We start from the raw sequence: 55,681 nt of genomic DNA, 5'->3' as shown, positions 1-55,681 counted from the left end.
GCTGCGCAAGCTTGGCGTGCCGCATATTGCCTTGCGCAAAATGGTCTCGGGCGCCATCGTCGCGGCGTTTGTTGCCGTGCCGCTGGCGGTGCTGTTTGCCGTGATGTTGGCGCCGTTCGGCTCAACCATTACCAAGACTGCACCCTGGATTTTTCTGGCCGCAGCCGTGCTGATTGCTTATTTCTCCAAAGGCCGCTGGGGGGCAATTGCTTTGCTCGTGCCTTTTGTGGTGGTGATTCTGGCGCTGCAGGCACTGACTGCCAAGTACGACACCAAGCTCAGCATCAGCTACTTCCTGGGCATCGCCATTGGACCTCTGGTTGCCGATCTTTTTACCGTCATGGCGCCCGCAGGCCGCAAGAGCATGTTGCGCGACAAGGTTCGCCAGTTCAACCTGGCTCCTGATGTCAAAGGTTGGTCGGGCTATTTCCCCAACCCGCTCAAGGTGCTGGATAGAACCCAGACCCGTTGGACGTTAACGACTGCCGCCATTTCCAGCGCAACCTTTGTATTCAGCCCTGTGGCCATGACCGTGGTGCTGGGCGAGTTGGTGGGCTCTCGCATCAAACACGCTTATCACCGCCTGACCACGGTGCTCAGCGCTCGTAACGGCGTGACGGAAGCCACCTATATTGCCGAAGCGCTGATCCCGCTAATCGCCTTTGGCTTGCCCTTGAGTCCTGTGGCTGCCGGCCCTGCCGCACCGTTGTTCAATGCACCTCCACGCTTTACGGTGGATGCTGCTACGGGCCAGACCCACAATCTGCACAACCTGCTGAGCCACTGGGAGTTTCTGGGCTACGGCATGTTGTCGGTGTTGCTTGCCGCAGTGGTGTCCTATCCGTTTGCAATGAACTACGCGCGCCGTGCTGCAATGTTTGTATCGCGCAAAGTCAGCCACGAAGCCATCATTGCCACCTTTGTCGGCCTGATCATCGTGATCAGCGTCTGGGAAGGCGGTCTGCTGGGTCTGCTGGTGATCTTGACCATGGGCCTCATGGGTGGCCTGCTCTCCCGTACCTTCGGCTTCAACACCGGCGTGCAGTTCATGGGCTATTACACAGCCGTGCTCAGCGTTCCTGCGCTGCTCAAGCTGTTCTGAAAGCGAGAGCAGCAATGTCGAATGCACCAGAGCGCCGGGTCAAGATCGTGGAAGTCGGGCCACGCGACGGCCTGCAAAACGAAAAGCTGCCTGTGCCATTGCATGCCAAGGTCGAGCTGATCAACCAGCTCAGCCGCGCAGGCCTGCGCTTTATAGAAGCGGCTTCGTTTGTGTCGCCCAAATGGGTTCCGCAAATGGCCGGCAGCGCCGAAGTGATGACCTTGATCGAACGTAGCCCTGGAGTTTGCTACAGCGCATTGACGCCCAATCTGCAAGGACTGGAAGCTGCTCTGACTGCTCGCTGTGACGAGGTGGCGGTCTTTGGTGCGGCTTCGGAAACCTTCTCGCAACGCAATATCAATTGCAGCATTGCGCAGAGTCTGGATCGCTTCAGACCTGTGGTGAAGAGGGCGCTGGAGACCGGTGTCCCTGTGCGTGGCTATGTGTCCTGCGTGTTGGGTTGCCCCTATGAAGGTGATATTGCTGCAGAGGCGGTTTTGCAGGTTGCGCAAGAGCTTTTGGCCATGGGGTGCCATGAGATTTCTCTGGGCGATACGATTGGCCGCGGCTCGCCCAAGTCCACACGCAAGCTGTTGGAAGTCTGCCTCAGGGACCTTCCCAGCGCGCGCCTGGCGGGCCATTTTCACGATACCTATGGTATGGCGGAAGCCAATGTCTGCACTTCGCTGGAGATGGGACTGCGCATTTTCGACAGCTCTGTGGCGGGCCTGGGCGGCTGCCCCTATGCCCAAGGAGCTTCAGGCAATCTGGCCACCGAAAAGCTGGTCCATGCCTTGCATGCAATGGGCTATGAAACCGGCGTAGATATGTCCAGGGTTCAAGCTGCAGGTCGCTATATCCGACAAGTGTTGAGCGATTTGCATGGCCAGCAAGCGGTACAGCACTGAAACCTGCGCTCTACATAAACACCAGCGCAAAAAGGCCTTGAGATCTCAAATCTCTCGGCCTTTTTCTTTGAAGGCGTCAACGCCCGCTGTCAGAGCAAGTCTCGACCTCTGCACGCAAGTCTGCCATGCGCTGCAGCAGTCGTTGGTGTCTCTGAGATGAATTGCCTCGACCCGCCAGAAGCACTCACCAGAGAGAAGGCCTTCAAGGACTGCTCCTGGCCAAACTGCGACTGTCTCTGTTCGAACCAGCGCGAACATTGGTAGGTACTTTGCAGCCTTCAAGTTAAAGTGCAACTCAGTTCTGGATGAACGTCGCGGTACACCAATCGCCAACCAAGATTACAGGCCACTTCTGCAGGCGGCTAAGCTCAAACATCAGGCCACTCAAGATATGAAGCTAGGTTTTCACGCGAGCATCTGCGACGAGTCCACCCGAAGTCTCGCTGATGCACTTCGCCCGCTCTTTGACAAGCTATCTGAGCAACTCTCGGGCGAGTACGGCGGCCCAATGGAGCATCTTTGGATTGACGTAGAGTTGCTCGTAGGCTGGGCTAAGCCAGATGGCCACCCCCTACATACTTTTCGACTACAGAAGCGTGTCTCTGGCAGAGGCCATTTTGGTCTTCCAGCCATACCAGACAGGTTCAATGTTGGGCACTATAGCGTTCGACCAGATTTTTCGTTTTTGGCCACTCATTCAACTGAAGAGTCTGTATCGCACATAGTTCAACTCATTTATGAGTCTCTGGCGGCGCTCGAATCCAAGCGGCGCAGAGTTGGCGACTTCGACATTAGGCTACTTCGCGAACGCTTCGTGGATTCATGCAAAGAACTTGGCGTTTCGATTCAATCCAGCTAACCAGCCATCAAAGGTGCCGTCGCATTTCCGCGCAGTACCTGTGGCCTAACTGGCTGGTCAAGCCGAAACGCACAAGCTTCAGTTGCGTGTGCCCTCCGGCTTCGCACTACGGTGCGGCTTACCGCGAGCGTTGTTCTTCCGCATTGACGTTTTGATAGTGACTGCTTCTGGCTGTCTTTCGCCTCAATTATTGGGATGACTGGCTCATACTCGTCAACAGAGTCGATTGCGGTGCGCCTCCAGCGCCAGACAACTCACCTCTCCTCTTGCCGAGGGACAGTAAAACTAAGCGTCGCGGTATAGCGTACATCGGTATATTTCTTACCGCCCACAGTAACCACCGCATCATTGACACGAGCCGATACCTCAAGCACATACAGGCCAGGGAAAGACGGCGTGAAGCTCACCGTACCGTCCTTTGACGGGGTCAGTGAACGGCGCCACCCTTCCTCCGTTTCGATATTCACTTGGCTGGCTGCAACAGCTCGTCCCTTGAATATCAATCGAAAGGTGTTTCCGTCAGGGTGGGTAGGAACCAGCTCCAGGTCGTTCCTGGCCTGAATGTCCTGGCGACCGTAGCGAGCTTGATAGTAGGTAAGAACTCCATCATCGAACCCGGTTGCTGAGAAGCGCAGATCGCTGAAGGGCTTGGGAACAGCGATATGGTTGATCGCAGTCTGAATTGGCAATGATTTGCCATCAGCTTGCATTGCCTTGGGCTCCAGCAACGCAGGCAACTTGTCTAAAGGTTTGTGTAACTCTCCTACGTAGGCTCGGACCTCCGCCCCGTCGGGCTGCACCCAGAGATACTCCGCTTGTGCCTGTGCCTGTGCTGAACACCATAGGCCACTGATTAGCAGGCACAAAGCCATTCGATGAAATACAGGAAGCAATTGCACTCAGCGATCCTCATCTTGAAGGTTGTATCCAATCCGCTCGGCGTCTTGGCGCCTTTTGTATTTCTTCCTGTTCGACACAGAGCCTGCAGTCCAGGCCCTGCGTCGAACAGCACATAACAAAGGCTGGGCAGGCTTGTTGCCTGTCAGCGCGGAGTCTCTATCCGCCTTGCCCAGAATCAGTGGAAGTCCATCATTGGGAGCTCCAAGGCAGCGAAGTACCGACGTTCAACTTTGAATATCGGTATTCAGAAGTCATAACGCATTCCGACATTTACGCTGCGCGGAGCACCCCAGGTGTAGAACAAGCCTGCCGCGGTAAAGTTGGTGAGCCCGGCCATGTACTTCTTGTCCAGTGCATTGTTCACGTTCAGGCTGAACGACAGGTGCTTATCGACCTGATAGCGCGCCATCAGGTCCAGCACCGCATAACCCCTCTGCGACAAAGTGGCAGCGCTATTGCTCATCGAGGTCTTGCCCTGCCAGCGTGTGGCCGCTCCCACAGTCAGTCCCCGCAAAGAGCCTTGGTCAAAGCGATAGGTCGTGCCGAGCTTGAACTGGTACTTGGGATATTGACTGGCACTGGTGAGCGAGCTGCTTTGCTGCACCAGACTGCCCTGCGCTTGCCAGCCGCGCGCGAGCTCGCCCGCCAGCTCCAGCTCCCAGCCACGCCGCGTTGCAGACGAGACCGCACGGTAGGCCGTATTACCCGCAGGAGTGAGATCACCGCTTTCCTCTGCGGTGTTTTCCGTCTTCATCCAGAAGTGAGCGATGCTGGCGTTCAAGCGCTTGTCGAAAAATTCGGCCTTGGCGCCGACCTCATAAGTGTTGCCCTCCTCCGGTGCCAGCGTTGCACCCCGCGCATCCTGAGCCGTCTGCGGCTGGAAAATGCTGGCATAGCTTGCGTACAGCGACACGTTCGGCTGCACCTCGTAGACCAACCCAGCGTACGGGGTGATCACACCGTTCTCCTTCATGTCATAGTTCCACCAGTAGGGTGTGATGTCACGCTCTTCAAACCGTGTGACGCGTAACCCCGTGATCAACTGCAGAGGATCAGCCACCCGGAAGCGTCCGGCAGCATAGGCATAACGCTGCTTCTGACTGAATTTGTTGTTGCCGTAGTTCAAGACACTGAAATCAGGCTGAGGCAGCACCGCCCCACCCTGTGCCATGTTGATGCCGAGATTGCCTAGCGGCACCAGGTTCAACGCATTCAGCGGCAATTGCACATTGCTGTGAAAACGCGATACGCCTGCGCCGGCCAGAAGTTCATGCGAGCGGCCCAACAGCTCGAATGTCCCCTTCACATCGAGATTGATGCTCCAGTTATCGGTCTCCATGTTGCGCCATCGGCCGAAGCTTGCGCGGTCCTGATCGTAGAAGTAGCCAGCCTTCATATCGTCCATGGATACGTTCTGATGTGAAAACTTGAGCGTGGCTGTCCAGTCATCCGCCAGACGTTGCTCCAGACTGCCGAAGAGATTGAGACCTTTTTGGGAATATCCGCCCCAGGGGGCACCGGTGTTGAAAGAGCGCGGCATCCACGCCACCTCACCACCTGTTCGCGTGTAGCGCTGGATCGGCTGCGTAGTGCCGATGCCTTGTGCATCGCGTTCGCGATAAGTCATACCGAGGTTGAGGACTGTGCCGGGAGTGATGTCCGCTTCGAGTGCCCCGAACAGCATCTTGCTGCTGCTCTTTTCATGATCGCGGAATCCCCCTGCGTCCATGGCAGAAGCGACCAGACGCCCCCGTACCGTGCCCGCCTCGTTCAGTGGACCGCTCACATCGGCCTGTGTTCGATAAGTGTCCCAGCTCCCCGCATTGGCACGCACGCTGGCCTGAAATTCGCGAGTCGGGCGCTTACGGATCATGTTCACCGTGGCGCCATAGTCGCCTTTGCCGACAACCAGACCGGATGAACCCTTGAGGACCTCGATCCGGTCGATCTCCGCCATATCGTCGAGCGAAAACATGGTGCTGGTAAGGTAGTACCAGCCGCTGCTCAGCTGTGCCATGCCATCGGTCTGCAGGTTTACCTTTGCCCCACGCGCTTGAAAGTCGGTGGCATTGTTCTGCCTGTAGACGGCGATGCCAGGTGTCTGTTCCATCACATCGGTCAGCGTCTCCAGCTTGAAGTCATCCATGCGCTGACGCGTCATGACGGTCACGGATTGAGGTGTCTCGCGTAGCGAGAGATTCAGGCCCGTTGCCGTCCGGCTGGAACCCGTCTGGGTGTAGCTGCCGGTGCCCTCGGTAACGCCGTCCCTCTCGAGCTGTGCAGTCACCGTGACTGTGGCCAGCGATGCGGAATCATCATTTGACGCGATGGCCTTGATGATCAGGCCACCCCCTTGAGTTACGGCGACCAAACCGCTTCCAGCTAGCACCTGCTCCACTGCCTGCTTCAGCGTGAGTGCTCCATGGACGGGGCGCGCTGTCTTGCCTGCAACCAACGCGGGAGCAAACCCGATCGATGTGCCAGAGGCTGCTGCCAGCTCGTTGAGTGCGCTCCCCAATGGCTGGGAAGTGATCGAGAAACTGATGCTTTTTCCACTATCAGCAGCGGATTGCGCCTGCGCAATCATCGGGGAGAGGACTGCCAGGGCTGCGGCCAAAGCAAGAGGAGCGGGCTGGAAATGAGGCTGCGTGAAGCGCATGGAGAGGGATTCCGAACGTCGAGTAATGAATGAAAAATGAAACTCACTACTCTTTAAGACGCATCAGATCACCAGAAATACACCCCTAGTCCGAAAAAATTCGAAATGGCCGTATCGAGCCTGAAAGTGCTCAATGCGCACTGACGATTTCAGTCTTCCCCGATGACATGCTGACCAGCTTCACAGGCAGGATCTGGGTCAGCATGCGCGCAAACTCCCCTGGTCTATCAATCTGGTAGCTGCCGCCGATGGTCATTGCAGCGACCGCAGGGTCGCGGATCTCCAGGCCCGTTGGAGCATAGCGCTCCAGTTCTAGCAATGCATCAGCCAGTGAGGTGTTATCAAAACGCACCAAGCCCTTGCGCCAAAGGGCGACACTGCCGGGAGAAACACTGGCTACCTGGCCTAACACCCCATTGGATGACACCCTCAGGCCTTGTCCTGCCAGCAATTCGACAGGCAGATCAGCCTTCGCGCTGGCGGTGCTGTAGGAACTGGCGACCCGTACATGGCCCTTCTCCACCGAAACATTGACAGCCCCGGCATCGGCCCCCTGGTTACGATAGCGAACGGAAAATCGTGTCCCGAGTACCGTGACACGCGCAGGCCCAGCGAGGACATGAAATGGCTTCTTGGGATCGGCGGCAACCGAGAACATGATTTGTCCATCCGCAATCCGCACTTCTCGGCGGTCGCGGTACATGGTGACCTGAGCCTGGGTGTCAGTGTCCATGGCGAGCTCGGTGCCATCTGGCAAGGTAACAAGCCTTTGCTGCCCCTTCTGCGCAACATAGCTGCTCTCGAATGTCGGCTGCAGCATCCATTGATGCCATCCAATCCCTGCCACAAAGACCGCAGCACAACAGGCAGCGACCAAGGCAGAGCGCGGCTGCATCCAGTTCAACAGAGCGCCTGCGCGCACCCATACTTCCATCGCCTTCGGCTTCGCGGGCTCCCCGCCAGACTGCGCAGAAGATCCGCCACTTGCAATGACTTCGCTCTTGAACGAGGAGCGTGCTTTTGCAACCCTGTCGGCAGGAGCAGAACGCAGTACCGCCATGTCTTGGGTCAGATGACGAAACGCCGTGTCATGCGCAGCATCCTCAGCCAACCACTGACGCAGGGCTTCATGCTCGCTCTCGCTCAAACCTTGCTCCCAGCGAGAGTGCCATTCGACGGCAGCCACATCTACCGGATTCTGTCGACTGAAAAAATCCGCAAGCTCGCGCGCTTCCGCAGCCTCGTCAAAGGAGGCTGGCACATTGCGCTGGGATGCAAAAGAGTGACTCATCTTAGGGATACGGATGCGCGGGGCGGGGCAAAAATTCACCCTCGGCGAAACAGCTACGCAAAACGCACGCGAATTTGCGATCACTCGACATTATCAAGTTCCATTCTGCGCGCAGCACAAGCAAGTTTTCCGCGGCTGATGTACTGATTCACCATGCTCAGCGACACCCCCATCCGCTCTGCAATTTCCTTGTTGGGCAACTCATCGAAGATGTACATGCAGAAGGCATCACGACACCGAGGCGGCAGCCCCTCGATAGTGTCAAGATACGCTTGAATGCTCTGAGACGATGCATAGGCATGCTCGGGCTGCAGATGCAGAGGACTCGCAGGCTGATCCAGCTCCTCCAATGAATCGATACTTTGATGCTGGCGCACCTCAGCCCGTCTATCCATATCGATTTTGGCGCGCAAGGCCACCTGCCTCAGCAATGCACCTGGCTCAAGAATGACCTGCCCCTTCTGCTGCATGGAAAGCACACGGGCATAGCTTTCCTGCGCCAAGTCAGCCGCAGTATCGCGGTCTCTCACTTTGCGCATGCAGAAATTCAACAGGTCTCTGTAGTAGCGGGTCAGCACGATCCAAAAAGCCAGTAGCAATGAGTGAGGTCGAACGTGCGCGGCGATAAGACAGCTCTGGAGCCCAGGCGCAAAGAGTTGCGATCAACTACACGGCAAAATTATAAATTGTTAATGCGACTTATTCTCAATAAATGCATCCGATGTGATGCGAACTGCGGGTACTGGTCGGTCGTGACCTCTATTCGGCTCAATGTCGACCGGCATACCTGATGAGCACCGACAGCAAGCCGCCGTTCGGAAATCTGCGGTGGCCGGCTGCTAGTGGCCGATAGCTGCCAACCGACAGAAACCCGGAGCCAGGCTGGTGCCGCTTCAACTACTCTCCAAGGTGCCGGTGTCAGCAGTCGCTCCATCTCTTTCATTTACTCAACCTGCCACTGGTCGATACACAACTTTCAGCCTCTGCGCACCACACGCTTCTATTGCGTGGACGATCAAAGAAAAGACCGTTGCATGTCTCAATCCAAACAGAGCACATCCAGGCTGGAGGCGTGTACAGAGCGCAGCGACTTGATGGCTGCGCCTCCAAAGAAGAGCAAAGCACCAAGTTGGACTGATCTGAAAAAGCCAGCTCCTGAAGGCAGACGTTCACTAACCGGTAATGAATGAACTACGTGGCCATCAGCTCGGATTACCGCTCTGCCATCATGAAGTTTGACGGCTTGCTCCCGAGCCTCTTGCGAAACATCGTGGAGAAGGCACCCGGACTGTCATAGCCCAGTTGAAGCGCCACCGTTGTCACCGAATCACCGCACCCCAGTTTGGACATTGCAAAAAGAAGACATGCCTGGCTTCTCCACTCTGAAAACGATATTCCGGTTTGCGAGCGAAAGAACCGGCTGAAGGTGCGTTCACTCTGGTGTAGCTGCTGCGCCCAGGCCAGTGGCGACAAGCGCACGTCGGGCTGGTGAAGGAAAGCAATGCATAGAGTCGCCAGTCGTTCATCCCGCGGTAGCGGCGCAAAGAACGGCAGTGTTTCTGCGCGGCCGACCTCCAGCAGCAGAAGCGACATCAGCACGCCATCGCGACCGCGCTCGTCATATAGCGCCGGCAAGTCGATGGCTTCGATAAGCAGCTGCCGTAACAGCGGGGACACGGCCAGCACCTCGCAATGCGATTGGCTCCGTGGCACCTCGTCAGGCTCAATGTACAGGCTTCGAGTATTGACTCCCACCATCCTCACCCTGTGCGGCTTGCCTGCTGGAATCCACACACCACAGTGGGGAGGTATCACCCAGGCGCCATCGTCAGTACCGACCTCCATCAATCCGGTCGCGCCATAGAGGAACTGTGCCCGGCGATGGCTATGAGTATCCAGAACGGTGCCAGGCGCGTAGTCGGTGCCAATGGCCACAACGGCACGAGGCGTGGCATCGAGGGAGTTCAGTGATTGATTGCGCACAGCGAGACTGCAAGGAGCGAATGGCCGAAATGCAGATATTGTTGACCAAACATCGAAAGCGCGCCACTCCAGAGCAATCTACTGTGACGACTCCTGCATCATTGGAGTTTTTCGTGTCCTTGTATTTGTTGTTGGCAGTCTGCGGATGTGTGACAGGCGTCACTACCGTTCTCTTTGGTTTCGGTGGCGGATTCGTGGTGGTTCCGCTGCTGTACCGCTTGCTGTCTGCACCGAACGCCCCAGGCAGCGCAGTGGGGCAGTCAGCCATGCAGATTGCCGTTGCAACATCCACCTGCGTAATGGTCTTCGGTGCGCTCCTCGCAACGTGGCGTCACCAACGGGCAGGAACAGTGGATTGGACGAATGTCAGACCTTTGCTGGGTCCCATTGGCGCGGGGGCCGTACTTGGCGCACTTGCGGCAACCGTTGTTCAAAGCGAATGGCTGCGTTGGGCCTTTGCGGCATATCTGGTGCTGACCATCCTGGACTGCTGGTTGAGGCCTGGGTTTCTTGCTCAGCCCGTGGCAAAGCAGCACCGCCATGGGCCGCTGGCGAATGCATTGTCCGGACTGGTGATCGGGTGGGTTGCTGCATTGCTAGGGGTCGGCGGCAGCGTGATGACCGTTCCCCTGATGCGCCGCCGTGGAATCGAAATGACACGAGCAACCGCCATGGCGAATCCGCTATCACTGCCGGTCGCGCTGGCAGGGACAGGGACTTACATCGTCCTGTCCACTCAATCTCCTTTACCTCTTGGGGAGTGGCACCTCGGCTATATCGACATACGAGCTGCTGCTGTGCTCGTGGCCGGCTCCTGGATTGGTATCCGTGCAGCATCGCTTTGGATCGGGCGCATTCCAGACCGAGTTCACGCGAAGGTCTATTTGGGACTGTTGATCGCCGTTCTTTTGGCCATGGTGACAACATGACCGAGATCTACTCTGCCTTCATCCCGAACGTCGGCTTGTGAGCGAAAGCTCTATTTCGCCAGAGCCCCTGAAGCAGTCTTCAGCCGACTTGCTGCGCGCATCGAACGTCTGCTGACGCAGGCGTCTATAGAACCTGCACTAGCGGCCATTGGCATTCGTTCGGGTGAGAAGCCTGAACGATCTACCAAGAGCCGCATGGGTGATATGGCCTGATGAGGCTTCTGATACAGGTATGGCTCAGGCAGTAAATCGCTTCAGAATCAACGACGCATTTACACCACCGAAACCAAATCCATTGAGCATGGCGTGCTCTATTGCATGAGCACGCGCACTCCCGGCGATCAGGTCCAGGCCGTCCGCCAGAGGATCTGGATGCTCCAGATTGAGCACGGGTGGCGCGATCTGGTCGCGCAAGGCCAATACGGTGAAGATCGCAGCAGCTCCGCCTGCAGCTCCCAGCATGTGACCCACGGCTGATTTGGTGGCCGTGATGGAGGGGCCGGTATCTGCTCCAAACACTTGACGAATGGCTGCCAGCTCTCCCCGGTCACCCACGGGAGTGGAGGTTGCGTGAGCATTCAGGTGTTGAATATCACGAGCGTGCAACTGTGCCTGTCGCAACGCGGCGCACATCGATCGCGCTGCGCCTGATCCATCTTCTGGACCTGAGGTGACATGGTATGCATCGGCAGAGGTGCCATAGCCCACGACCTCGGCCAGCGGCCTGGCGCCGCGCGCCAATGCATGATCCAGTGCCTCCAGCACCAGCAGGCCAGCACCTTCGGCCATGACAAAACCGTCCCGTGCCTGATCGAAAGGTCGGGAAGCTTTCGCGGGATCGCCGCCGCAGAAAGTGGTCACTGCTTTTGCCGCAGCAAAGCTGCCGAGCGCAACTCGGTCAATCGTGGCTTCGCTGCCACCGCAAAGCGCCATGTCTGCTTCGTCATTGCGAATCAGACGTGCCGCATCGCCAATGGCCTGGATGCTGGCTGCACAAGCCGTCACCGGAGCACCCAACGGCCCCTTGAGCTGGTGCCTGATTGACACCTGTCCCGAAGCCAGATTGGCCAGGAACGCCGGTACGGTGAAAGGCGACAAGCGCTGCGGCCCTTTGCCATCCGTGGTTCGCACCGCTTCAGCAATGGTGCTGAAGCCGCCCACGCCGGAGCCGATGATAGTCGCCGCGCGCTCCTGTTGCTCGACGCCTGGATGAGCCCATTGCGCGTGCGCCAAAGCCTGGTCTGCTGCCCCCAATGCAAATGCGATGAAACGATCCATGCGGCGTAGCTCCTTGGCCGAGATCACGGCTTCAGGGCTCCACCCGGCTTGCGGATCCTCCTCCAGGCCTGGCACCCGTCCGGCGATGGAGACGCCTGTGCCCTCACCCACACCGGCGCTCAAGGCACGTACCCCGGACTGGCCGGCCAGCAGGCGCTGCCAGGCCAGCTCCACATTGCACCCTAGAGGAGAGACCAAGCCCAAACCGGTGATGACTACCCGACGACCCATGCTGCACCTTCCGCTATTGAACCCAGGAGCTGAGCCCAACTTTATTGATGATGATCGCAATCATAAATGCGTTTTGATGATGAGTATCATCTAACGTATGAAAGTGAGCAAAGCACAGGCCGCCGAGAACCGCGAAGGAATCGTGGATGCCGCTGCGCGCCTTTATCGAGAAAAGGGCCTGGATGGCGTGGGCGTGGCAGAGATCACACGCGATGCGGGCTTGACACATGGCGGGCTGTACCGGCACTTCGAGTCCAAGGATGCTCTCGCACGCGAGGCCTGCCTGCGTGCATTTGAGTGGACCATCACGCCGCTAGACGGATTGGAGTCCTCGGAGGCGGATGGCGCGCCTGCCACCAGACTCCGCGCGCTGGTGCATGGCTATCTTTCTGCGGCGCATCGCGATCACCCCGGAGAGGGCTGCCCCGCTGCGGCATTGGCAGCAGATGCAGCAAGAGCGGGGCCTGAGATGTCGGAGGTTTTTGCCCAGGGAGTGGAACGCAATATCCAGCGCTTTATGAGCGTGCTCCAAGGTGATGACGCGGCCAAACGTACTCAGACTATCGTGACCCTCAGCAGCATGGTTGGCGCCCTGGTTCTCGCTCGTGCCACGGCAGCGGGCAACCCGGCGCTTTCTGAAGAAATATTGGCAAGCTTGCGGGAGCAGTTAGCCCCGTAGTCGCCCGAATCAGGCATGCGCTCGCACATTTGATGCGCATCTCAATTTTGGGCGTGGTGGCTGTCACGGTCTGGCCCGGGTCGCACTGGATATCCAGACCGTGGGAGCACCAGCGCAAGTCGCTGTGCGCCGCATCAACACGGCCTTCCTGCGAGCGGGCCGACTGGCGCCGGTGCGGCGCCCTGGCTATAGCAGAGAGCGGCTTGTGCCGCCGCTGTCGTTCAGAAAGCGCCGTATTCGCTCAACTTCTTGCTGAACCTGAAGGTCCACAGTCGCTGCGCGCGATCGTTGACGTCATTGGTGGTAAAGCGCAGGCTCGCCGCGCCCTTGGCGCACTTGCCATCGTTCACGATCTTGCCGTCGGCATCCACCATGCATTTGGTGACGTCCGAGCCTTCGATCTCCTTGCCGCTGGTGTCCAGCACGGCCAGCGAGACACCGAAGTCGGTGTCGTTGGTCAGCGCCAAGGTGTAGTCATCGACCAGTGCCAAACCCTCGGCCTTCTCGGCCACCCAGCCGGTGGCGTTCAAGTTGAAGAGCCGGGTCTTCTTGAGCGGAACTACCTTGGAATAGTCCGAGCCATTGACCGGCTTGCCGGTCAGGCTGCTCTTTTCCAGGTCGGAGCCCTGCGCTGTGATGTCGGTAGCGTTGGCCGGAAACTCGATCAGCACCAGATCGTTAAAGACTTTTTTGTCTTTGCCCGTGCCTTGCTCGATGGCGATGAACTTCCCGTTGCCCAGCGAGACCACATCACCTAGCTTGGCGTTGCCGGTCCTGCCCTGGCCGTACCAGCTGCCGTCCACGGGCAATGCAAACAAACGGGTTTTCTCGGTAGTCGGGTCAAACTCCACCCAGCGCACAAAGCGGGCGTAGTCGCGCACGTTTTCCGACTTGCCGGTCGCATCGGGAACGACAGCAGTGGTGTAGTCGGCCTTGCCGTCGTTCAGCGGACTTTGCAGGAAACCGTGCAGCTTGCCGCTGGCCACATCGATGCTCAGCCCTTCCATGCCACGGTTGGCGCGGCGTTTGGCGAGGATGGCAGGCAGATCGGCCGCGCCAGTACCGGGCTTGTATTTCTTCAGGATGATGCCGGTAGCCGGGTCGATCTTCACGATGAAGGGGCCGTATTCGTCGGAAACCCACAGCACATTGCGTGCTGCATCCACCACCACGGATTCGGTGTCCAGGCCGAATTCACTATAGCCCTTGGCCTTGCCGGGATAGGTGAAGGAGTCGTCCAGAACTTGCTCGCCCGTGTTGCCTGTGATGCCCCGTGGCTGCACACGACCATTGGCGTTCTGCGCGGCACTGAACTTGACCGGCAGGGTCGAGACGAGCCTGGCTCCATCCTTGCCGAGGGTGATCACGCCGATGGACGGCGTGAAGTCGGGCGAAGGAAACACCGTGGAACTGGCGAAGCCTGTGGGGTTGGAGCCGTCGGTGATCTGCGTGACCGGACCGGTGGTGGCGTTCGGGCCGCGATCGGTGATGGCGTAGAACTCCAGCGTGCCGTCGGCGCGCCTGCCTTTCAAGGCCAGGCCCGAACCATAGGCCGGCAGAAAACCCTTGGGGAAATCGGCCTTGGTGGCGGAGTGGCGACCTTCGTAAGGGAAATAGAACTTGTCGTCGAACTGTACGTCCTGACGCGTGACGACGGCGCTGATGCTGCCGACGCCGGTGGTCTGCACGACCGTCTCGGGGCTGGCGACCTGGAACGGGCGGGTGTCGGCGCAGGCGCTCAGCAAGGCAACCGCGGCGGCGGTCGCAGCCATCAGGCAGGATGAAGAAGTGAGGTGGCGCATGGCAAGTATGGCTTGAGAGGAAGATGGAAGTCCCCGAAAGCAAGCCCGACGAGGCAAAGCCCTGCTCGACCTTGGAGACTTCTTTGCGCAAAGAGGCGTTGTGCCGCTCAGAACGAGTGGCTGATGCCGATATCCACACCAGTCGACCCGGTGTTGGCGACACCTGCAGGACCTCCGATTAGGCCAATGCTGGCGCCATTCTTGTTGTTGACACGCGCAATCCCGGCGTACATGGAGGTGCGCTTGGAGAAGTCGTAGACATATCCGACCGAATACTTGTCGGTCTTGCCACCGCTGCGCGTGAGGGCTGTGGCGTTACCGCTGAACTTGGCGCTGGCGTACTTGACGCGGAAGCTACCGGGCCCCACGGGGATGGTAGCGCCCAGGTAGAAGCCGTCCACCTTCCCGGAGGTTGCGCCGCTGGCGGGTTTCCACTTCAAGCTGTTGTATCCGCCATTGAGCACGAAGCTGCCGAAGTTGTATGAAGCGCCCAGCGCCAAGTCTTCAAGATCGCTGGTGGCGGCGATGGCGCTGGGCGAAGTCACAGCGGCAGTGCCGTCGATCTTGCCGTAGCCGATACCCACGTTCAGCGGGCCAGAGCGATAGCCCAGGTTACCGCCTACGTATCTGCGGGCCTTGCTTGCGCCAGAGTTGGAGGCGTTTTCATCACCAAAGGAAACCGAGAACTGGCCATAGACACCGCCCAGGTTGCGCGGCAGAAAGTAGCCCACGGAGTTGCTGATGCGCGTGCGATCCACCGTGCCGCTTTGGCTGGCGGCGTTATACGCAGTCTGGCGGATCGTCTGGAACAGATTGGCCTGCACGCCGGTGGTGGTATCAGGGCCCCCGAACGCGGTGAAGATGTTGTAGCTGGGGGTGTAGTCGCGACCCAGGCGGATTTCACCCCAGGAATTGTTGATCAGTCCGATAGTGGAACGGCGCTCGAAACCCAAAGAGCCGCTGCTGCCGCCACTACCGGTGTCAGGGCTGAGGCCACCTTCGAGCCAGAACTGAGCCTGGTTGCCGCCGCCGAGGTCTTCGGTGCCGCGAAAGCCGATCAGGCTGGTCTTGCCTTGGCTGGAGTTCAGAGCATTGAGCCTGTTGCCGCCGGACTTGGCACTGGTGATGCCGACGTCCACTACGCCAAAAATGGTGATGGAAGACTGTGCCAGGGCCAGGCTGGATGAAGAGGCTAGGAATGAGCCAACCACGACTGCCAGGGTGCGCGAACACGTTTTATGATTTTTCATTGGCGAGATACGAACGGAACTTATCAGAGGGAATGGCGGTGGCTCTCTTGCAACCGCCACCGAAACTCTAAGCAACACATAAGTACTTTTCGTGACGTTTGTACTGTGTGACATGAAAGTAACAGCAGCGGTGCATGCGCAGAGTTAGCTACCAGCAGCCCCTGGCCGGACTGCGGCAGTCGCAGATCAACCCGTTGCGGTCGTTCAAGTGCCAATGTCCATGCCTGCTATGCAGCGCTTACCGGCTGGTGCACACATGCGCGCTAGCCGGATGCATGGAAAAAGGCGCCTGAATAAAAACCGACGAGGCACATCCAGCGCCTGGAAAAGCTCAGCCGGCCGCGCGACTCTCGTCACTGGCGACCTGGCTTTCCATCCGCGTGAAATTCAATGCGGTACAGGCTGCCGATGCCTCCCTCCTGCCCCGGCGTGCCGTCGGGGCAGCCAGGCATTGGCAGGCCCTGCCCCCATCCGGCTGCCAAGACCTGCACGTCATGCATAGGATCGGACGCCCTGGCACGCTCATTGCGGATGCGGCAGGTTTCAGGATCAGTGGCGAACAACCCGCGTGCGAAGACCCGACCTTGTTCCGCCAGCCTTGCGGTTTTCGAGGCTCGGATTTTCGCAAACGCCTGGAAGACATCGTCCAAGCCGCCGCTTGCGCCATCCAGGCACCGGGCCAAATGCCACGCATCTTCCAGTGCCTGGCAGGCACCCTGCCCCGACGTCGGCAACGGCGCATGCGCGGCATCGCCAACCAGCAGCACATTCGCCCTGCTCCATGTATGCAGCGGCTCCAGGTCATGCACCGCAATCAGCCGGATAGCATTCTCGGGCGTGGCACGGATGATTGCCAAGACCGGCTCAGGCCATCGCGCGAACAGCTTCTCGACCTCCTTGCGCAGATCTGCGGTGGGCGTAACCTCATTGAGGGGCCGTGCCTGCGCCGCAGCCCAATACACCAGTTCGGGGCGAATCGGCACGCAACCAAAGCGCTCCCCCGCCCCCCAAAAGTCCTGAATCGAAATATCGTCCACCAGCGCATGCGGCCCCTGCGCCACGCCGATCCAGTTGACAAAGCCCTGATAGACAGGTGTGTTGTCACCCGCGACAAACTTGCGCGCCACCGACTCCATGCGGCCGTCGGCGCCAATAAGCAGATCCGGGCGGATGCTCGCGCCATTTTCGAAACGGGCCACGGCTCTGCCATGGGTATCCAGCTCAATGGCCACCGCCTGGTATCCGAACTCCACCGGAATCCCCTGCCGTGCCGCATGGTCGAGCAACACCTTCTGCAAGTGCCTGCGCAGCACCGTGTAGGTTGGGTATCCCATCGTCCGGTCCAGCAAGGCGATATCGAGGCCTCCCAATGCATTGCCCATGGCATCCTGGCGGCGCATTGTCAGCGGCCGACCGCCAATGGCCGCTATGTCTTGCAGCAGCCCCAGCTCTTCCAGCACAAAGCTCGCATTGGGCCAGAGCGTCACGCCTGCCCCCATGGTTGCCGGCTCCGTTCGACGCTCATAGACCCGAGGGTTGTAACCCTGCTTGCGCAAAGCCAGCGCCACGCTCAAGCCTGCAATGCCACCGCCAAGTATTCCAATTTCCACGCTGAATCTCTCCTGTCCATACGATGCCCGATGTATGGCGCACTGCGTTGCATCGAGCAAAAGGGCATCTTATATTTCGCCACTACAGAGAACTAGCATGCAAAATTGGGACGTTTTCATACCTCAAACGGGATAATCAATGCGCGATGCACTCGACCTGAATACCGTACGCGTCTATACGGCGGTTGTTGATGAGCAAAGCTTTGCCGGCGCATCGCGGCTTTTGGCCATGCCCTCGTCCAACGTCAGCCGCCACGTTGCATCACTGGAGCGCCGACTCGGTACACGCCTGCTGGAGCGAAGCACCCGCCACCTGCGCATGACGGAAGCCGGCCGATTGCTCTACGAACGCGCCAAGCCCCTGCTCGACACACTGCTCTCTACACAGGAGGAGCTTGGCGCGGTGCAGCGCGAACTGCGTGGACCTCTGAAGATCTGCATGCCCGGGGAGGCACCAAGGCTGCTGGCTCCCATCCTCGCCGAATTCTGTAGCCTCCATCCAGGCATCGAGCTCGAATGCGATACCCGGATGACCGGGCTGGAGGTACTTCGAGAGGACGTCGACCTTTCCATCGTCTTCCATCGGGGCCATCAAGAGGACAGTGCTTTCATCACCCGCGAACTCGCCACACTGCCCAGCATCGTGGTTGCCGCCCCCTCCTTGCTGGCCAGGACCGGTATGCCACGCCATGTGCGCGAACTGAAATCCCTGCCCTGCATCACCACCCTCAGTGCGCTGAAGGGTCAACCTTGGCAGTTTCAGGACGCCGCGGGAGAAATCGTCAAGGTGCCGGTCCGCAGCCGCTACCGCGTCAACAGTGGAGAACTGGCCGTGGCAGGCGCACGGCAAGGCATCGGCTTCGCGATTGTGGCGGCCTATCCCTGCCAGGAAGACCTTGCAACGGGTCGGTTGCAGGAAGTGTCACTGGACCTTCGTCCTGCCCCTCTGCAATTGCTGGGGGCATACAGCCATCGCCATTCCGTGACTGCTCGTGCCCGGGCACTGCTGGAATTGATACAAGTGCGGTTGTCTGGCTCGATTAGCCCTCCCATGGGCCCCAGACCTTGGGGGACAGTCTAGGATCGAAGTGGTGCACCGGGCTCAAAGTGGAGTCCTTCGGAGCGCAAGCAGTCGCTTGGAATGACTCTCTCAATGCCCGCTTCTGGCCTGTCGCTGCCAACGAAAAGGGGCTGCTCACGACCCACAGCAGACCTTTAGATTCAGGAGCAGCGGTCATTCAGTTCAATAGGTACCGCGTAATCTCGCTTGCTGTGCTACGAGCTGTGCGCATGACTCCAATGAGCGTGGCAGACGCTGGCCCGGTCCATTCACCGTAGCCCACAAGCCATAAACCTGGGACGCCATGCACCTGGGTGCCGTCTACCGTGACTCTGGATTCGTTGACAACGCCAAGAGTCTCCAGAGACTGTAACGCTGGCCTAAAGCCGGTACACCAGATGACCGCGTCAAAGGATTTGGTACTCCCGTCGCGCCATCCGGCCCCGTCCGCCGTGAGGCTCTCAAACGGGCCGACAGACTGCAGCACGCCGCGCTGGCGTGCGTCAAGGACAGGGGGAACCATCACGATATCGCCAAAGCCACCCGGCAGGTTCTCCGGATCTTTGCCTTCCTGCAATGCCTGCCAACGTGCAGTAGCCCTCTCGAAGAGTACTCGCCCATCGACTTCGTCCGGTAAAAAGGCTGGAGGCTCCAGCGTGACCCAGGTCGTGGACTGCGCAACAAGCGAGACCTCCGCCAGGATCTGTGCGCCGGAGTTTCCTCCGCCGACCACCATCACCCTCTTGCCTGTGAACGGCTCAGGAGATGCGTACTGAGCTGAGTGCAACTGTTGCCCCTTGAAGGACATCAAACCCTCAACGTTGGGGACAAATGGATTTCGCCATGTTCCCGTGGCAAATACAACGGCACGCGAATGCCAGCTTCTCACTCCGGCATTGACCTGGAAGCCTTGCTCAGTAGGTTCAATGCCTGTGACGCATACCGGCCTCTCGATCTTGAGTTCGTAGCGTGCTTCGTACTTGCGAAGATAGTCGACCACATTGTCACGACTTGGATATTGCTCACCCGAAGCAGGCATTGGCCATCCCGCGATGGAACTCCAGGAAGCGGGAGAAAAAAGCCTCAGCGAGTCCCATCCATGCTGCCAGGCCCCGCCTCCGGCTTCCTCGGCATCCAGCAGCAGCACCGACAGATTGGAGCGACGCAGAAAGTACGCCACCGATAGGCCTGCTTGACCTGCCCCAACGATGATCACATCGTGAAACGACATTGTTGACCTCTCTTTGTCTTCATTGCTGTGCATTCACACGCATCGACCACAGAGCCGCAAATGCGCTAATCGCCAGCAGGGAAGACAGCCACAGAGCCTGGCTGCCCCAATTTGCGACAGCCAGCCCGTAAAGAAATGGTGAGCCTGCCTGCACGATACGTGCTGGAACCATGAGCCAACCTTGGCGCTGGCCATACCCTTGAGATCCGAACACCTTGAGCGGCAGTGTGCCTATGGCAATCGTCAAGATGCCATTGCCAAGGCCGTGCAGGATGGCAAAAACGCTGGCTGCCGACGCACCGGCCAGGGCCAGACAGACGGCAGCCAATGGATGGGCAAGAATGGCCAGGCGCGCCGACAGCAACGGGTGTGCTTTCTTGAGAAAGCTGTATTCCAGCACCCGACCTGCAACCTGGGCAGGCCCGACCAATGCAGCAGCAGCAATCGAAGCAGCCAAAGTTGCACCGCTGGCCTGAAGTATCTGAGGCAGGTGGGAAGCCATGGCTGTGCTGATGAACCAGGACGCCGCGAAAACGTAGGCCATCAGATAGGCAGTGCGCTTAAGACTGATGCCTGCGTTGTTTCCGCCCTGAGACTCAGCTCCAGGCGGCTTTTGTTCTTTAACCACTTCCCTCGGGTTGGGCTTGGCACGCGATAACAAGGCATTGAGCGGAAGGCCGAGCAGCAGGTGCAAAGCGGCCCAGAAAATGCATACGACGCGCCAGTCGTAAAGACCTTCCAGATAGCTGGAAAGCGGCCAGCCCACGGTGCTGGCAAAGCCAGCAAAAAGCGTGATTCCGGTAATGGCTGGGCGCGCATCCTGGCCATACAGGTGCACAACACTGGCAAACGCGGCTTCGTAGAGGCCGCTGCCCATCGCCACGCCCATGAACGCCCACGCCACGAAGATATGCAGTGTCTGCGTGGCCTGGCTCAACATCAGCAAGCCACAGGCAAAAACCAGATTGCTGGCGAGAAGCACCGACCTTCCGCCAAAGCGATCAATCAGTCGGCCCGCGATGGGGCCTACCGCTGCAGCCACCAGCAAGGCTGCAGAGAAAGCGCCGAACACCAGAGAGTACAAGGTGCTTGTCGACTGACTGATTGGCCTGGCCAGCACCGCGAGCAAGTAGTACGACGAGGCCCAGGACAGGGTCTGGGCAATCCCGAGCATGACTGTGACTTGCGTGCGGTTCAGTGCCATCTGCATCGTTTAAATGCTGCGTTGGTTGACCCGTTTGGACAGTTCTTCGGCACTTTCACGGCGCTCGCTGTAGCGATCCACCAGGTAGTCCGAACAGTCTCGCGTCAGCAGCGTGAACTTGACCAACTCTTCCATCACGTCCACCACCCGTTCGTAATACGAAGAGGGCTTCATTCGGCCAGCCTCGTCGAACTCGGCAAATGCCTTGGCAACGGACGACTGATTCGGGACGGTGATCATGCGCATCCAGCGACCCAGCACCCGCATCTGGTTGACCGCATTGAAGGACTGCGAACCACCCGAGACTTGCATCACCGCCAATGTCTTGCCTTGCGTCGGTCGCACGGCACCAGCGGACAAAGGAATCCAGTCTATCTGCGCTTTGAGGATGCTGCTCATGGCACCATGACGCTCTGGAGAGGTCCAGACCATGCCCTCGGCCCACACAGCCAGCTCACGCAGTTCCTTGACCTTCGGGTGATCGTCGGGGGCACCATCGGGCTGCGGCAGGCCACGCGGATCGAAGATCCTGGTCTCGGCCCCCATCTTGCGCAGCAGGCGCGCCGCCTCTTCGGTCAGCAGTCGGCTGTAGGAGCGGTCACGAACCGAGCCATACAGCAGCAGAATGCGCGGCGCATGCGTCGCGCGCTGCGCGGGCAACAGGCCTTCCAGGCTGGGCTTTTCAAAGACTTGTTCGTCGAGGTTCGGTAGATCAGAGCTTGCCAATTCGATTTCCTTTCGAGTCAATGACGGCTTCCCCGTCTTCTTTGGAGAATGCGGCCTGTTGAGGCTTTGGCAGGATGTCCAGCACGGCCTCCGAGGGACGGCATAAGCGGGTTCCCAGAGGGGTGACCACTATCGGGCGATTGATCAGGATGGGGTGTTGGAGCATGAAGTCAATCAATTGCTCATCCGTCCATTTGGGCGCGCCCAAGCCAAGCTCGTCATACGGCGTACCTTTTTGGCGCAACACATCGCGCACTGGCATGCCCATGGCCTGGATCAGGCCCGCCAGCGTGGCGCGATCAGGCGGCGTCTTGAGATATTCGATGACCATGGGTTCCACCCCACTATTGCGGATCAGGGCCAGGACGTTGCGGGAGGTGCCGCAAGAAGGGTTGTGGTAAATCGTGATGTCGCTCATAACGCAAGATTTCCGTTGCAAAGATTCATGGCACCACGCTGAGCCGCAAGGCCAGGGCGGCAAGGGTAATGAGCAGCACGGGCAGAGTCAGTACCGCGCCGACTTTGAGGTAGTAGCCCCAGCCAATCGTTGTGCCTTTCTTGCCCAGCACATGCAGCCACAGCAAGGTGGCCAAGCTGCCAATCGGCGTGATCTTGGGACCCAGATCGCAGCCAATCACATTGGCGTACACCATGGCCTCCTTGACAGCACCGCTGGCTGTGGACGCATCGATGGACAAGGCTCCGATCAAGACCGTGGGCATGTTGTTCATGATGGAAGACAGCACCGCAGACAGCACGCCTGTGCCCAGTGAAGCGGCCCACACGCCACCGGCTGCAAGCTGGTTCAGCAGCATGGCGATGTAATCCGTAAGCCCCGCGTTGCGCAGCCCATAGACCACCAGGTACATCCCCAGCGAGAACACCACGATCTGCCACGGAGCGCCATGAAGCACTTTCCTGGTGCTGATGACATGGCCACGCGCAGCCACCGCCAGCAAGATCGCAGCTCCCACGGCTGCCACAGCACTGACAGGGACGCCCAGGGGCTCCAGCGCGAAGAAGCCGACCAGAAGCAAGACCAGCACGACCCAGCCAGCCTGGAAGGTGGCCACATCCTTGATCGCAGCCGACGGCTGTTTGAGCTGGGCCACATCGTAGGTGGCAGGAATATCGCGTCGGAAAAACAGCAGCAGCACACCGAGGCTGGCCAGGACCGAGGCGATGTTGACCGGCACCATCACCGATGCGTAGTCGTTGAAGCCGATCTTGAAAAAGTCGGCGGAGACGATATTCACCAGATTGGAGACAATCAGCGGCAGACTCGCGGTGTCGGCAATAAACCCGGCGGCCATGACAAATGCCAGCGTTGCTGCCGGAGAAAAGCCCAACGCCACCAGCATGGCCATCACGATGGGCGTGAGAATCAGGGCGGCTCCGTCATTGGCGAACAGGGCCGAAACGGCGGCCCCCAGCAGCACGATGAAAGCAAACAGCTTGACTCCACTGCCACCACCCCAGCGGGCAAAGTGCAATGCAGCCCATTCGAAGAAACCGGCCTCATCCAGCAAAAGGCTGATGATAATGACGGCGACAAAGGTCGCCGTGGCATTCCAGACGATATGCCAGACCACCGGAATATCAGCCAAGTGCACGACTCCCATCAGCAGCGCGACACCGGCCCCAATCGAGGCGCTCCAACCAATACCAAGGCCGCGTGGCTGCCAGATAACCAGCGCCAGGGTGAAGATGAAAATCAGGATGGCCGCCAACATGACGTATAGGTCCTAGAAAAGCTATGAGTCGGCATCAGTGCCGCCCACAGCGTGCGGACGTCAGTGAAGCCTGGTGCTGCAATCCAGACTTTGGATCTGGATCGCAATGGCAGTAACGGGATTCAGTGCGAAGAGAGTTCACGCGCCGTAGACTGCAGCACAGCCTGCTCCAGCTTTTGCGCCGGCAGGTTCACCAATAGCTCCAGGCGACAACGAATCATGTGCATCGTCTGCCGGAAGGCTTCCAGCTTTGCCTCGTCAGAGGCATCGCCTTCCGAGGGGTCCGGGTAGCCCCAATGCGCTGTGGCGGGGTGACCAGGCCAAAACGGACAGACTTCGCCAGCGGCGTTGTCGCACACGGTGATGATCAGATCCATATGCGGCGCGCCAGAAACGGCAAACTCGTCCCAGCTCTTGCTGCGCAAACCATCTACCGAGACACCGGCCTTTTGCAGCACTTGCAGCCCCAGCGGATTGGGTTGTTGATTCTCTCGGGGGCTGCTGCCCGCCGAATAGGCCTTAAAACGGCCTTGACCCATATCGTTGAGCAAGGCCTCGGCCAAGATGCTGCGTGCCGAGTTGTGAGTGCACAGGAACAGGACGTTCAGGGGAGCTTTGTTGTCAGACATGGTTTTGGCAGCAGGACTTGGGTGTGGGAAAAGCTTGCAGCGACGTCTAGCACTGGCATGGCATAGCGGCGTCATCGGTACAAACCGCGCCCTGGCAGCAGTTCTCGGTGAGATATGCCACCAGATCGTTCATCACGGGGAAGGCCGCGCGATAGAGCACGTTTCGGCCCTGCCGTTCCTGGCTGACCAGGTCGGCATGAAAAAGCTCTTTCAAATGAAAGGACAGTGCATTCGGCGCGATGCCTAGCTGCTCAGCTAATGCACTAGGTGTCAGGCCTTCAGGCCCGGCCACAACAAGGGCCCGAAATACGCGCAATCGGGCCTCATGGGCCAGAGCGGAGAGCGAGCGGATGACGTTTGCTTCTTGCATTAGTTAATATTACATCAATTGTTGAATTAATGTTCAAAAAAATGGGCACCGTTTTAGGACCGCAGAATGCCAACGACCGCTCATGGAGTTCAGCACCGAGTGACTGCCTCTGGTCGATAGTGTGAGTGCTCGGATATGCCACGAAGCGGACACCCCGATATGCGATCCCAGCCGGAGAAGCCGGCTGTCAGCGAAGTCCGCAAACCAGTGCTACCGGCCTGAGCTGGTGGCCAGCACATTGCCGCGCAGGCAGCGCTAGAAGACGTCTATGGCGTTGCCAATGGTCAAGGTTGCGTCAGCCTTGAGGCATCTGGCTCATGTCCATAAACATGATTTCCCAGATGTGGCCGTCTACGTCCTCGAAGCTGCGGCCATACATGAAGCCGTGGTCTTGCAAGGGGTTCACGTCCGCCTTGCCGCCGTGAGCGGAAGCGGCCTCAACCATGCGGTCGACCGCCGTGCGGTCGTCGGCGCTCAGGCACAACATGACTTCGCTGGCAGCATGGGCATCGACGATGGGCTTTTGGGTGAACGTAGCCCACTTCGGGTGGGTGAGCAGCATCACGTAGATGCTGTCGGAGACGACCATGCAGGCGGCGGTGTTATCGCTGAACTGCGGGTTGTTGACGGCGCCGATTGCTTCATAGAAGGACTGGGCCTTCGGCAAGTCAGCGACGGGCAGGTTGACGAAGATTTTCTTGGACATTTGAGACTTTCAAGGTCTGTGTTGAGAGGGAATCTTCAGGCGTTGGCGAGCGACGCCAACAGTTCGTCCAGAAGCTGCATGCTGCATGTGAGGCCGTCTTCCTGCCCAGAGTGGCGCTGGCGTGGCCACCACAGCTTCCCAGCCTCGAAGCGGGAGAACAAGCTATTGATACATCATATCCAGCAGCACCAGTGTCAGCCAACTGCGTTAGCCGTCGTTCAGGTCGCAGGCTGACGGTGGCCGCAACCGAGAGTCGCTAATGTTCCAAGGCAGCTATCGACCGGTTGCAGCCGCTCAAACCTCGTTGATCTACTGCTGTGCAGCGATTGCCGCTGTTCGTAGCCGCATCGCTACCTATCGGTCACCGCTCCATAACGGCCATCCGAACATTGACGCCGACAGCTACGCAGCGTTGTGCGGGCGCTGCCATACGGGCGGATTGCCATAGTGCTTTCTGCTGCTCCAGTCTGAAAAATGCACCATGACTTCCCGGGACCGTACATCCAAGTGCTCCTACTGAAACGGAAATAGGAGGCTTTGAACCATCTACAGACTCTGGTCGATCTACCCTGAAGAATTTAAGACCGAGACGATCAAGAGAGGTAGAGCCTCCGCCCGGTCAGCGTCCCAGCTCTTTGGCACTGACGCCGGCAATGCCCCAGTTCTCCTTGGGCACATCGTGTATCCAGACCCGCACATTGGCGGTGGGAGCGTCAACGGCCTCGACCAGGGCCTGGGTAACCTTTTCGATCACCGCCTTTTTCTGTTCCTCGCTGCGGCCTTCAATCATGTAGATTTGTGCGAATGGCATAGAACTTCCTTTTTCTATCAGTCGTTATCGATTGCGCGGCGCTGACTTGCCCCCTCTCCCCGAAGGGGCGAGGCGGCAAGTCAAGAGGCGCAGCGCCAAAAAACCGGCAGAGCCCAACTCAGAGACGCAAAGCAAGAGCCGCCTCGCGGCGAAGGCGTCGTCCCCTGGGGGGAAGGCGCCTCAGGCGACTCAGGGGGGTTAAGCTTTTATCCCCAACTTGCGAATCAAGTCTCCCCAGCGCTTGTTCTCAGCGCGAATGAAATCGGCGAACTGCTGCGGCGTGTTGACGCGCAGATTGCCCGAGATGTTGTCAAAGGCCTGCTGTACCTCGCCCGTCTTGGCTCCGACCTCCCACGCCTGCTGCAGCTTGGTGATCACGGCCTGGGGCGTGGCGGCCGGTGCGACCAGGCCGAACCAGGTCTCGACCTCGAAGCCGGGGTAGCCCGACTCGGCCACCGTGGGCACATCGGGCAAGGCCTTGGAACGCTGGGGCGAGGTCACGGCAATGGCCCGCAGCTTGCCAGCCTTGATGTGCTGCAAGGTCGTGGCCAGCGAGCTTTCCATGCTCATCATTACTGTGCCCGACAGCAGATCGGGCACGATCTGGCTCGAGCCCTTGTAGGGCACATTGGTCAGCTGGATTCCGGCCACAGACTGCAGCAATTCGGCCGCCAGATGGTTGCTGGTGCCAATGCCCGAGGTCGCGTAATTCACCTTGCCGGGATTGGCCTTGGCATAGGCCACCATGCCCTTGAGGTCGGAGAACGGCGCGCCCGGGTTGATCACCAGCGCGCAAGGCGTGGTGCCGACCAGGGAGATGGGGCGCAAGTCCTTCTCCACATCAAAAGGCACGCTGTTGTACAGGTGGGGCGCAATGGCCAGGCTGCTGATGGCTGTGAGCCCTATGGTGTAGCCGTCAGTTGCGGCCTTGGCCACGGCGTCCGTGCCGATATTGCCGCCGGCCCCAGCCTTGTTTTCCACCACAAAGGGCTGGCCCAGCTTGTCGGACATGGCCTTGGCAGCCGCGCGGCCCATGACGTCCGTGGGGCCGCCCGCAGGAAACGGCACGATCATGCGCACCGGGCGCGTGGGATAGCCGGCCTGCGCCAGGGCGCGCCCGGGCAGGCCCATGGCCATGGCAGCCATGGCGACCGCTGTCATCAACTCTCTTCTGTGCATTGCTTGTCTCCGTTGTCGTTCTGAAAAAACTTGATGGTGCGCATCATTTGGAGGCGCCAAGACAACTCTTAGTGCTGTTGCAACCCCTTGCCTGAAGCGCTGCCTTCCCGTTGTGGGGCGGGTTCAAGCGCCCTCCTGCTTCACAAGCCCGGCGCGGCTCAGGCCTGGGAGGCCGAGCAAGGGCCGCCCCGTAGCGAGGGCATCTTCCCCCCCCCAAGAGAGAGAGGGAAGATGCGAAGCGACTTAGGGGGCGAACTGAATCGAGGTGCTGCCCATCCCCTGCACGCGCAAACACACATGGTCGCCAGCGGCCACGGCCACGGCCTCGGTAGCGCCGCCCGACAAAATCAGGCTGCCCGCCGGAATTTCCTGGCCACGCCGGCCCAGGTGGTTGGCCAGCATGGCAATGGCCGCAGCCGGGTGGCCCAGCACCGCCGCACCGGCCCCCATGGCCACGGGCTGGCCGTTTTTCTCCAGCACCAGGCCAACGGTGCGCAGGTCCACGGCGTCGGGGCGCAGGGGCTGGCCACCGACCACAAAGCGCGCGGCCGAGGTGTTGTCGGCCACCACGCTCTTGAGGTCGAACTTGAAGTCGCGGTAGCGGCTGTCAATGACCTCGATGCCGGGCATCACAAAGTCGGTGGCTGCCAACACGGCGCCGATGTGGCAGCCAGGCCCTTTGAGTGCATGCTTGAGCACAAAGGCGATCTCGGGCTCCACCTTGGGGTGGATCAGCTCCGAGATCTTGACCGTGCCGCCATCAGGCACACTGAAGTAGTCCACCAGAAAGCCGAACACTGGGTCGGTGACGCCCATTTGCTTCATCTTGGCGTGCGAGGTCAGCCCGGCCTTGAGGCCCACCACGCGCGCGCCGCGCGCCAGCTTGCGCGCCAGGATGGCGGCCTGAATGGCGTAGGCATCGTCCCAGTCCATATCGGGATGGGCGTCGGTGATCTTCAAGGTATCGTGGGCCTGCAGTTCGCAGGTCTCCAAATGCTCGGCCAGTTGTTCAATGGTTGCGGGGTAAAGTGCCATGTGGTGCTCCGAATATTGAAAATGAGTGGGCGGGCAAGGCCTCAGGCCGCCGATGCATTGAGCAGGGCTCGGCGCTTCATGCTGCGACCTTGATCCCGCGCGCACGCGCCATGGTCAGCGCCGTGTCTTCGATCATGTCTTCCTGGCCGCCGACCATGCCGCGCCGGCCCAGCTCGACCAGCAGATCACGCGCCGGAATGCCGTACTTCTTCTCGGCCCGCTTGGCGAACAGCAAAAAGCTGCCGTACACGCCCGCATAGCCCAGGGTCAGCGCATCGCGGTCCACGCGAATGGGGAAATCCATCAGCGGCACGACCAGGTCTTCGGCCACATCCTGAATCTTCCAGACATCGACGCCGGTCTCAATTCCCATGCGCTCGCACACGGCCACCAGCACTTCCATGGGGGTGTTGCCCGCACCGGCGCCCAGGCCTGCGGCCGCCGCATCGATGCGGTTGGCGCCAGCTTCCACGGCGGCGATGGAATTCGCCACGCCCATGGCCAGGTTGTGGTGGCCGTGAAAGCCCAGCTCAGTCTCGGGCTTGAGCGCAGCGCGCACGACGGCAATGCGTTCCTTGACCTGGTCGGGCAGCAGATAACCTGCCGAGTCGGTCACATAGACGCAGTTGGCGCCATAGCCTTCCATCAGCTTGGCCTGCTTGACCAGACCTTCGGCGCTGTTCATATGCGCCATCATCAAAAAGCCCACGGTGTCCATGCCCAGCTTGCGTGCGGCCGTGATGTGCTGCTCGCTCACATCGGCCTCGGTGCAATGCGTGGCCACGCGGATGGTGGACACGCCCAACTCATGCGCCATCTGCAGGTGGTCCACGGTGCCTATGCCGGGCAGCAGCAGGGCCGAGACCTTGGCCTGCTTCATCAGCGGGATCACGGTGGACAGGTATTCCTCGTCGCTGTGCGCGGGAAAGCCGTAGTTCACCGAGGCTCCGCCCAGGCCGTCGCCGTGCGTGACCTCGATCAGCGGCACGCCGGCCGCATCCAGGCCCTGAGCCACGCTCTTCATCTGTTCCAGCGTCATCAGATGGCGCTTGGGGTGCATGCCGTCACGCAGCGTCATGTCGTGGACGGTGATCTTCTTGCCTTTGAGTTCCATGTTGCCTCTCCTTCAGGCGGCTACGGGGGCCATGGGTGCGAGCGTGAGCTTGCCGGCCAGCATTTGTTCGGCGAACATCTCGGCCGTGCGCGCGGCGGCGGCGGTCATGATGTCCAGATTGCCCGCGTACTTGGGCAGGTAGTCGCCAAGGCCTTCGACCTCGAGGAAGACGGAGACGCGCTTGCCGTCAAACACCGGGCCGTTGACCAGGCGGTAACCGGGCACGTATTTCTGCACCTCGGCCAGCATCTGGTGGATGGAGGCGGTGATGGCGGCCTGGTCGGGCTCGTCCTCGGTCAGGCAGTGCACGGTGTCGCGCATCATCAAAGGGGGTTCGGCCGGGTTGATGACGATGATGGCCTTGCCTTTCTTGGCACCGCCTACCTTCTCCACCGCACCTGCCGTGGTGCGCGTGAATTCGTCAATGTTCTTGCGCGTGCCCGGTCCCACGGACTTGGAGGACACGGTGGCCACGATCTCGCCATAGGCCACGGCCTGAACACGGCTCACCGCCGCCACCATGGGGATGGTGGCCTGCCCCCCGCAGGTGACCATGTTCACATTCATGGCGCCGCTGCCCAGGTGCTGCATCAGGTTGACCGGGGGCACGCAGAAAGGGCCTATGGCCGCCGGCGTGAGGTCAATCATCAGCGCGCCCTGCTCGTTGACCTTGCGCGAGTTCTCTGCATGCACATAGGCGCTGGTGGCGTCGAACACGATTTGCACGCCATCGGCGTGCATATGCGGCAGCAGTCCATCCACGCCCTCAGCCGTGGTCTTGATGCCCATTTCACGCGCCCGCTTCAAACCATCCGAATCGGGGTCTATGCCCACCATCCACACCGGCTCCAGCACGGGGCTGCGCTGCAGCTTGGCCAATAGGTCGGTGCCGATATTGCCCGGCCCGATCAGCGCGCATTTGATTTTTTTCATCTCTTTTGTCTCCAGTTTTGAAATAACACCCCCTGAGTCGCTGCGCGCCTTCCCCCTCTCTCGCTTCGCGGAAGGGGGACGACAGCCTCGCTGCGGGGCGGCGGGGCCGCCTAGGCCCTTGCTCTCTGTCCCTGACCTTGGAACGCTCCCGGTCATGCGACCTGGGGGCTGGTTTGACGCTTAAACAAACCTCACAGAACAACTACCTATTCCACCTATGGTCACGCGCAGGTTGTCCCCGGCCTTGACCGGCACCATGGCGGCCAGCGAGCCGGAAAGCACTACCTCCCCGGCCTCCAGCGCAATGCCGTGAGCGCCCAGGGTGTTGGCCAGCCAGGCCACGGCATTGGCCGGATGGCCCAGGGCGGCAGCGCCCGCGCCCGTGGCCACGATCTCGCCGTTTTTCTCCAGCACCATGCCGCAGGTGGCCAGGTCCACATCGCGCGGGTCGACCAGGCGATCGCCCAGCACAAAGACGCCGCAGCTGGCGTTGTCGGCCACCGTGTCCTGGATCTTGATCTTCCAGTCGCGGATGCGGGAGTCGACGATCTCGAAACAGGCCATCACCCCCTCGGTGGCGGCCAGCACATCGGCTGCCGTCACGCCCGGACCCTGGAGCGTTTTTTTGAGCAAAAAGGCGATCTCGCCCTCGGCCTTGGGCTGTATCAGGCTGCTCGCCGATACGGCCTCACCCTCGTTGAAGACCATGCCATCGGTGAGCCAGCCAAAGTCGGGCTGGAACACGCCCAGCATGTCCATCACGGCCTTGGAGGTCACGCCTATCTTCTTGCCAACCACGCGCTCACCCCCAGCAATGCGCCGCGCGAGCATGTGCTGCTGCACCGCGTAGGCATCCGCGATGCCGATATCGGGGTAGCGGGTCCTCAATGGTTCGAGCACCCGACGCTGCGACAGTGCCTCGTACAGCTCGTCGCCCAGCTTTTCTTGCAGTTCGGTGTTCATAGGTTCAATCGGCTAAGGGATGGGGTTCATCAGCGTCGGCTTCGGCCAGGAAATCGGCTACCAGGCGTGCAAAACGGGCGCTGTGCTCAATCTGCGTCCAGTGCCCGCAATGGCCATAGACGTGCAGTTGCGATCGCGCAATCCAGTCAGACAAGGTGATCGAGTTGGCCAGCGGGATCACGCGGTCCTCGCGGCCATGCACGATCAGCGTTTCATGCGGAATGCGGCGGATGTCTTCTTCGCGGCTCGCCAGCGCATCGACCCAGCGCTGGCGCGGTGCGGGAAACATGGCCGAGAACGATTCGTGAAAGCCGGGCCGGATGCTGGCCTCGTAGCGCAGGCGCGCCAGCTCGTCGCTCACGATGCTCCGGTCGTAGGCAAAGATATCCAGCAACTGGCGCATGGCGTCTATGGACGGCTCGTAGCCCCAGACTGCGTCCAGCCCCGGCGTGAGCTCGAACGGAACGCCCACACTGCCCATGAGCACAAGGCGGCGCACGCGCTCGGGATGGCGGATCGCCAGTGCCAGCGCAAGGCCTCCGCCGAACGAATTGCCCACAAGATCAGCCTGGGCGATTCCCAGCGCATTGAGCAGGCCCACGGCCTGTTCGACCCAGGCGTCCATGCCATAGGCAAAGCCATCGGGTCGTTCGCTGTAGCCGAAGCCCGCCATGTCAGGCGCGATCACGCGCGCACGCTCGGCCAGCGCAGGCATCACCAGCCGCCAATTGGCCCAGGCCGAAACACCCGGACCCGAGCCGTGGATCAGCAGCACGGGATGACCGCTGCCCAGGTCGTGGTAATTGGTACGAATGCCAGCGGCGGCGATGGACTGCGCCAGCTCCGGATTTCGCTCAGAGTTTGATGCAGACATTCTTCAGCTCCGTGTAGAACTCCAGCGAATGCACACCGCCTTCGCGGCCGATGCCCGATTGCTTGGCACCGCCAAAAGGCGTGCGCAGATCGCGCAGAAACCAGCTGTTGACCCAGGAAATGCCCACATGCATGCGCTGGGCCACGCGGTGTGCGCGGGCCAGGTCTTGCGTCCAGACGGCGCTGGCCAGGCCGTAGACGTTGTCATTGGCCTTGGTCAGCACCTCTTCTTCGGTATCGAAGGGGGCGATATGGCAGCAGGGACCAAAGATCTCTTCCTTGATGACGCGTGCCGTCTCGGGCAGGCCGGTCCAGATCGTGGGCTGCACCCAGGCGCCGTCCGCATACTGGGCGCCTAGGTCGGGCACGCCGCCGCCGGTGACCACGGTGGCGCCTTCCTGCACCGCCAGTTGGTAATACGACAGCACCTTGGCCTGATGCTCCTTGCTGATCAGCGGGCCCAGCTTGGTGTCGTCGTCTTCGGGCATGCCGATCTTCCAACCCTCGATCTGCTGCTTCAGCGCGGCCACAAAGCGTTCGTAAATCGGGCGCTCCACATAGACGCGCTCCGTGCCCAGGCAGACCTGGCCGCTGTTGACAAAGGCCGAGCGCAACGTGCCTTCGATAGCCGCGTCGAAATCGCAGTCGGCAAAGACGATAGCGGCGTTCTTGCCCCCCATCTCCAGGCTCACGGGGCGTGCTCCCTTGGCCGCAGCCTTCATGATGGCCTCGCCAGTGCGCGTCTCGCCGGTGAAGGTGATGGCATCCACGCCGGGATGGCTGGTGACGAACTCGCCGGCCGAATCGGGGCCGAAACCATGGACCACGTTGTAGACACCGGGCGGAATGCCAGCCTCGTTCATGACCTCGCCCAGCAGGGCTGCAGTCTGGGGCGATTCTTCGGAAGGCTTGACCACCACGGTGTTGCCGCAGGCCAGGGCTGGGCCGACCTTCCAGGTCATCAGCAGCAGGGGCAGATTCCAGGGGCAGATCACGCCCACCACGCCCACCGGGCCACGGTGGCCGTAGTTGATCGCACCGCGCCCGTCCGGCGTGGCCATTTCGAAGAACTCCGTGGGCACGTTCTTGACCACGTCGGCAAAGATCTTGAAGTTGGCCGCACCACGCGGAATGTCGATATGGCTGGCCACACTGCGCGGCTTGCCCGTGTCCGCACATTCGGCGGCCAGAAACTCCTCGAAGCGGCGGTTGATGCCATCGGCCACGGCATAGAGTTTTTCCACGCGCTCGGCCACGCTCATACGGCCCCAGGGTCCATTCAACGCAGTGCGCGCTGCAGCCACGGCGGCATCGACTTCGCTGCGGCCGGCCTCATGCACCTTGGCAATCACCTGGCCCGTGAGCGGTGAGTGCTTGTCGAAGCTGCGCCCCGTGGAAACGTAGGCACCGTTGATGAAGTTCTGGATGTCTTTCATGGTTTTCTTCCTGTCACGCATGCTTTTGCAGCAACGATAAATTCGGTGTTCAATACTGTCCAATACTGAATTTTCCAAAATCAATACCTATAAGGTATTAAGGAGCTACCCCGTGGACTTGAGGCAGATGAGGTACTTTCTGGCGCTGGCAGAGGAGCTGAATTTCGGCCGGGCCGCGGCCCGGCTTCACATGGCCCAGCCACCGCTGACGCGGCAGATACGTGCCATCGAAGAGGAGCTGGGCACCGAGTTGTTTGTGCGCACGCCCAAGGGCGTGGAGCTGACGGCGGCAGGCCAGACCCTGCTGGACGAGGTGCCCAACATCCTGTCGCTGGCCGAGCGCGCCCGCGAGCGCACGCAAAGAGCCGGTCAGGGACTGACTGGCCAGCTGGACGTGGGCATTTTTGGCTCCGGCGTGCTGGACGTGATTCCGCGCCTGCTGGCGGCGTTTCACCAGGCCAGGCCCGAGGTGCGCATAGCGCTGCACAACCAGACCAAGGACGAGCAACTGCAGGCGCTGCGCGAACGCAGAATCACCATTGGCTTCAACCGGCTGGTGCCTGCAGAACCTGGCATAGGCGTGCAGACCGTGCTCAAGGAAGCCCTGGTCGTGGGCCTGCCGGCCACGCACAGGCTGTGCGAGCACGACGAGGTCGCACTGTCCGAGCTCGACAACGAGCCCATGATCCTCTACCCCAATCTCTCTTTGCATGGCCTGGCCCAGGAAGTCAGCAATGCCTTCCACCGCGAGGGCCTGCGTCTGAACGTAGCCCAGTCGGTGGAAGATGTGCTGACCTGCGTGGCTTTGGTGGCAGGCGGTTTTGGCGCCTGCATCACCACGCGTTCGGCCACCAGCCTGCGTCTGCCCGGCGTGGAATACCGGCCGCTGCACTCGCGCCACTTGCGTGACATCGAGCTCAGCTGCCTGTACCGCAGCGACGATGCATCGCCGGTGCTGGCGGCCTTTTTGGACGTGGTGCGCACCTTTGCGGGCCAGGGCATAACCTAGGCCTGGAGGGGCAGGCAGGCGCCAGGTTTTAGCCACCTTGCTGGTCCTCGACCAGGCCCAGGGCCTGCAGGCCGGCCTCGGCAATGATCTCGTCCTGCTGCTCGCTGCCGCCAGACACCCCGATGCCGCCAACGCGCGCGCCCTCCACCACAATGGGCCGCCCACCGCCAAAGCCCACAAAACGCGGTCGCAGGACCAGGCCCTGGCGCACGGCCGGCGAATGCCGGGCCAAGGCCTCATGCCACTGACCCGTGGGCAGGCCAAAGCTCACGGCCGTATAGGCCTTGTCCGTGGCGATGTCCATGGAGTGCAAGGGTGCGCCCGTCATGCGCACAAACGCGGCCTGCACCCCGGCCGCATCCACCACGGCCACATTGACACGCACGCCCAATTCCACTGCCTTGGCTATGGCCGCACCCACGGCGCGCAAGGCAGCTTCGGTGCGGATCACGGGCTGAGAAACCATCAGTGAGTCCAGCATGTCAAGCCTCCTCAAAATGCTTTGACTACTGTGAAGCGCACCAGCGAACCCTTGGGCAGGGCCCCCGTGCCGGCCGTGGCGCTGACTTCCTTGTAGACCGCGCCCTTGAGGAACACGCCTGCACCCGGCACCGGGTAGACCAGCTCGGCGCCCAGTGCATGGCGCGAGGAATGCAGGCCCGTGGCACCCGGGCCTTTGTCATCGCTGATCTGCCACTGGCTGTAACCCACCAGGCCGGCTTGCACGGCACCAAAATGCTTGCCCAGACCCCATTCCAGCGTCACCTGGTTGCCGTTGCGAAAGCCCATATCGTTCTTGCCGTTGCGCTCAAAACGCATCAGACCCGAGGCCGAAATGGTCTTGGCAGCGTCAAAGTAATAGGTCAGGCCACCGGTGAGCATGGTGCTTTTGTAACCCTTGCCTGGCGAAGCCGGGTCGCGGCTGCTGGCCGAATCCAGCCAGATACCGGCACCGGCCACAGCGTCCCACTGCGGGCCATGCCAGCCCAGCACCAGCGGACCCAGATAAACGTCGCCCACGCCCGAACGGCTATCGGAAATGCCGGCCGCATTCACCGTGAGTGAGGTACGCATCACCGGCACGATGGCCTCCATGCCGTAGTCGGCACCGAGCAGCTTGTAGTTGGTGATCCAGACAAAACGGTTGGCCAGGGCCGTCACGGTTCCACGGTTGTGGCCGGGCAGGTTGTCGCTGCTACCCGACGCGCGGAAATCGTCGATGCTGTAGTTCACCATATAGCCCAGGTAGTACACGCCGGGCGGCGGCACGCTGGGGCCCTGCATGCCCTCTACACCGGGGACGTAATGGCCTTCGGCCTGCACGGCCGAGGCTGCCAGCGTACCCAGCAGGGCCAGGGCAGCAGATGCAATCTTGTGGTTCATCTCTATCTCTTTCTTATGGGTTCACAGATGTCTCGGGGGTCCATGGGGCTGTGCAGGGGGCTACGCCAAAAACTGGCGCGGCCCATATCAGGGCTGCCGCGCAAGCGCCGCCCCGCAGCGCTGGCAGCGTCCCCCTGCCCGCATCGCTTGCGATGCGAAGAGCGGGGGGAAGGCGCAAAGCGCCTCAGGGGGTGTTCCCTTTCAGGTGTACACATCCGTAAATGACGCCACGAGCTCACCCGTGTGATAGAAAATGCCGCTGCCAAGACGGTCCTCGCTCCAGGTGGTCACGGGGCGATCGGGCTGGGCCAGATAGCCCAGGCCGGCAAAGGTCTCGTTGCGGTTGCCGCTGGGGTCGAAGAAGTAAATCGTCTCGCCGCGCGTGATGCCGTGGCGCGTGGGAGCCACGTCGATGCGCACCTTGTTCTTGGCCATGACGTCGGCGGCCTTGAGCACGTCGTGCCAGGAGTCCAGAAAGAAGGCAATGTGGTGCAGGCCCGAGGTGGGGCCGCCCACAAAGGCGATGTCGTGCGGCGTGGTGGAACGCGCCATCCAGGTCGCGGCCTGCATATTGCCTTCGGGGCCGACCAGAATCTGCTCGGTCAGGAAGAAGTCCATGCACTCTGCCATGAAGCGGGTGTTGTCCTCCACGGTGTTGATACCGGCCTCGGGATTCATCTCGCACATCAGCAGACAGTGGTCAATCCAGTGCGCGCCTGCGCCCTTGAGGCCATCGGGCCAAGGGTCGGGGTTCAGAGAGCCCACGTCCGTGCCCACGCACTCCTTCTTGGCGTACAGGCGCATCTCATGGCCGCTGGGCAGATTGAACTGCAGCATGCGGCCCACCGTGGGCTGGCTGCCTTCGGGCAGCATGATGGTCTTCACACCCCAGGCCTCGATGCGTGCCTGCAGGCTGTCGAGGTCGGCATCGTTTTGCACCTTGTAGGCCACATGGTTGAGGCCGGCGCGATCACTTTGCGTGAGGATGAGGGAATACTTGTCCCACTCGTCCCAACATTTGAGGTAGACATTGCCCGCTGCATCGCGCAGCGTGACCTTCATGCCCAGCACGTTTTCGTAGTGCTTGAGCGCAGCATCCATGTCCATCACGCGCAAGTTGGCGTGGCCGATTCGCATTACACCCATGTTTGTCTCCTTAGTTGCTTGTTGGTGTGTCGTGGGTTGTGGGCGCCGGGGAAGCCGCCCGCAGAAAAAATGGTTTGTGCAGGCGCTGTGCCACCGCAATGCGCACGGCCTCCTGCGGGGCTACACGGCAGGCCAGGGTGTAGCCCTGATCGCGTTCGAGATCGCTCACATGGGCACAGCTCACGGGGCCCAGATGGCGTACCGCACCTTCGAGCACCTGCACCTTGCAGACGCCGCAGCCACCGTTGACGCAGCCCACCGGAATGCCTTTGCGCCCCAGACGCAACATGCCACTCAGCAAGCTTTCGTGGGTGCCGCAGGCATAGGTATCGCCGGTTTGCTCCACGCTGACTTGCACGTTTTGCATGGCTGGCATGGCGGCCTCAGACACGCTTGAACAAGGGGCTGCGCGCGCCTTGCGCATCGGCGGCCGAGAGGAATTTCTCGGTGTAGATGTCGCGCTCAAACAGCCGGCCCTGCATCAGGGTGGAAATACAGGCCTCGACCATGGGTGGTGGCCCGCACAGATAGGCTTTGCAACCCGCAAAGCCGCCTTGGAAATGGGCTTGCGCAGCCTCGTGCACAAAGCCACGCGCGCCTTGCCAATCCCCGCAGTCCTCGCCCGATATCGCGGGGATGTAGGTGAAATGCGGGTGCTGCGCGGCCAGGACGCGAAACTCGTCGTCGTAGTACAGCTCCTCGCGCGAGCGCTGGCCGTAGACCAGAGTGATGGGCTGCTCGCAACCATTGGCCAGCAGCTCCAAAATCATGGCGCGTGGGCTGGAAAGCCCCGAGCCCCCAGCCATGAAGACCATGGGCTGGCGTGCCGAATGGCGCACAAAAAAGCGTCCATAGGGCCCGGCCAGCTGCAGGCTGTCACCTTCGCTCAGATGCTCGTGCAGCCAGCCCGTTCCCGCACCGCCCGGCACCAGGCGCACATTGAGCTCGATTTCCTGGGCGCAGCCATCGGCGCCAGGCGCGTTGGCGATGGAAAAAGCGCGCGAGCCGCCCTGCTCCTCGCTCAGACCGGGTATGCGCAGCTGCACATACTGGCCAGCCTGGTAGCGCATGGACTGGTCCAGGCGCAGGTGCAGAGCCTTGATGGTGGGCGTCAGATCGACGATGCGCACCACTGTGGCCGCGAAGTCGCGCACGGGGATGATTTGTGCATCGGGCTCGTCCTCGAAATCGGCCTCGATGGTGGCATCGGACTGCAGCGTGGCACAGCAGGCCAGCGTCATGCCGTCCTCGCGTTCCATGTCCATCAGCGCGAAAGGATTGGCCGCGCCGTGGTCCACCTCGCCGTCGCAAACCTGGACCTTGCAGGTGCCGCACAGGCCGTGGCCGCAGGCGTGGGGAATGTAAATACCCTGGCGCAGAGCGGCGTCCAGCAGGGTCTGGCCTTCCTCCACTTCAATCGAGGCGCCCAGGGGTTCTAAGGTCAGTTGGTAGCTCATATCGTCTCGCTCTCATTCCTGCAGCGCCGGCCAGGCCAGCGCTGCAACCGCCAGGGTGGTTAGCTGTAAGAGCCTTGGATGCCGATCAGGCCCGGGGTGCGAAAGCGGATCACATCCTTGTGCGTCAGGCCGTTGTCGGCCAGCGACTTGGACGCATCGGGCGACCAGGGCTGGCCCGACTTGAACCACTGCACCTCGCTCCAGTCGATGCGTGCAAAGTCGGGGTGGGCGCCATAGACATCGGGCAGCACGGCCTGGGCCAGCGCACCGAAAGGCATATCGGGCGGCAGCGGCAGGGCCACGGGCGAGCAGAACATCAGGTGGTCTTCCCAGCCGATATAGAGCAGAGGCGCGGGAAAGTTCTCGCGCACATCCTTGGCGGGAAAGCGATAGGGCTTGAGTGCGGTGACGCTCATGACTGGGCCTCCTGGCTGGGGTTGGCGGAAGCCTTACTGGCTGCGTTGTTGGCTGAGGTTGCCGGTGGCGGATCGCCGCGCCAGGCCGCAAAATTGCGCTGGTCCTCCGATCCCTCAAAGTCCATGTTGTCGCGGCCCACATTCATGCCGTACCAGTCCAGCACGGCAGCCAGCGGGTCAAAACCTTCGGCCGTGGGGTCCACATCGGGCTTGAAGCAGTTGCCCTGGTAGATCTGGTGCACGGGCAGCCAGGACTGAACATACTTCTCGGGCTCGTCGCCGAAGACATGCTTGCAGCCGTCGCTGCAGAAGTGGTATTTGCTGCCCTCGTAGTCGGACTCGCGATAGCAGATCTTGGTGGCGTCACCGGGCTCGGTGAAGCCCATAGGGATCTGGCAGGTGGTGCACAGCATGGGCAGGGTCTTGCTGTAAAAGCGCTTGCCGGCCTGCTGCTCGGCACGGTAGTGCTCCAGGCGGGGACGGTAGTGCTTGTCAAAGCTGTCCGGGTATTTTTCGGACAGCCACTGCATCTCCTGCTCGCCGGGCACCCAGGTGTGAAAAGGTGCGGCCGCCGTGTAGTTGTAGAAGATGTTCCAGGCCTGGTGGCTGATGTGGTCCTTACCTTCGCAGGCCAGCTTCCAGCCTGCGGGCTCGCGAATGCCGTAGCGCGCCAGGTCGCGGAACAGAGCGCCGCCGTTTTCCTCGGCATACATCTCCCAGGCTTCCTTCCAGCTCATCACGCGCTTGGGCAGCATGTAATCCTGCATCATGGCCACCAGGGTCAGCACGCGGTAGCCGCGCCAGAACCATTTGTCGATCCAGCGCTGCACGATGGGCACATTGCCCGGGTCCTGCTCCAGCATGAACTTGATGCATTCGATGCCCAGCGTCATATGGCGAGACTCATCGCTTTGCGCCGAGAAGCCAAAGGTCACGGTGGACAGATCGCCGTTGTGCGCCGCGCCCGACATGAAGGGCACGAACAGCAGATTGGTCAGCACATATTCGAAGGAGAAGCTCACTGCCGTGAGGAACTCGAACGGGCCTGCGCTCAGCGCATCTTCAAAAAAGGACTTGGGCACCGACAGAAACCAGACCCGGTCGAACCAGTGGCTGGAGCTGTGCATGCCGTTGAAGTACTTGTTGTAGTTGGACAGCGCATGGGTCTCGGTCTGGAAGTGGCGCAGCTCGTCGATGGACTGCATCTGCGCCGCCACGCGTGCCCCCGCACCGGTGAAATGCCGGCCCGCATGGGCAAAACCGCGGTGGGCGTAATACTCCAGCGGCACCACGCCCTGAATGAACAGCTTGAGCGCGTTGAGATAGCGCGCATCGGTCACGCCCAACTGGCCGTTGTTCTGGGCAAAGGCCTCGATCACGGCGTAGAGCTTTTTCTCTTTTTCGCCCTGGTACTTCCAGTAGGCGTCCATGGTCAGGCGGAAGGGGTCTTCCCACTTGTCCCAGTCGTGGATCTTGATGCCCTCGAACTTGTCATAGGGGAAGACCTTGTCCATGGGCTGGTAGCTGGTCTCCCAGCCCAGGCCACGTGTCATGGCGGTGTAGCGGTCCTTGAGGCCCAGCTTTTTCTTGATTACGGGTGCGTCCATGGTGTCTCCTTGGATGGCGTTGTCTGGAGGTGTTCGGTGAGCGGCTCTTACTGGTTCCAGCTCAGGGAGAATTCGTCGTCGTCCTCATCCACATGGCCGGACAGCGTGACCAGATTGATCTGGATCTGCTGCAGCTCGTAGGGGCGACCGGTCTGCTCTTCAATGCTGGCGCGACGTATGACCAGGCGGCCGGGGGCGTCGATCTTCACGAGACCAGGCGAGTACACGGCCTGGGCGTGGGTGTTGTCGGCGAGGATGGCGTCCACCACGGGGCGCGATTCCTCGTTGTCCTGAAAGGCGATGAACACCTTGGAGACGGGGGTGCTAGCAGATGTGCTCATGGCGCTGCTCCTCAGATGTCCAGACCGGCCTTGCGGGCACGGGCATCCAGGCTTTGGCGGACTTCGCTGAGCACGGCTGCACCACGCACACCCAGGGCCAGTTCGGCCACGGCGGCCAGTGCCACGCCGGCATGGTCGGCATAGCTCAGATACCAGCGCGACAGCTGGCTGCGGTTATCTGCGGATTCGGCTGCAGCCACCTTGACCACGGCATCGATCCAGCGTGCGGTCTCGGTGTGCCATTCGGGCATGAAGGCCGTAAGCATGGCCACGGCCGTGCCGCCCTGCACCGTGACATGCTCGTCCACGAAGTGGTTGTAGATCAGGGGATAGAGCAGTCCGTCGAGCACCATGTTCTGGGCTACGAACAGCTCCATGGGGTCCTGCACCACAAGCAGGTCTTCCACCAGATGGCGCAGCGGCTGCCAGGCCGGGTGCTGCATCCAGTCGTTCTTGCCGGCCTCGAGCACGCCGGGCTCGTCCATGACCAGGCCCAGGCGCGTGAGGTACTGGGCCACGCCCAGATGGTCCATGGCATGCATCATGGCCGCAGCCGTGAAGGGCGTACCGTAGCCGCGTGAGCAGATCTGGCTGTTGTTCATATTGCCGCCCCAGGCCACATGGCGCAGCGGCATCAATACATCGCAGGCCTTGGCGCGCAGGGCATCGGACATCTTGCCGGCCAGATTGCGCGACTCCACAAACTGGTAGTTGGCTTCCACGGCCTCCTGCTGCTTGGCACGGGTCATGGTCCAGGTGGCGTAGTAGTACTGACGTGGATCGCGCAGCGCGTTCCAGTCGGCCATGCGGATCGCTGTGCGGCCGGTGTCGAACAGCTCGAACTCCGGCTCCCACAGCGGCCGGTAATGGAAGTGGTGTGTGGGCTGCACGCCCAGCGTGGCCTCCAGATAGCGCGACGCGGGCTTGTCTCCCGTGTAGGCTGCCACGCGGGCAAAGGTATGGCGCAGCGGCTGTATCTCGCGCGCCGAAAGCTCGATATTCATGGGCTTGTCTCCTGTGTTGTCATGGGATGCGTGAGTGATGGTCAGAGCAGCCTGGCTTTCTGGACCTGGCAGAAGGCCTCAAAGTCGGCCTCTGTCATGGCCAGCTCCACCGTGAGTTCGGGCCAGCCCACGGAGAACTCGAAGTCCACAAAACCGTTGGCGCGCTTTTGCAGCACGCGCACCGAGCGGCGCGTGAGATCGCAGGCGGGAAGATCGAGAGTGCTTGTTTCCATGAGAGGCTCCTGGCGGGTCTATGGCCTTTGCAGTTGCACAGCCCGTGCCAGTTCATGAAAATATCGATAAATCTAGGGTTACTCCCTAAATTTGTGCGTGCTTGAGCAAGCTGGGGATCAGCGATTCCCGGGCAAACCCTAGGACAGCAGCCACAATGCTTCAATGCCTACTGCAGTGCAGCATGATCAAATGATCAAGCACCCCATGCAAAGGTTCGCAATTCATCAATTGCGCCAGCAACTCAAGGCCGGGGATGCGGGTCAATCCCGTAGCCAGAATTCGATGTTTTATCGATAGTTTTCTCATGCCCCACACTCCCCCCGCCCTACCCTCCGATGCCGATTTGCGCAGCCAGGTCCGCTTCTCCACCGAAGACGGACTGATCTGGCTCTCGGGCCAGCGCATGTTGCTGCTGCACCTGGCATCTCTTCACGCCCTGCGCCGCGAAATGATGAACACCATGGGCCCCGATCACACGCGGCGCCTGCTGCTGCGTGCCGGCTATGCCGCAGGTGAGCGCGATGCGCTGCTGGCACGCCAGATACGGCCCACGGCCAGCCTGTTCGAGATGTTTGCCGTAGGCCCCCAGTTGCACCGGCTGGAGGGTGCGGTGCGCGCCACGCCGGAAATCTTTGAGGCCGATGAGCAGGCGGGCCACTTTCAATGCGTGGTGCGCTGGGAACACAGCTGGGAAGCGGAAATCCATTTGCGTGAATGGGGCCCCCAGGACCAGCCCTCGTGCTGGATGCTGCTGGGCTATGCCTCGGGTTACTCCAGCGCGTTCTTCCGTCGCCCGGTGTTTTTCAAGGAAATGCAGTGCTCCACCTGCGGCCACGCACACTGCCTGATAGAGGGCCGGTTTCAGCATGAGTGGCCCGATGGCGAACAGATCGCACGCGACTACGACCCCGACTCCATGCTGGTACGCCTGGATGAGCTGCAGTCCCAGGTCGAAGCCTTGCGCACCGGCCTGGCCCCTTGCGACAGCCAGGGCCCTTTGCTGGGCCATTCACGCGCCTTTCAAGCCGCGCTGGAGCTGCTGTCCAAGGCTGCTCCCACCCAGGTCACGGTGTTGCTCACGGGTGAGACCGGCGTGGGCAAGGAACGCTTTGCACGCGCCCTGCATGCCATGAGCCCGCGCGCCGACAAACCCTTTGTGACCGTGAACTGCGCGGCCTTGCCCGCCGACCTGATAGAGAGCGAGCTGTTCGGCGCCGAAAAAGGCGCGTTCACCGGCGCCACGGCCACGCGCATAGGGCGCTTTGAACGCGCCCATGGCGGCACGCTGATGCTGGACGAGCTGGGCGAGCTGCCCCTGGCCGCCCAGGCCAAGCTGCTGCGCGTGCTGCAAAGCGGCGAGGTGGAGCGCCTGGGCGGCCACCGCAGCACCCAGGTCGATGTGCGCGTGATCGCCGCCACCAATGTGGACCTGGAAAAAGCCGTGGAGCAGGGGCGCTTTCGGCGCGACCTGCTCTACCGCCTCAACGTCTACCCCATACGCATCCCCGCGCTGCGCGAGCGCGTGGACGATATCGAGCTGCTGGCCATGCATTTGCTGCAGAAATACTCGGCCTTGCACGGCAAGCCGGCCCCGGGCTTCAGCGACCGGGCGCTGACCGCGCTGCGCGGCCACAGCTGGCCCGGCAATGTGCGCGAGCTGGAGAACCTGGTGGAACGCGGCCTCATCCTCACGCCGGCCGGCGAACCCATCGATGTGGCTTGCCTGTTCCCCCAGTGGAGCGACAACGGCCAAAGCACCATAGACGACCAAGGCCATCTGGCCCAGGCCTGCGGCGCAGATGGCGATCTGCACACGGCCGGGGTGTACGACAGCATGCAGCACCAGGGGCTTTCGCTGGACGCCCTGGAAGACGGGCTGCTGCAAGAAGCCGTGCGCCGCGCCAGCGGCAATCTGGCCGCAGCGGCCCGCGCCCTGGGCATGACCCGCCCCCAACTCAGCTACCGGCTCTCACGCATCCGCGAACGCACCACAGGCACCGAGGAGTAAACGCTTGGCCAAGAAATCCTTTATGCAATGCCTGGCCCTGCCCGAGACTGAATCCAGCGGCGGCGAAGCATCGCGCACCCTGACCGAGCAAACCTATGCCCGGCTGCGCACCGACATTGTCGAAGGCCGCCTGCTGCCTGGCAGCAAGCTGCGCATAGAGCATCTGCGCCAGGCCTACGAGGTCGGCGCAGGCACCTTGCGGGAGGCGTTGACGCGCCTGGTCAGTGATGCCCTGGTCACAACCGAAGGCCAGCGCGGCTTTCGCGTCTCCACCATCGCCATGGACGACCTGCAGGACATCACCCGCCTGCGGGTACATATCGAAACCCATGCGCTTCGTGAATCCATACGCCATGGCGACGCGGCCTGGCGGGCCCAGTTGCAGGCCAGCTATGACGAACTCTCGGCGGCCGAGCAACCGCTATCCAGCGACAACCGCCGCCAGTGGGAGGCCTTGAACCTGCGCTTTCACGAGACCCTGCTCTCCGGCTATGCATCCCCTTGGACATTGAAGGTGCTGCGCCTGCTGGCGCGCCATAGCGAGCGCTACCGCTGCTATGCCATGGAGCAACCCGCGCTCACCCGCGATGTGCATGCCGAGCACCAGGAAATCTTCGAGCTCGCCATGGCTGGCCAAGAAGCCCGCGCGGCACTGGCCCTGGAAGCCCATATTTGCACCACCCCCCATCTGCTGCTGCAAGCCATGCGCGAAGGCAAGCTGGTGTTGCCTGGCACCCGGCCGGAAGGGGAGGTATGAACTGCAGCACAGCTTTATCATTTTGATAGCTGTCTGTGCTGGATGGGAAAGTGCCAGAGGATAGACAGGGTATATCTACCTGTCCAATGGCAGTCCATCACTCGATTGCCGCTGCCATCCAGGCCACTGACCAGAATAGCTCTGTAGGCCAGCTTTCGTCAGAGGTTTGCATGAATCAAGCTGACTTCCGCTTTTGACCGCTAGCAGCCAGCCACCGAGGGCTGCTCACGCCCCATAGCCGCCGTTCGCACACATCAATTGCAGTCAGTTAAAAGGACGCGCCGAATTGAGGGCTTCGCAGCCTGGCCTTGCTATTGATAGAAGCTGGAGGGCGAGACCCCGAAATGTCGACGGAACATCGCAGCAAACGCGCTGGCACTGCCGTAGCCGCAGTCGAGCGCTACTTCGATGACCTTGTTACCTGCAGCAATCCCGCGCAGCGCGTGAAGCAGCCTAGCCTGCTCACGCCACTGAGCGAACGTCATGCCAGTCTCCTTGGCAAATAGCCGGTGCAACGTTCGCTCTCCCACATGGATTGACGCTGCCCATTCCGCGGCATTCGACGAATCTGAGGGGGTTGCGCCAAGTTGGTCGCAGATGCTGCGAAGCCGCCCATCCTTGGGCATTGGCAGATGAAGCGGAAGGGTTGTCGAGACGCGAATCTCATCAATGAGCAATTCCAGAAGCCGTGCGTCGCGGCCTTTCGGCTCGGTGTGGAACGCAATGCGGACCGCCTCCACGAGCAGTTCGCGCAGCAGGGGTGAGACGTTGATGACGCTGCTCTCATGCGGCAAGGTCGTTACCTTCGCGGCATCGATGTACGCCGTGCGCATAAGCACGTCACCGGCCATCGTGACGGTATGCCGCAGGCCCGTGGTTATCCAGAGCGCGCGATTGGGAGGGACGATCCAAGACCCCGCGTCGGTGTGCACCACCATAACACCCTCTGTAGCGTAGAGAAGCTGGCCTTTGGGGTGGGAATGCCAACCCGTGGACATACCGACCGGCCACCTGCTCTCCATGACGACGACCGGCCAGGCCAGGCTGTCGTACTGCTTGTGTTTATGGGATGGATGCGTTGCCATGGCAGAAACTCTACAGGTATTGGCAGATGAGCGTGCGACAGCCAATCGGCAAGGACGTAATCTCCAAGTTCAGCCGTTCAACGGCTCAGGTCCAACGCACTTGCCTCTGTATTTCCATGACCGTCAGAACTGCCACTCTCTCTACATCGGAAGCACCTTGCATCGCGGTGCCCGACGCCAAGTCACAGGGATTCCTTCTCCCTATCGTCGTGGGCGCTGCCTTTGCCCACCTTCTCAACGACATGATCCAGGCCATGCTGCCTTCGATCTTTCCCATGCTCAAACAGAGCTTCTCCTTGAGCTTTGGGCAGATCGGAATCATCGCGCTGGTCTATCAAGTCACGGCTTCGCTGCTCCAGCCCTGGATCGGCCTGTACACAGACAAGCATCCCAAGCCATACCTGCTTCCTTCGGGCATGGGGATGACCTTCATCGGAATCGCGCTCTTGGCTACGGCCAGCAGCTACGAGATGCTGTTGGTTGCGGCAGCGGTGGTGGGCGTCGGCTCTGCTACTTTTCACCCAGAGGCCTCGCGGATTGCCAGGCTGGCGTCGGGTGGCAGGTTTGGAACAGCGCAATCCACTTTTCAGGTAGGTGGTAACACCGGCTCAGCCATCGGCCCCTTGCTGACTGCGGCCATCGTTATCCCGCATGGTCAGCCAGCCGTAGCATGGTTCATGGTGGTCGCACTGGTTGCGATCTTCGTTTTGTATCGCCTCACGATCTGGGTGCGTCATCACGGAACAGCTAAAGCCAAGGTCCTGTCGAAAGGCCATGGCGAGGGGCTGGACCGCTCTGGCGTGATACGTGCGATTTCCGTTATCTGTGTGCTGATGTTTGCGAAGTTCGTCTACATCGCATCATTCACCAACTACTTCACGTTCTATCTGATCGAGCGCTTTCAGCTCAGCGTGCAGACGAGCCAGCTGTTTCTCTTCATGTTCCTCGCAGCTGTGGCCGCAGGAACCTTCGCAGGAGGACCTGTTGGAGACCGCATTGGCCGCAAGGCTGTCATCTGGATTTCGTTTCTTGGCGTCGCCCCGTTCGCTCTTGCGCTGCCTTATGTCGGTCTTGCCGGGACAGCCATCCTCGCCATTGTCATAGGCTTGGTAATGTCATCTGCCTTTGCCGCTCTGGTGGTCTACGCACAGGAGGCCGTCCCCGGTCGCGTGGGACTGGTATCTGGGCTGATGTTTGGGTTGATGTTCGGCGTCGGCGGAATTGGCGCAGCCGGACTGGGTGAGTTGGCAGATGTACACGGCATTGTGTGGGTCTATGGCGTGACCTCATTTCTGCCGCTCCTTGGCTTCGCCACAGCGTTTCTTCCAGAAACTCAGCGAAAGAAGCTCTAAAACTGCTACATCGCTATACGCCTACGTCCGCTTCCCTCAAAAGTGCCGAATGGCAGGTTGCGGCCGGTTGCGGCTGTCGCTGTTCGGCCCAAAGCAGGTATTCAAGTTGACTTGGCCTTACTGGCTGCAACTGTAAGTGGCTGAATTTTCCCAGCCAAGGCTGCATGCATTAGCCGTTGAAACGTTGGGCAATCGAGATGGTTCTTCTCGGGGCAGTTGGCCGCATGTCGTAAGCCGTCACGCACAGCCTTTAATTGCTTGATGGATCTCTCTACTAGATCGGCCTTGGCGAGCAACATTTCTCTAGGTACCTGAATGTTCCCATCAAGAGGCAACATTGCTCTAATCTCGTCGAGTGAGAACCCAGCAGCCCGTCCAAGAGCGATGACCGATAAGTGCTCTAGAACTTGAGCATCAAACAGTCGCCGCTGCCCATGTCTTCCGATAGAGCGGATCAACCCCTTCTCTTCATAGAAACGAAGTGTTGGTGCAGATAGTCCTGTTCGTTTTGCTACTTCTGTGATGTCCATATTCAGGCCTTGCGCTCAAGTGCACTTGAGCTTTTACAGTGTTTCACATCACTGTAAATCACCAGAAGCAATACGAAAAAATGACTAAGCTTACAAACGGTTGGATGCTGATTTTTGGTCTCGGCGTTGGCGCAACATTACTGATGGACTTGTGGTCTGCCGTGCTCCGTCGCATGGGAATAGCCACCTTGAACTACGCAATGCTTGGGCGCTGGTGCCTTCACTGGCGCAGTGGTATCTGGTTTCACAAGTCAATCAAAGAGGCTCAACCAATGGGCGGCGAAAATGTCGTTGGCTGGACGCTGCACTATCTGACAGGAATTGCTTTCGCGCAGGTGTTTGTGCTCGTTACAGGGCGCCAGTGGATAGAAGTGCCCGCCTTGGCTCCAGCGCTGATTTTTGGTGCGGCGACAGTGCTTTTCCCGTGGACCGTCTTGCAACCAGCGCTAGGGGCTGGATTCGCAAGCGCGAAAACACCTCGTCCATGGCTCAGTCGCGTAGTGAGTCTGGCGACGCATCTGGTTTTTGGAGCCAGCTTATACCTTTGCGCCAGAGCCTTCACGGCACTTTAACGACTGCTCCCGGCCGAAAGGCGCCTGCCAGGGAGCGACCTCGGTAGCCAGGGATGATCATCCTCAGTCAATCCTTGATCGAAGCTGTCGGTGCACTGATAGCGAGCATTTGGTACAGATGATCAATGTTACCGATACACCCATTTCAATCGAACCTGCAGAACGGAGGTGCTCGACTACTATGTCTTTGAATCGTTGCAGGAAGTGCACTCGATGACCGAGGGCTGGCTGCATCGCTACAACCACCCTCGCCCACATGAATCGCCAGGCCGGATTCCTCCGGTCGCGTATCGTGTCAAACGTTTCCCCAACCTCTGCTTTTAGGTGGCGCAGGAAAACGAGGAGACTTCACTGACCTACCGGGGCGCCGCTTTGATCGCCGTATTCAAGGTAGTCCACAGCTCCTTGGTGACGGGCACCATGTCCTGCCTGAAGTACCACCAGAAGTGACCGCCCACGTAATTCGGAGTAGTGATCTTCATCGTGTAATAGCGGGTCAGGTACTCGGCCTTCTTGGTTTTGCGTGAGGTACCCACCTCCCCGAACCCGATCTTGGAATTGGGGAACATCACGCGCAGCTTGTCGAACACCTGCTGCCAGTTGGGCTTGAGTCCATTGCAGTCATCCTCATAGTAGGAAATCCAGACGTAATCCAGACCCTGCTTCATGTAGGCAGGGACATTGGTCTCGGCCCACTTGAACATTTCATTGGAGGATTGAGACCAGCAGCCCTGGTTGTAGTAGAGCGTGATCGCGGCCGTCTTGTTCTGTGCCTTCACGATGTTGTAGGCATTGGTCATCTTCGCCACCACATCGGCATTGGCCCCCAGCCATTCGCCGTTGACCTCGTTGGCTACTTCCCAGATATCCACTACATCCGACAACGCATTGAGGTATTGATTAGTCCGTTGGATGTATGCATCCACGCTGTACTGCTTGACGTAGTACGAGTCCAATATCTCACCCATCACATAGGAAACCTTGGAGATTTCCACTGCTGGCTTGCGGTAATAGTCCGGGTTCACGAACTCATCGAAGACGATACGCGTGGTAGGCCGGTAGGCCAGAGACGACAGGCTGCGCGTGATGTCGCCAAGCCTACTCACATCATCCACGGTGACACCGTAGATGGGAGTCGGGACTATGCGGCCCGAGGGTACGTTGGTCTGAGCAGATACTACGGAGCACAGGGAGGCAATGCAGAATGGGATAAACGCTTTCATGCGGTATCCCCCAATGAAGGGTTCAATGAGTTTTTTCACTTGGATCAATATGAATCGAGGCATGGCAAGGGTAGGATGTGACTGGTTCCAGCTGGTAGCACCAGCTCAGACCGACCCTCAGTTGACTCTCGATAACTAGCTAAACAGGCGACTTTAGTGCATGAAATTTGGCTAACAGTGGCTAAATGAAACGAAATGCGTTCCATGAGCCAATGCACATATCGAGCTCACAGCCCTCGGCCCTTGTTGGCGCGCTCAATGCTTTGCGGCAGCTACCAGTCAATGAGTTGATTGCCAGAGTTGATGTGCCAACCTGGGTAACGTGGGTGAGCCCTCAACATGAAGCGTTACGTGTGTTGCCTACGATATGGGTCGTTTACAAAAATGAGCGCATCGAGAAAATTGTCATCGTGCGGTTGCCAGTCGGATGATATGAACGGTGCTTTAGTGGCCACTTGTCCTTCACTTCACAGTCCGCTTTTGGCCAAGAGTTCCATTTCACTCATGCACCAATAACAGTCACTGGATGACTTGCCGTTCACATCGAGTGCCTGCTCCGGGGACTCATGTAGACCCCACGCTCCCGGCCAAGAGCAGTCGGTCAGAGATTTCTCCAAGCCGACCGCCCCTCAATACGTCAAGCTCACCAGCTGACCTACAGGGGAAGCTGAATTCAAACGCAATCAAACCGCTTCCAAAAGAGCCTTGTTCAGTCGCAAAGTACTAATTAACCGACCTTTGGGTACTTATGCCAGAAGGGAAGGAAACAGGCGCTTACCGCAATGCGACTATCGCCGCCTGCAGGCGCTTCGGGCGCAAACGATGCAAGAGCCAGAGTGGGTATCACCGATGCAGCCTGGTGTAGACCAAGAGCCACTGCATCAAGCGACTCGGTGAACAGGTGATGTCACGTTCGCTTGAGCGGCAGGCCAAAGAGCTTCATATCCGGGCCGCTCTTTTCAATCAGTTCACTGAGCTGGGCCGCCCGCAAACGGTGGCTGTGGCATAGCCACGTCTGGGGTCAGGGGTAGTCTGGCCCGGTGCTGATTTATGCAACAACACCACGCACCTAGAGACATGTCCAGTTATAAGATACATAATTAATGAATCTTATGTGCGGCAACGACAGCGAAAGGAATTGTGCAATGAGGATTCATGAGCTTTGCACTGAAGAGGAAGTCGTCAGCTTGGTGCACTCCTTCTATGCGCGAATACGCCAGGACGAGGTGCTCGGCCCCATCTTCGATGCACGTATAGCGGACTGGGACCATCATCTGACCAAACTGGTGGATTTCTGGTCGGCCATTTTGCGACGCACAGCACGCTTTTCAGGAGCCCCTATGCCCAAGCATGCTGCGCTACCAGGTCTAAGCCAAGAGCTGTTTGAGCGCTGGCTGGGCCTGTTCGAGATCACGCTGGCCGAGCAACCCAACCGCGCCATGGCCGATCAAGCGTGGCAGGCGGCGCGCCGTATTGCACAGAGCCTGTGGTCGGGCTACCAGATGAGCCGTGATCCCAAGGCACTACCGGCGGTGGTGAGCCATGTCTGAGCTGCTGCAGATCGAGGAGCCGATGAGGTCTGCGCCCCAACCCAAGCCTCCTGCGCCCCAGTGGAAAGCCTTACTGGAGCTTGGCTTCAGGCCCTTGTACATGGCCGGTTGTCTGTGGGCGGCGGTGTCGGTCGCGCTGTGGGTGTTCGCGCCACAGTGGCTTGCGGGGCGTTTGGGCGGCGTGCTGTGGCATGCGCACGAGATGTTGTGGGCCTTTGTGGCGACGATTGCCGTGGGCTTTCTGCTCACGGCGGCTAGTAACTGGACTGGAAGCAACCCTATTCAGGGCCGGGCGCTGGGTGGGTTGTGCGTACTGTGGCTGCTGGCGCGCGTGGGTTTCCTGGTGGTGGGTGATACAGCTTTTGCTTTTGCCGTAGTGTGTGAACTGCTGTTTTTTGCCGCCGCTGCCATAGTGCTGGGCCGGGTGATCTATGCAGCACGCAGCCGACGCAATTACGGCCTGCCGCTGCTGGTGTCAGGCCTGGGCGTGGCCGATGCACTCTTTCTGCTCTCGGTATGGCAAGGCAGCGACTACGCAACGCTGATGCACTACCTCTATGCAGGGCTGCTGTGCATGGCTGTGATTGCACTACTGGTGGCGCGGCGCGTTATTCCATTCTTCGCTATGCGGGCGGTGACGGATCTGCAGATTCCCATGCATATGGCCAGCGGGCAGTGGCAACTCTGGGCTGGCGGGCTTGGCATTGTCTGCCTGTTGCTGGGCTGGGTGCCGGGTATGGTGACCGCATTGGCTGTCACGGGACTCATCACCCTATGGCAGGTGTTGGCCTGGAAACCCTGGGCTGTGCGTCAGGTGCCGTTGCTGTGGATTCTGTATCTGGGTCATGCGGCCTTGGGCACGGGCCTGCTGGTGGCAGCGCTCCAGGCGAGCAGCTGGGTACTGCGCTTGGCCTGGCCGGTCCATGTGATCGGCGTGGCCGGCTTTGCGGTGCTGATAATCGGCATGGTGACACGTACGGCTTTGGGCCATCTGGGGCGACCATTGCGCGCCGATCGGAGCATCGTGGTCATGTATGTGCTGGTGCTCGCAGCCGCTTTGCTGCGCCTGCTGGCACTTCTGCCTGCGGGGCTCCCTCAAGCCGCGCTGCATGCCTCGGCGCTTGCATGGGTGCTGGCCTTTGCTTTGTACCTTTGGCGATTTGTGCCCTTGCTGATTCGGCCGCGCCTGCCACCTGCTGGACTCTCAGCGGCTCAGCCCTCAGGACATGTCGTCCGCAAGTCCAGAAAATCTGTTTGAACGAGATCACTCAATGCGTCTAACCCTGATGACCGACTATGCGCTGCGGCTGCTCATGCATGTGGCCCAGCGGCCAGAGCGCCTGTGCACGATTTCCGAGGTTGCGCAGGCTTATAGCATTTCCGAGGCAAATTTGATGAAAGTGACGCATCAACTGGCCCTGCAGGGTTGGATAGAGACGGTACGTGGCAAGGGAGGCGGCATGCGCCTCGCCCGTGAACCTAAGCAGATCCATATCGGTACAGTGATACGGGGACTAGAGTCCGACTTCACGCTGGTGGAATGCTTTGGCAACGACAACCGGTGCACGCTGACCGGCGACTGCCGCCTCGCTGGCATGTTGCAAGGAGCTTTGCACAGCTTCATGGCGCATCTAGATGGCTTCACTCTTGCAGACCTGATACCACCAACCTCTGTCAGCGCAGTGCCGTTGATTCCTGCCATACGACTGTCAAGAGAGAAGGCCCAGACATGAGCTATGGCCTGCTGATCACACTACACCTGCTGGCCGCCGTGGCGTTTGCAGGCACAGTGTTCTTCGAAGTCGTGCTGCTGGCCAACGTGCACAGCCGAGTGCCGCAGCAGCACATGCTCCCTGTGGAGCAGGCGCTGGGGACACGCGCCACCGCCGTCATGCCCTGGGTGTTGCTAGTGCTGTATTCTGCGGGAGCAGGCTTGGCCTGGCAGCACCGCTCGGTACTGGCGCACCCATTGGCCAGCAGCACAGGCATGCTGATGGTGCTCAAGATTGCGCTGGCGCTTAGCGTGCTTGCGCACTTCGCCAGCGCCATGTGGTGGCGCCGCCAAGGACAACTTAATGGACGACGCTCGCACCGATTGCACCTGAGCGTGTTCTGCCATGTGCTGGTCATTGTCTTGCTGGCCAAGGCCATGTTCTATCTGCACTGGTAAGAGCCATGCGAGGTATGCCAAGCGGCTGCATCCAAATGCGTCATGGCAGACTTTCCCCTTGATCAGGGTGAGTCTGCCAATTCAATATCCAAAGAACTCCTCACTACGCACATCGTCCTCATCAATGCCGGCTGATAACAGCAACTGCTGCATTGCCGCAACCATGGAAGGTGGACCAGCAACATAAAAGATCGGATCAGCCAAGCCCACAATGGCCTGCTGGAGCCACGCTCTATCGATCGTTTGTGTATCACCACTCCAATCCACGGCAGAGTGCGCCATATCCGTCATGGTGGCCTTGAGCCGGAATTTGGGATTCTTCTTTTCGAGAGCTTGAAGCTCAGAGAGAAACGCCGAATCTTCTGGACGACGATTGGAATACAGCAGAAGCAAATCCTGCTGTGACTGCTGCATTGCAGCGTTTCTCAGCATGCTCATGAACGGCGTCACGCCAATCCCACCGGCGATGAGCACACCCGCTCGCGCTGTGTTTTTGTGCAAGGTAAGCGAACCAAATGGTCCATCGATATCCAAATCAGCACCTACGGGTAGCGCCGCCAAAGCGCGTTTGTAAACACTGTCCCTCATCCGCGTGGCAAACACCAATTCACTCTCGTGCGGCGCGCTGACAATGGAGAATGCGTGACATCGCTCCTCTTTGCTCTCCCCAGGGACCGCGCCCGGCAGCTGGATTTCAAACGCCTGTCCAGGGCGGAAATCAAACCCCGCCGGTTTGGCGAGATGGAATGCCATCGTACCCTGTGCAACCTCTTCGCGTTCGAGGATTTTGCTGTGCTCTATGCCCATGATTCACTCCTTCGCAATCAATGGATCTACACATTGGATGTGTCCAATGGAGCAAATATTCCCGTCAATCGATACCCACCGTGAGAAACGGGTCGAATTGGGCGTTCTCATTGAGTCGACCACCTCAGCCTGTTATGGCAGCGTTCGGCCAGAAGCAGCCCCGTTCAGCACGAGGCCGCGAATGGGGGGTCTAGGCTGGTTACAGACGCAGAGATGCGGCAAGTCTGCGACCGCTACCTCAGATACCAGACGTTGACCTGCTACCTGGCCAGACGTCCGCTGTGCGCCTCAAACCGAAAACTGGCTGGGCGCAGTGCACAAGACAATTGAACGACAGCTCTCGTGAACTGCGAACTGATGCTGCCGACCCAGTGCAGTCGTTCCGAGGGTTTCATCGAACTACTGATACTGAATCTATAAGTTAGACAAGCCATTCGACATGAATTGAGGCTTAAATCCAGTTTTGTCCTGTTCGGAAATCAGTCGGATGACTTTGCATGGGACTCCGGCAGCGATGACACCTGACGGAATATCTGATGTCACAACACTGCCGGAGCCAATGATCGAACCATCTCCAATCGCTACCCCGGGATTGATGTGCACACCTGCTCCAACCCAGACTCGATTGCCAATCTTTACGGGCTTTGCGAAGCATCCACCTGCGGCGCGCTCCATGGGGTCAATTGCGTGATTAGACGTATAGATACCGACTCGCGGCGCAAGGAGCACATCGTCACCGATGTATATGCCACCGCCATCAAGCATGATGCAATCGAAGTTGGCATAGAAATTGTCGCCAATGTGGATATTCCGCCCGAACTCACAACGGAAGGTCGGTTCGAAGTGTACGTTTCGACCTAGATGCCCTAGCAGAGACCTGAGGATCGCCTCCCGCTCACTAGCTGGTTTCGAGAAGGAGTTGTTGTACTCATTGGTCAGCAGCACCGCACTCTGCCTCGCCGCCACCAATTCAGGCGAGAGGTCGTTATACATTTGCCCAGAACAAATATGAGCAAGTTGCGTTTCGAGCTTTGACATTGGGTGCGACTAGTTTTTTAGGAAGGCGATAACCATAGCGCATCGCTGACACTCCTACGGCAACTCCTGGCCACAAGCGACCGTCTCAGAGCCACTCACTCAATGCGGCAATTTGTCCGGATCTACCTCTCAAGTGAGGCATCCGCTTGTTTGTATTAGTCGCGCGAATTGGTGGCTGCCAGATCGGAGTATTTGCACAGCGTCTGTATCGGGAAGATAGGGCAGTTCGATTCGTACACGATCTTGCTGCCATGCCGCGATAGGTACCCAGAGAAAATGGGCTACCACGGCAGGCAAAGCACCGCAGGTTAGGATGAATCGCGTGCGACTACTCGCCCCAGGCGCCCTGCATCGCAGCGAAGACAATGCCCCTTTCAAGTAGTTCACCGCGTCTTCAGCAAAGGCATCAATGCAGGAGTGATTGCCTGCGCCTGCTCCGAGGTCAGCGGGTCGTACGAGACAACAATATAGGCGCCCTCCTCCAGCACATCCGCACGGGCGACGTGGT

General features: G+C 60.0%; 55 protein-coding genes and 3 pseudogenes (2 of these 58 running past the window's edge). 16 read left to right on the top strand and 42 right to left on the bottom strand.

The genetic code is table 11. The annotated features are described in order from the left end of the window. On the top strand, nucleotides 1–1,102 hold the 3' portion of the coding sequence (locus tag EIC84_RS14270) for a tripartite tricarboxylate transporter permease (RefSeq protein WP_003066594.1). The gene continues 281 nt to the left of window position 1, outside the view; the window shows 1,102 of its 1,383 coding nt (coding positions 282–1,383); its start codon lies off the left edge, out of view; its stop codon occupies nucleotides 1,100–1,102. A 14-nt stretch (nucleotides 1,103–1,116) separates the two neighbouring features. Then, on the top strand, nucleotides 1,117–2,010 hold the full coding sequence (locus tag EIC84_RS14265; RefSeq protein ID WP_003066595.1) for a hydroxymethylglutaryl-CoA lyase: 894 nt from the start codon (nucleotides 1,117–1,119) through the stop codon (nucleotides 2,008–2,010). A gap of 1,113 nt (nucleotides 2,011–3,123) precedes the next feature. On the opposite strand, the gene EIC84_RS14260 is transcribed toward EIC84_RS14265, so the two are convergent. From EIC84_RS14260 to EIC84_RS14240, 5 genes are all read right to left on the bottom strand, one after another. Continuing rightward, complete coding sequence (locus tag EIC84_RS14260; RefSeq protein ID WP_003066599.1) at nucleotides 3,124–3,741, bottom strand: hypothetical protein; 618 nt, start codon at nucleotides 3,739–3,741, stop codon at nucleotides 3,124–3,126. A 272-nt stretch (nucleotides 3,742–4,013) separates the two neighbouring features. After that, complete coding sequence (locus EIC84_RS14255) at nucleotides 4,014–6,428, bottom strand: TonB-dependent receptor (protein ID WP_003066601.1); 2,415 nt, start codon at nucleotides 6,426–6,428, stop codon at nucleotides 4,014–4,016. 130 nt (nucleotides 6,429–6,558) lie between these two features. Continuing rightward, nucleotides 6,559–7,719 carry a FecR family protein gene (locus EIC84_RS14250; RefSeq protein WP_003066602.1) on the bottom strand — a complete coding sequence of 387 codons (1,161 nt, stop codon included), beginning with the start codon at nucleotides 7,717–7,719 and terminating at the stop codon, nucleotides 6,559–6,561. A gap of 80 nt (nucleotides 7,720–7,799) precedes the next feature. Beyond that, complete coding sequence (locus EIC84_RS14245; protein WP_034362310.1) at nucleotides 7,800–8,297, bottom strand: RNA polymerase sigma factor; 498 nt, start codon at nucleotides 8,295–8,297, stop codon at nucleotides 7,800–7,802. Nucleotides 8,298–8,931: 634 nt separating this feature from the next. Continuing rightward, nucleotides 8,932–9,702: a helix-turn-helix domain-containing protein gene (locus tag EIC84_RS14240; RefSeq protein ID WP_003066607.1), complete on the bottom strand. Its 771-nt coding sequence runs from the start codon at nucleotides 9,700–9,702 to the stop codon at nucleotides 8,932–8,934. A 20-nt stretch (nucleotides 9,703–9,722) separates the two neighbouring features. Between EIC84_RS14240 and EIC84_RS14235 the strand changes: the two genes are divergently transcribed. Further along, a complete protein-coding gene (locus EIC84_RS14235; protein ID WP_003066609.1) occupies nucleotides 9,723–10,631 on the top strand; it encodes a sulfite exporter TauE/SafE family protein in 909 nt (302 codons plus the stop codon). A 237-nt stretch (nucleotides 10,632–10,868) separates the two neighbouring features. On the opposite strand, the gene fabF is transcribed toward EIC84_RS14235, so the two are convergent. Beyond that, nucleotides 10,869–12,140, bottom strand: a complete 1,272-nt coding sequence (gene fabF / locus EIC84_RS14230) for a beta-ketoacyl-ACP synthase II (protein WP_080554168.1) — start codon at nucleotides 12,138–12,140, stop codon at nucleotides 10,869–10,871. 97 nt (nucleotides 12,141–12,237) lie between these two features. Here fabF and EIC84_RS14225 point away from each other — a divergent pair, with 97 nt between their 5' ends. Continuing rightward, nucleotides 12,238–12,819: a TetR/AcrR family transcriptional regulator gene (locus tag EIC84_RS14225; protein ID WP_003066613.1), complete on the top strand. Its 582-nt coding sequence runs from the start codon at nucleotides 12,238–12,240 to the stop codon at nucleotides 12,817–12,819. Nucleotides 12,820–12,865: 46 nt separating this feature from the next. Here EIC84_RS14225 and EIC84_RS26335 read toward each other — a convergent pair. The 4 genes and pseudogenes from EIC84_RS26335 to EIC84_RS14205 form a co-directional block, all read right to left on the bottom strand. Continuing rightward, nucleotides 12,866–13,009, bottom strand: a pseudogene (locus tag EIC84_RS26335) (IS3 family transposase); the annotation flags it as partial. 31 nt (nucleotides 13,010–13,040) lie between these two features. Further along, entirely contained in the window at nucleotides 13,041–14,621 is a 1,581-nt protein-coding gene (locus EIC84_RS14215) for an esterase-like activity of phytase family protein (protein WP_003066615.1), read from the bottom strand. A 107-nt stretch (nucleotides 14,622–14,728) separates the two neighbouring features. Beyond that, entirely contained in the window at nucleotides 14,729–15,871 is a 1,143-nt protein-coding gene (locus tag EIC84_RS14210) for a porin (protein ID WP_003066617.1), read from the bottom strand. A gap of 353 nt (nucleotides 15,872–16,224) precedes the next feature. Beyond that, nucleotides 16,225–17,481 carry an FAD-dependent monooxygenase gene (locus EIC84_RS14205; protein ID WP_003066619.1) on the bottom strand — a complete coding sequence of 419 codons (1,257 nt, stop codon included), beginning with the start codon at nucleotides 17,479–17,481 and terminating at the stop codon, nucleotides 16,225–16,227. Nucleotides 17,482–17,620: 139 nt separating this feature from the next. On the opposite strand from EIC84_RS14205, the gene EIC84_RS14200 reads away from it, so the two are divergent. Next, on the top strand, nucleotides 17,621–18,562 hold the full coding sequence (locus EIC84_RS14200) for a LysR family transcriptional regulator (RefSeq protein WP_003066621.1): 942 nt from the start codon (nucleotides 17,621–17,623) through the stop codon (nucleotides 18,560–18,562). A 157-nt stretch (nucleotides 18,563–18,719) separates the two neighbouring features. Here the strand turns inward: EIC84_RS14200 and EIC84_RS14195 are convergent, their stop codons facing one another. From EIC84_RS14195 to EIC84_RS14120, 16 genes are all read right to left on the bottom strand, one after another. Next, the gene (locus EIC84_RS14195; protein ID WP_003066622.1) at nucleotides 18,720–19,772 is read right to left on the bottom strand and encodes an ArsO family NAD(P)H-dependent flavin-containing monooxygenase; all 1,053 of its coding nucleotides are present in this window, start codon (nucleotides 19,770–19,772) and stop codon (nucleotides 18,720–18,722) included. Between the two features lie 19 nt (nucleotides 19,773–19,791). Further along, a complete protein-coding gene (locus tag EIC84_RS14190; RefSeq protein ID WP_034362337.1) occupies nucleotides 19,792–20,976 on the bottom strand; it encodes an MFS transporter in 1,185 nt (394 codons plus the stop codon). Nucleotides 20,977–20,985: 9 nt separating this feature from the next. Further along, nucleotides 20,986–21,702 (bottom strand): arsenical resistance protein ArsH, encoded by a 717-nt coding sequence (gene arsH / locus EIC84_RS14185; protein ID WP_003066626.1) that lies wholly within the window; start codon nucleotides 21,700–21,702, stop codon nucleotides 20,986–20,988. After that, nucleotides 21,689–22,120, bottom strand: a complete 432-nt coding sequence (arsC, locus tag EIC84_RS14180) for an arsenate reductase (glutaredoxin) (RefSeq protein ID WP_003066628.1) — start codon at nucleotides 22,118–22,120, stop codon at nucleotides 21,689–21,691. The genes arsH and arsC overlap by 14 nt, the downstream gene beginning before the upstream one ends. A 25-nt stretch (nucleotides 22,121–22,145) precedes the next feature. Further along, the gene (locus EIC84_RS14175; protein ID WP_003066629.1) at nucleotides 22,146–23,435 is read right to left on the bottom strand and encodes an arsenic transporter; all 1,290 of its coding nucleotides are present in this window, start codon (nucleotides 23,433–23,435) and stop codon (nucleotides 22,146–22,148) included. A 122-nt stretch (nucleotides 23,436–23,557) separates the two neighbouring features. Beyond that, nucleotides 23,558–24,064 (bottom strand): arsenate reductase ArsC, encoded by a 507-nt coding sequence (locus tag EIC84_RS14170; RefSeq protein WP_003066630.1) that lies wholly within the window; start codon nucleotides 24,062–24,064, stop codon nucleotides 23,558–23,560. 46 nt (nucleotides 24,065–24,110) lie between these two features. Continuing rightward, on the bottom strand, nucleotides 24,111–24,434 hold the full coding sequence (locus EIC84_RS14165) for a helix-turn-helix transcriptional regulator (RefSeq protein ID WP_003066631.1): 324 nt from the start codon (nucleotides 24,432–24,434) through the stop codon (nucleotides 24,111–24,113). Nucleotides 24,435–24,729: 295 nt separating this feature from the next. Next, nucleotides 24,730–25,140, bottom strand: coding sequence for a VOC family protein (locus EIC84_RS14160; protein WP_003066632.1), 411 nt, complete (start codon nucleotides 25,138–25,140; stop codon nucleotides 24,730–24,732). 619 nt (nucleotides 25,141–25,759) lie between these two features. Then, a complete protein-coding gene (locus tag EIC84_RS14155) occupies nucleotides 25,760–25,969 on the bottom strand; it encodes a 2-hydroxymuconate tautomerase (protein WP_255432064.1) in 210 nt (69 codons plus the stop codon). A 180-nt stretch (nucleotides 25,970–26,149) separates the two neighbouring features. Beyond that, nucleotides 26,150–27,130: a tripartite tricarboxylate transporter substrate binding protein gene (locus EIC84_RS14150; protein ID WP_034362315.1), complete on the bottom strand. Its 981-nt coding sequence runs from the start codon at nucleotides 27,128–27,130 to the stop codon at nucleotides 26,150–26,152. 243 nt (nucleotides 27,131–27,373) lie between these two features. Further along, the gene (gene dmpH / locus EIC84_RS14145; protein ID WP_003066638.1) at nucleotides 27,374–28,165 is read right to left on the bottom strand and encodes a 2-oxo-3-hexenedioate decarboxylase; all 792 of its coding nucleotides are present in this window, start codon (nucleotides 28,163–28,165) and stop codon (nucleotides 27,374–27,376) included. 76 nt (nucleotides 28,166–28,241) lie between these two features. Next, complete coding sequence (gene aphG / locus EIC84_RS14140; RefSeq protein ID WP_003066639.1) at nucleotides 28,242–29,279, bottom strand: 4-hydroxy-2-oxovalerate aldolase AphG; 1,038 nt, start codon at nucleotides 29,277–29,279, stop codon at nucleotides 28,242–28,244. A gap of 12 nt (nucleotides 29,280–29,291) precedes the next feature. Next, nucleotides 29,292–30,212, bottom strand: a complete 921-nt coding sequence (aphF, locus tag EIC84_RS14135; protein ID WP_003066640.1) for an acetaldehyde dehydrogenase AphF — start codon at nucleotides 30,210–30,212, stop codon at nucleotides 29,292–29,294. 180 nt (nucleotides 30,213–30,392) lie between these two features. Continuing rightward, nucleotides 30,393–31,175 carry a 2-oxopent-4-enoate hydratase gene (gene dmpE / locus EIC84_RS14130; protein ID WP_003066641.1) on the bottom strand — a complete coding sequence of 261 codons (783 nt, stop codon included), beginning with the start codon at nucleotides 31,173–31,175 and terminating at the stop codon, nucleotides 30,393–30,395. Nucleotides 31,176–31,179: 4 nt separating this feature from the next. After that, nucleotides 31,180–32,049 (bottom strand): alpha/beta fold hydrolase, encoded by an 870-nt coding sequence (locus EIC84_RS14125; RefSeq protein WP_003066642.1) that lies wholly within the window; start codon nucleotides 32,047–32,049, stop codon nucleotides 31,180–31,182. Continuing rightward, a complete protein-coding gene (locus EIC84_RS14120) occupies nucleotides 32,030–33,484 on the bottom strand; it encodes a 2-hydroxymuconic semialdehyde dehydrogenase (RefSeq protein WP_003066643.1) in 1,455 nt (484 codons plus the stop codon). Before EIC84_RS14120 ends, EIC84_RS14125 begins: the two co-directional genes overlap by 20 nt. Nucleotides 33,485–33,596: 112 nt before the next feature. On the opposite strand from EIC84_RS14120, the gene EIC84_RS14115 reads away from it, so the two are divergent. Continuing rightward, entirely contained in the window at nucleotides 33,597–34,493 is an 897-nt protein-coding gene (locus tag EIC84_RS14115; protein WP_034362317.1) for a LysR substrate-binding domain-containing protein, read from the top strand. Between the two features lie 28 nt (nucleotides 34,494–34,521). Here the strand turns inward: EIC84_RS14115 and EIC84_RS14110 are convergent, their stop codons facing one another. The 10 genes from EIC84_RS14110 to EIC84_RS14065 form a co-directional block, all read right to left on the bottom strand. Beyond that, nucleotides 34,522–34,974, bottom strand: coding sequence for a heme-binding protein (locus tag EIC84_RS14110; protein ID WP_003066646.1), 453 nt, complete (start codon nucleotides 34,972–34,974; stop codon nucleotides 34,522–34,524). An 11-nt stretch (nucleotides 34,975–34,985) separates the two neighbouring features. After that, complete coding sequence (locus tag EIC84_RS14105) at nucleotides 34,986–35,876, bottom strand: transporter (RefSeq protein WP_003066647.1); 891 nt, start codon at nucleotides 35,874–35,876, stop codon at nucleotides 34,986–34,988. Nucleotides 35,877–36,077: 201 nt separating this feature from the next. Continuing rightward, nucleotides 36,078–37,022 carry a catechol 2,3-dioxygenase gene (locus EIC84_RS14100; protein ID WP_003066648.1) on the bottom strand — a complete coding sequence of 315 codons (945 nt, stop codon included), beginning with the start codon at nucleotides 37,020–37,022 and terminating at the stop codon, nucleotides 36,078–36,080. A 10-nt stretch (nucleotides 37,023–37,032) separates the two neighbouring features. Further along, the gene (locus EIC84_RS14095; RefSeq protein WP_034362344.1) at nucleotides 37,033–37,398 is read right to left on the bottom strand and encodes a 2Fe-2S iron-sulfur cluster binding domain-containing protein; all 366 of its coding nucleotides are present in this window, start codon (nucleotides 37,396–37,398) and stop codon (nucleotides 37,033–37,035) included. Nucleotides 37,399–37,405: 7 nt separating this feature from the next. After that, on the bottom strand, nucleotides 37,406–38,479 hold the full coding sequence (locus EIC84_RS14090; RefSeq protein WP_003066650.1) for an NADH:ubiquinone reductase (Na(+)-transporting) subunit F: 1,074 nt from the start codon (nucleotides 38,477–38,479) through the stop codon (nucleotides 37,406–37,408). A 59-nt stretch (nucleotides 38,480–38,538) separates the two neighbouring features. Continuing rightward, the gene (locus EIC84_RS14085) at nucleotides 38,539–38,895 is read right to left on the bottom strand and encodes a phenol hydroxylase subunit P4 (protein ID WP_003066651.1); all 357 of its coding nucleotides are present in this window, start codon (nucleotides 38,893–38,895) and stop codon (nucleotides 38,539–38,541) included. After that, entirely contained in the window at nucleotides 38,892–40,502 is a 1,611-nt protein-coding gene (locus EIC84_RS14080; RefSeq protein ID WP_003066652.1) for an aromatic/alkene/methane monooxygenase hydroxylase/oxygenase subunit alpha, read from the bottom strand. Before EIC84_RS14080 ends, EIC84_RS14085 begins: the two co-directional genes overlap by 4 nt. Before the next feature lie 47 nt (nucleotides 40,503–40,549). Beyond that, nucleotides 40,550–40,843 (bottom strand): MmoB/DmpM family protein, encoded by a 294-nt coding sequence (locus EIC84_RS14075; protein ID WP_003066653.1) that lies wholly within the window; start codon nucleotides 40,841–40,843, stop codon nucleotides 40,550–40,552. A gap of 11 nt (nucleotides 40,844–40,854) precedes the next feature. Further along, nucleotides 40,855–41,847 (bottom strand): aromatic/alkene monooxygenase hydroxylase subunit beta, encoded by a 993-nt coding sequence (locus tag EIC84_RS14070; RefSeq protein ID WP_003066654.1) that lies wholly within the window; start codon nucleotides 41,845–41,847, stop codon nucleotides 40,855–40,857. A gap of 41 nt (nucleotides 41,848–41,888) precedes the next feature. After that, nucleotides 41,889–42,080 (bottom strand): phenol hydroxylase subunit, encoded by a 192-nt coding sequence (locus EIC84_RS14065; protein ID WP_003066655.1) that lies wholly within the window; start codon nucleotides 42,078–42,080, stop codon nucleotides 41,889–41,891. Nucleotides 42,081–42,385: 305 nt separating this feature from the next. On the opposite strand from EIC84_RS14065, the gene EIC84_RS14060 reads away from it, so the two are divergent. Both EIC84_RS14060 and EIC84_RS14055 read left to right on the top strand, forming a co-directional pair. Next, nucleotides 42,386–44,089, top strand: coding sequence for a sigma-54-dependent Fis family transcriptional regulator (locus EIC84_RS14060; RefSeq protein WP_003066656.1), 1,704 nt, complete (start codon nucleotides 42,386–42,388; stop codon nucleotides 44,087–44,089). 4 nt (nucleotides 44,090–44,093) lie between these two features. Beyond that, the gene (locus EIC84_RS14055) at nucleotides 44,094–44,846 is read left to right on the top strand and encodes a GntR family transcriptional regulator (protein WP_003066657.1); all 753 of its coding nucleotides are present in this window, start codon (nucleotides 44,094–44,096) and stop codon (nucleotides 44,844–44,846) included. Nucleotides 44,847–45,157: 311 nt separating this feature from the next. On the opposite strand, the gene EIC84_RS14050 is transcribed toward EIC84_RS14055, so the two are convergent. After that, nucleotides 45,158–45,931 carry a helix-turn-helix transcriptional regulator gene (locus EIC84_RS14050; RefSeq protein ID WP_003066659.1) on the bottom strand — a complete coding sequence of 258 codons (774 nt, stop codon included), beginning with the start codon at nucleotides 45,929–45,931 and terminating at the stop codon, nucleotides 45,158–45,160. Between the two features lie 26 nt (nucleotides 45,932–45,957). Between EIC84_RS14050 and EIC84_RS14045 the strand changes: the two genes are divergently transcribed. After that, a complete protein-coding gene (locus tag EIC84_RS14045) occupies nucleotides 45,958–47,283 on the top strand; it encodes an MFS transporter (protein WP_003066661.1) in 1,326 nt (441 codons plus the stop codon). A gap of 101 nt (nucleotides 47,284–47,384) precedes the next feature. On the opposite strand, the gene EIC84_RS14040 is transcribed toward EIC84_RS14045, so the two are convergent. Then, a complete protein-coding gene (locus EIC84_RS14040) occupies nucleotides 47,385–47,813 on the bottom strand; it encodes a helix-turn-helix domain-containing protein (protein ID WP_080554169.1) in 429 nt (142 codons plus the stop codon). Nucleotides 47,814–47,851: 38 nt separating this feature from the next. On the opposite strand from EIC84_RS14040, the gene EIC84_RS14035 reads away from it, so the two are divergent. Further along, nucleotides 47,852–48,385: a DUF2938 domain-containing protein gene (locus EIC84_RS14035; RefSeq protein ID WP_223305730.1), complete on the top strand. Its 534-nt coding sequence runs from the start codon at nucleotides 47,852–47,854 to the stop codon at nucleotides 48,383–48,385. A 156-nt stretch (nucleotides 48,386–48,541) separates the two neighbouring features. After that, a pseudogene (locus EIC84_RS26330) lies at nucleotides 48,542–48,709 on the top strand (integrase core domain-containing protein); the annotation flags it as partial. A 32-nt stretch (nucleotides 48,710–48,741) separates the two neighbouring features. On the opposite strand, the gene EIC84_RS14025 reads toward EIC84_RS26330, so the two are convergent. Further along, complete coding sequence (locus tag EIC84_RS14025; protein ID WP_034362322.1) at nucleotides 48,742–49,608, bottom strand: hypothetical protein; 867 nt, start codon at nucleotides 49,606–49,608, stop codon at nucleotides 48,742–48,744. A 772-nt stretch (nucleotides 49,609–50,380) separates the two neighbouring features. Between EIC84_RS14025 and EIC84_RS14020 the strand changes: the two are divergent. The 5 genes and pseudogenes from EIC84_RS14020 to EIC84_RS14000 form a co-directional block, all read left to right on the top strand. After that, nucleotides 50,381–50,617: pseudogene (locus EIC84_RS14020) on the top strand (IS5/IS1182 family transposase); the annotation flags it as partial. Nucleotides 50,618–50,753: 136 nt separating this feature from the next. Further along, complete coding sequence (locus EIC84_RS14015; protein ID WP_003066669.1) at nucleotides 50,754–51,158, top strand: group III truncated hemoglobin; 405 nt, start codon at nucleotides 50,754–50,756, stop codon at nucleotides 51,156–51,158. Beyond that, on the top strand, nucleotides 51,151–52,416 hold the full coding sequence (locus tag EIC84_RS14010; RefSeq protein WP_003066671.1) for an NnrS family protein: 1,266 nt from the start codon (nucleotides 51,151–51,153) through the stop codon (nucleotides 52,414–52,416). The genes EIC84_RS14015 and EIC84_RS14010 overlap by 8 nt, the downstream gene beginning before the upstream one ends. A gap of 13 nt (nucleotides 52,417–52,429) precedes the next feature. Further along, complete coding sequence (locus EIC84_RS14005) at nucleotides 52,430–52,891, top strand: Rrf2 family transcriptional regulator (protein ID WP_003066673.1); 462 nt, start codon at nucleotides 52,430–52,432, stop codon at nucleotides 52,889–52,891. After that, complete coding sequence (locus EIC84_RS14000; protein ID WP_003066676.1) at nucleotides 52,888–53,328, top strand: CopD family copper resistance protein; 441 nt, start codon at nucleotides 52,888–52,890, stop codon at nucleotides 53,326–53,328. Before EIC84_RS14005 ends, EIC84_RS14000 begins: the two co-directional genes overlap by 4 nt. Before the next feature lie 81 nt (nucleotides 53,329–53,409). On the opposite strand, the gene EIC84_RS13995 is transcribed toward EIC84_RS14000, so the two are convergent. The 3 genes from EIC84_RS13995 to EIC84_RS13985 all read right to left on the bottom strand — a co-directional run. Then, nucleotides 53,410–54,135 (bottom strand): FAD-dependent oxidoreductase, encoded by a 726-nt coding sequence (locus tag EIC84_RS13995; protein ID WP_003066678.1) that lies wholly within the window; start codon nucleotides 54,133–54,135, stop codon nucleotides 53,410–53,412. A 414-nt stretch (nucleotides 54,136–54,549) separates the two neighbouring features. Further along, nucleotides 54,550–55,173, bottom strand: a complete 624-nt coding sequence (locus tag EIC84_RS13990; RefSeq protein ID WP_003066680.1) for a sugar O-acetyltransferase — start codon at nucleotides 55,171–55,173, stop codon at nucleotides 54,550–54,552. 383 nt (nucleotides 55,174–55,556) lie between these two features. After that, nucleotides 55,557–55,681 carry the 3' end of a hypothetical protein gene (locus tag EIC84_RS13985; protein ID WP_003066682.1) on the bottom strand. It continues 304 nt past the right edge of the window, so 125 of the gene's 429 nt are visible here — the last part of the coding sequence; its start codon lies beyond the right edge, outside the window; its stop codon occupies nucleotides 55,557–55,559.

The sequence above is a fragment of the Comamonas sp. A23 genome (assembly GCF_004522605.1).
GTDB classification, from domain to species: Bacteria; Pseudomonadota; Gammaproteobacteria; order Burkholderiales; family Burkholderiaceae_C; genus Comamonas; species Comamonas thiooxydans.
This window is presented reverse-complemented; position numbering and strand designations above follow the sequence as displayed.

What these genes read in the sequence shown, in the direction of transcription:
- EIC84_RS14170 (WP_003066630.1), bottom strand. Translation starts at nt 24,064, where the DNA reads ATGTCTGACAACAAAGCTCCCCTGAACGTCCTGTTCCTGTGCACTCAC.
- EIC84_RS14215 (WP_003066615.1), bottom strand. Translation starts at nt 14,621, where the DNA reads ATGCGCCACCTCACTTCTTCATCCTGCCTGATGGCTGCGACCGCCGCC.
- EIC84_RS13995 (WP_003066678.1), bottom strand. Translation starts at nt 54,135, where the DNA reads ATGGGCATAGAGCACAGCAAAATCCTCGAACGCGAAGAGGTTGCACAG.
- EIC84_RS14085 (WP_003066651.1), bottom strand. Translation starts at nt 38,895, where the DNA reads ATGAGCGTCACCGCACTCAAGCCCTATCGCTTTCCCGCCAAGGATGTG.
- EIC84_RS14175 (WP_003066629.1), bottom strand. Translation starts at nt 23,435, where the DNA reads ATGTTGGCGGCCATCCTGATTTTCATCTTCACCCTGGCGCTGGTTATC.
- EIC84_RS14040 (WP_080554169.1), bottom strand. Translation starts at nt 47,813, where the DNA reads ATGGACATCACAGAAGTAGCAAAACGAACAGGACTATCTGCACCAACA.
- dmpH (WP_003066638.1), bottom strand. Translation starts at nt 28,165, where the DNA reads ATGGCACTTTACCCCGCAACCATTGAACAACTGGCCGAGCATTTGGAG.
- EIC84_RS14080 (WP_003066652.1), bottom strand. Translation starts at nt 40,502, where the DNA reads ATGGACGCACCCGTAATCAAGAAAAAGCTGGGCCTCAAGGACCGCTAC.
- aphG (WP_003066639.1), bottom strand. Translation starts at nt 29,279, where the DNA reads ATGGAACTCAAAGGCAAGAAGATCACCGTCCACGACATGACGCTGCGT.
- EIC84_RS14160 (WP_003066632.1), bottom strand. Translation starts at nt 25,140, where the DNA reads ATGTCCAAGAAAATCTTCGTCAACCTGCCCGTCGCTGACTTGCCGAAG.
- EIC84_RS14010 (WP_003066671.1), top strand. Translation starts at nt 51,151, where the DNA reads ATGTCTGAGCTGCTGCAGATCGAGGAGCCGATGAGGTCTGCGCCCCAA.
- EIC84_RS14255 (WP_003066601.1), bottom strand. Translation starts at nt 6,428, where the DNA reads ATGCGCTTCACGCAGCCTCATTTCCAGCCCGCTCCTCTTGCTTTGGCC.
- EIC84_RS14200 (WP_003066621.1), top strand. Translation starts at nt 17,621, where the DNA reads ATGCGCGATGCACTCGACCTGAATACCGTACGCGTCTATACGGCGGTT.
- EIC84_RS14100 (WP_003066648.1), bottom strand. Translation starts at nt 37,022, where the DNA reads ATGGGTGTAATGCGAATCGGCCACGCCAACTTGCGCGTGATGGACATG.
- EIC84_RS14070 (WP_003066654.1), bottom strand. Translation starts at nt 41,847, where the DNA reads ATGAATATCGAGCTTTCGGCGCGCGAGATACAGCCGCTGCGCCATACC.
- EIC84_RS14260 (WP_003066599.1), bottom strand. Translation starts at nt 3,741, where the DNA reads ATGGCTTTGTGCCTGCTAATCAGTGGCCTATGGTGTTCAGCACAGGCA.
- dmpE (WP_003066641.1), bottom strand. Translation starts at nt 31,175, where the DNA reads ATGAACACCGAACTGCAAGAAAAGCTGGGCGACGAGCTGTACGAGGCA.
- EIC84_RS14060 (WP_003066656.1), top strand. Translation starts at nt 42,386, where the DNA reads ATGCCCCACACTCCCCCCGCCCTACCCTCCGATGCCGATTTGCGCAGC.
- EIC84_RS14125 (WP_003066642.1), bottom strand. Translation starts at nt 32,049, where the DNA reads ATGTCTGCATCAAACTCTGAGCGAAATCCGGAGCTGGCGCAGTCCATC.
- EIC84_RS14075 (WP_003066653.1), bottom strand. Translation starts at nt 40,843, where the DNA reads ATGAGCACATCTGCTAGCACCCCCGTCTCCAAGGTGTTCATCGCCTTT.
- aphF (WP_003066640.1), bottom strand. Translation starts at nt 30,212, where the DNA reads ATGAAAAAAATCAAATGCGCGCTGATCGGGCCGGGCAATATCGGCACC.
- EIC84_RS14095 (WP_034362344.1), bottom strand. Translation starts at nt 37,398, where the DNA reads ATGCCAGCCATGCAAAACGTGCAAGTCAGCGTGGAGCAAACCGGCGAT.
- EIC84_RS14250 (WP_003066602.1), bottom strand. Translation starts at nt 7,719, where the DNA reads ATGAGTCACTCTTTTGCATCCCAGCGCAATGTGCCAGCCTCCTTTGAC.
- EIC84_RS14050 (WP_003066659.1), bottom strand. Translation starts at nt 45,931, where the DNA reads ATGGCAACGCATCCATCCCATAAACACAAGCAGTACGACAGCCTGGCC.
- EIC84_RS14065 (WP_003066655.1), bottom strand. Translation starts at nt 42,080, where the DNA reads ATGGAAACAAGCACTCTCGATCTTCCCGCCTGCGATCTCACGCGCCGC.
- EIC84_RS14150 (WP_034362315.1), bottom strand. Translation starts at nt 27,130, where the DNA reads ATGCACAGAAGAGAGTTGATGACAGCGGTCGCCATGGCTGCCATGGCC.
- EIC84_RS14045 (WP_003066661.1), top strand. Translation starts at nt 45,958, where the DNA reads ATGAGCGTGCGACAGCCAATCGGCAAGGACGTAATCTCCAAGTTCAGC.
- EIC84_RS14265 (WP_003066595.1), top strand. Translation starts at nt 1,117, where the DNA reads ATGTCGAATGCACCAGAGCGCCGGGTCAAGATCGTGGAAGTCGGGCCA.
- fabF (WP_080554168.1), bottom strand. Translation starts at nt 12,140, where the DNA reads ATGGGTCGTCGGGTAGTCATCACCGGTTTGGGCTTGGTCTCTCCTCTA.
- EIC84_RS14105 (WP_003066647.1), bottom strand. Translation starts at nt 35,876, where the DNA reads ATGAACCACAAGATTGCATCTGCTGCCCTGGCCCTGCTGGGTACGCTG.
- EIC84_RS14005 (WP_003066673.1), top strand. Translation starts at nt 52,430, where the DNA reads ATGCGTCTAACCCTGATGACCGACTATGCGCTGCGGCTGCTCATGCAT.
- EIC84_RS14195 (WP_003066622.1), bottom strand. Translation starts at nt 19,772, where the DNA reads ATGTCGTTTCACGATGTGATCATCGTTGGGGCAGGTCAAGCAGGCCTA.
- EIC84_RS14190 (WP_034362337.1), bottom strand. Translation starts at nt 20,976, where the DNA reads ATGGCACTGAACCGCACGCAAGTCACAGTCATGCTCGGGATTGCCCAG.
- EIC84_RS14015 (WP_003066669.1), top strand. Translation starts at nt 50,754, where the DNA reads ATGAGGATTCATGAGCTTTGCACTGAAGAGGAAGTCGTCAGCTTGGTG.
- arsC (WP_003066628.1), bottom strand. Translation starts at nt 22,120, where the DNA reads ATGAGCGACATCACGATTTACCACAACCCTTCTTGCGGCACCTCCCGC.
- EIC84_RS14225 (WP_003066613.1), top strand. Translation starts at nt 12,238, where the DNA reads ATGAAAGTGAGCAAAGCACAGGCCGCCGAGAACCGCGAAGGAATCGTG.
- EIC84_RS14110 (WP_003066646.1), bottom strand. Translation starts at nt 34,974, where the DNA reads ATGCTGGACTCACTGATGGTTTCTCAGCCCGTGATCCGCACCGAAGCT.
- EIC84_RS14120 (WP_003066643.1), bottom strand. Translation starts at nt 33,484, where the DNA reads ATGAAAGACATCCAGAACTTCATCAACGGTGCCTACGTTTCCACGGGG.
- EIC84_RS14090 (WP_003066650.1), bottom strand. Translation starts at nt 38,479, where the DNA reads ATGAGCTACCAACTGACCTTAGAACCCCTGGGCGCCTCGATTGAAGTG.
- EIC84_RS14235 (WP_003066609.1), top strand. Translation starts at nt 9,723, where the DNA reads ATGGCCGAAATGCAGATATTGTTGACCAAACATCGAAAGCGCGCCACT.
- EIC84_RS14165 (WP_003066631.1), bottom strand. Translation starts at nt 24,434, where the DNA reads ATGCAAGAAGCAAACGTCATCCGCTCGCTCTCCGCTCTGGCCCATGAG.
- EIC84_RS14025 (WP_034362322.1), bottom strand. Translation starts at nt 49,608, where the DNA reads ATGAAAGCGTTTATCCCATTCTGCATTGCCTCCCTGTGCTCCGTAGTA.
- EIC84_RS13990 (WP_003066680.1), bottom strand. Translation starts at nt 55,173, where the DNA reads ATGTCAAAGCTCGAAACGCAACTTGCTCATATTTGTTCTGGGCAAATG.
- EIC84_RS14210 (WP_003066617.1), bottom strand. Translation starts at nt 15,871, where the DNA reads ATGAAAAATCATAAAACGTGTTCGCGCACCCTGGCAGTCGTGGTTGGC.
- EIC84_RS14000 (WP_003066676.1), top strand. Translation starts at nt 52,888, where the DNA reads ATGAGCTATGGCCTGCTGATCACACTACACCTGCTGGCCGCCGTGGCG.